At 48.5% G+C, this 57,671-nt stretch carries 57 protein-coding genes and 2 pseudogenes (1 of these 59 running past the window's edge); 25 read left to right on the plus strand and 34 right to left on the minus strand.

What is annotated here, in order from left to right; translation table 11 throughout:
- Together FQ015_RS13995 and FQ015_RS14000 are read right to left on the minus strand one after the other, a co-directional pair.
- The coding region (locus FQ015_RS13995; RefSeq protein ID WP_202385115.1) for an AIDA repeat-containing protein at positions 1-1,119 on the minus strand (1,119 nt) is incomplete at its 3' end.
- Between the two features lie 67 nt (positions 1,120-1,186).
- Positions 1,187-1,303, minus strand: a pseudogene (locus FQ015_RS14000) (ATPase); the annotation flags it as partial.
- 265 nt (positions 1,304-1,568) lie between these two features.
- On the opposite strand from FQ015_RS14000, the gene FQ015_RS14005 reads away from it, so the two are divergent.
- The 3 genes from FQ015_RS14005 to FQ015_RS14015 are packed head-to-tail and all read left to right on the plus strand — an operon-like array spanning position 1,569 to position 2,406.
- Positions 1,569-1,721 (plus strand): hypothetical protein, encoded by a 153-nt coding sequence (locus tag FQ015_RS14005; RefSeq protein ID WP_032183962.1) that lies wholly within the window; start codon positions 1,569-1,571, stop codon positions 1,719-1,721.
- Between the two features lies 1 nt (position 1,722).
- Positions 1,723-2,067, plus strand: coding sequence for a YMGG-like glycine zipper-containing protein (locus FQ015_RS14010; RefSeq protein WP_000726978.1), 345 nt, complete (start codon positions 1,723-1,725; stop codon positions 2,065-2,067).
- Between the two features lie 3 nt (positions 2,068-2,070).
- On the plus strand, positions 2,071-2,406 hold the full coding sequence (locus FQ015_RS14015) for a YmgD family protein (protein ID WP_000979977.1): 336 nt from the start codon (positions 2,071-2,073) through the stop codon (positions 2,404-2,406).
- A 175-nt stretch (positions 2,407-2,581) separates the two neighbouring features.
- On the opposite strand, the gene ymgF is transcribed toward FQ015_RS14015, so the two are convergent.
- From ymgF to ycgZ, 6 genes are all read right to left on the minus strand, one after another.
- Positions 2,582-2,800 carry a cell division-associated protein YmgF gene (gene ymgF / locus FQ015_RS14020; protein ID WP_001065863.1) on the minus strand — a complete coding sequence of 73 codons (219 nt, stop codon included), beginning with the start codon at positions 2,798-2,800 and terminating at the stop codon, positions 2,582-2,584.
- Positions 2,801-2,931: 131 nt separating this feature from the next.
- Positions 2,932-4,455 carry an EAL domain-containing protein gene (locus FQ015_RS14025; protein ID WP_105278033.1) on the minus strand — a complete coding sequence of 508 codons (1,524 nt, stop codon included), beginning with the start codon at positions 4,453-4,455 and terminating at the stop codon, positions 2,932-2,934.
- Between the two features lie 333 nt (positions 4,456-4,788).
- Complete coding sequence (locus FQ015_RS14030) at positions 4,789-5,037, minus strand: hypothetical protein (protein ID WP_160524193.1); 249 nt, start codon at positions 5,035-5,037, stop codon at positions 4,789-4,791.
- Positions 5,038-5,157: 120 nt separating this feature from the next.
- Positions 5,158-5,424, minus strand: coding sequence for a biofilm/acid-resistance regulator AriR (ariR, locus tag FQ015_RS14035; protein ID WP_000888777.1), 267 nt, complete (start codon positions 5,422-5,424; stop codon positions 5,158-5,160).
- Between the two features lie 28 nt (positions 5,425-5,452).
- The gene (locus FQ015_RS14040) at positions 5,453-5,725 is read right to left on the minus strand and encodes a two-component-system connector protein YmgA (RefSeq protein WP_105278034.1); all 273 of its coding nucleotides are present in this window, start codon (positions 5,723-5,725) and stop codon (positions 5,453-5,455) included.
- Between the two features lie 42 nt (positions 5,726-5,767).
- The gene (ycgZ, locus tag FQ015_RS14045; RefSeq protein WP_001186982.1) at positions 5,768-6,004 is read right to left on the minus strand and encodes a regulatory protein YcgZ; all 237 of its coding nucleotides are present in this window, start codon (positions 6,002-6,004) and stop codon (positions 5,768-5,770) included.
- Between the two features lie 313 nt (positions 6,005-6,317).
- Here ycgZ and FQ015_RS14050 point away from each other — a divergent pair, with 313 nt between their 5' ends.
- The 5 genes from FQ015_RS14050 to iraM all read left to right on the plus strand — a co-directional run bounded on the left by FQ015_RS14050 (position 6,318) and on the right by iraM (position 10,751).
- Positions 6,318-7,529: a diguanylate phosphodiesterase gene (locus FQ015_RS14050; RefSeq protein WP_032183958.1), complete on the plus strand. Its 1,212-nt coding sequence runs from the start codon at positions 6,318-6,320 to the stop codon at positions 7,527-7,529.
- Between the two features lie 204 nt (positions 7,530-7,733).
- Positions 7,734-8,465 carry a DNA-binding transcriptional repressor BluR gene (gene bluR, locus FQ015_RS14055; RefSeq protein WP_039021971.1) on the plus strand — a complete coding sequence of 244 codons (732 nt, stop codon included), beginning with the start codon at positions 7,734-7,736 and terminating at the stop codon, positions 8,463-8,465.
- A gap of 219 nt (positions 8,466-8,684) precedes the next feature.
- The gene (locus FQ015_RS14060; protein WP_032183956.1) at positions 8,685-9,089 is read left to right on the plus strand and encodes a DUF1398 domain-containing protein; all 405 of its coding nucleotides are present in this window, start codon (positions 8,685-8,687) and stop codon (positions 9,087-9,089) included.
- Between the two features lie 830 nt (positions 9,090-9,919).
- The gene (locus FQ015_RS14065; RefSeq protein ID WP_001354918.1) at positions 9,920-10,180 is read left to right on the plus strand and encodes a biofilm development regulator YmgB/AriR family protein; all 261 of its coding nucleotides are present in this window, start codon (positions 9,920-9,922) and stop codon (positions 10,178-10,180) included.
- Between the two features lie 247 nt (positions 10,181-10,427).
- Positions 10,428-10,751, plus strand: a complete 324-nt coding sequence (iraM, locus tag FQ015_RS14070) for an anti-adapter protein IraM (protein ID WP_039021972.1) — start codon at positions 10,428-10,430, stop codon at positions 10,749-10,751.
- 733 nt (positions 10,752-11,484) lie between these two features.
- Here iraM and trkG read toward each other — a convergent pair.
- The 4 genes and pseudogenes from trkG to icd form a co-directional block, all read right to left on the minus strand.
- A complete protein-coding gene (gene trkG, locus FQ015_RS14075) occupies positions 11,485-12,942 on the minus strand; it encodes a Trk system potassium transporter TrkG (RefSeq protein ID WP_160524232.1) in 1,458 nt (485 codons plus the stop codon).
- Positions 12,943-13,190: 248 nt separating this feature from the next.
- Positions 13,191-13,580 (minus strand): annotated as a pseudogene (locus FQ015_RS24250) (transposase); the annotation flags it as partial.
- A gap of 312 nt (positions 13,581-13,892) precedes the next feature.
- Positions 13,893-15,260 (minus strand): hypothetical protein, encoded by a 1,368-nt coding sequence (locus FQ015_RS14080; RefSeq protein WP_039021973.1) that lies wholly within the window; start codon positions 15,258-15,260, stop codon positions 13,893-13,895.
- A gap of 385 nt (positions 15,261-15,645) precedes the next feature.
- Positions 15,646-16,896: an NADP-dependent isocitrate dehydrogenase gene (icd, locus tag FQ015_RS14085; protein ID WP_160524194.1), complete on the minus strand. Its 1,251-nt coding sequence runs from the start codon at positions 16,894-16,896 to the stop codon at positions 15,646-15,648.
- Between the two features lie 171 nt (positions 16,897-17,067).
- On the opposite strand from icd, the gene rluE reads away from it, so the two are divergent.
- From rluE to roxA, 8 genes are all read left to right on the plus strand, one after another.
- On the plus strand, positions 17,068-17,721 hold the full coding sequence (gene rluE / locus FQ015_RS14090) for a 23S rRNA pseudouridine(2457) synthase RluE (RefSeq protein WP_001248686.1): 654 nt from the start codon (positions 17,068-17,070) through the stop codon (positions 17,719-17,721).
- 9 nt (positions 17,722-17,730) lie between these two features.
- Complete coding sequence (gene nudJ / locus FQ015_RS14095; protein ID WP_000476093.1) at positions 17,731-18,192, plus strand: phosphatase NudJ; 462 nt, start codon at positions 17,731-17,733, stop codon at positions 18,190-18,192.
- Between the two features lie 53 nt (positions 18,193-18,245).
- Positions 18,246-19,352 (plus strand): tRNA 2-thiouridine(34) synthase MnmA, encoded by a 1,107-nt coding sequence (gene mnmA / locus FQ015_RS14100; RefSeq protein WP_001353282.1) that lies wholly within the window; start codon positions 18,246-18,248, stop codon positions 19,350-19,352.
- Positions 19,353-19,387: 35 nt separating this feature from the next.
- A complete protein-coding gene (gene hflD, locus FQ015_RS14105; protein WP_001297479.1) occupies positions 19,388-20,029 on the plus strand; it encodes a high frequency lysogenization protein HflD in 642 nt (213 codons plus the stop codon).
- Positions 20,030-20,032: 3 nt separating this feature from the next.
- Complete coding sequence (gene purB, locus FQ015_RS14110; RefSeq protein ID WP_000423751.1) at positions 20,033-21,403, plus strand: adenylosuccinate lyase; 1,371 nt, start codon at positions 20,033-20,035, stop codon at positions 21,401-21,403.
- Between the two features lie 168 nt (positions 21,404-21,571).
- Positions 21,572-22,243: a two-component system response regulator PhoP gene (gene phoP / locus FQ015_RS14115; protein WP_001265481.1), complete on the plus strand. Its 672-nt coding sequence runs from the start codon at positions 21,572-21,574 to the stop codon at positions 22,241-22,243.
- Positions 22,243-23,703, plus strand: a complete 1,461-nt coding sequence (gene phoQ, locus FQ015_RS14120) for a two-component system sensor histidine kinase PhoQ (protein WP_160524195.1) — start codon at positions 22,243-22,245, stop codon at positions 23,701-23,703. The genes phoP and phoQ overlap by 1 nt, the downstream gene beginning before the upstream one ends.
- A 75-nt stretch (positions 23,704-23,778) precedes the next feature.
- Positions 23,779-24,900, plus strand: coding sequence for a [50S ribosomal protein L16]-arginine 3-hydroxylase (gene roxA, locus FQ015_RS14125; RefSeq protein WP_001354917.1), 1,122 nt, complete (start codon positions 23,779-23,781; stop codon positions 24,898-24,900).
- 48 nt (positions 24,901-24,948) lie between these two features.
- On the opposite strand, the gene pepT is transcribed toward roxA, so the two are convergent.
- Positions 24,949-26,175 carry a peptidase T gene (pepT, locus tag FQ015_RS14130; RefSeq protein WP_000359451.1) on the minus strand — a complete coding sequence of 409 codons (1,227 nt, stop codon included), beginning with the start codon at positions 26,173-26,175 and terminating at the stop codon, positions 24,949-24,951.
- Between the two features lie 249 nt (positions 26,176-26,424).
- Here pepT and potA point away from each other — a divergent pair, with 249 nt between their 5' ends.
- The 4 genes from potA to potD are packed head-to-tail and all read left to right on the plus strand — an operon-like array spanning position 26,425 to position 30,236.
- The gene (potA, locus tag FQ015_RS14135) at positions 26,425-27,561 is read left to right on the plus strand and encodes a spermidine/putrescine ABC transporter ATP-binding protein PotA (protein WP_000531594.1); all 1,137 of its coding nucleotides are present in this window, start codon (positions 26,425-26,427) and stop codon (positions 27,559-27,561) included.
- Positions 27,545-28,402: a spermidine/putrescine ABC transporter permease PotB gene (potB, locus tag FQ015_RS14140; RefSeq protein WP_000799401.1), complete on the plus strand. Its 858-nt coding sequence runs from the start codon at positions 27,545-27,547 to the stop codon at positions 28,400-28,402. The genes potA and potB overlap by 17 nt, the downstream gene beginning before the upstream one ends.
- Positions 28,399-29,193, plus strand: a complete 795-nt coding sequence (potC, locus tag FQ015_RS14145) for a spermidine/putrescine ABC transporter permease PotC (protein ID WP_000580316.1) — start codon at positions 28,399-28,401, stop codon at positions 29,191-29,193. Before potB ends, potC begins: the two co-directional genes overlap by 4 nt.
- Positions 29,190-30,236, plus strand: a complete 1,047-nt coding sequence (gene potD, locus FQ015_RS14150) for a spermidine/putrescine ABC transporter substrate-binding protein PotD (protein WP_000759307.1) — start codon at positions 29,190-29,192, stop codon at positions 30,234-30,236. The genes potC and potD overlap by 4 nt, the downstream gene beginning before the upstream one ends.
- A gap of 155 nt (positions 30,237-30,391) precedes the next feature.
- Here potD and cobB read toward each other — a convergent pair whose 3' ends face one another.
- From cobB to lolC, 5 genes are read right to left on the minus strand one after another with little or no spacing between them, the layout of a single operon-like run.
- Positions 30,392-31,213: a Sir2 family NAD+-dependent deacetylase gene (cobB, locus tag FQ015_RS14155; RefSeq protein WP_000952736.1), complete on the minus strand. Its 822-nt coding sequence runs from the start codon at positions 31,211-31,213 to the stop codon at positions 30,392-30,394.
- Positions 31,214-31,228: 15 nt separating this feature from the next.
- Positions 31,229-32,140, minus strand: coding sequence for an N-acetylglucosamine kinase (gene nagK, locus FQ015_RS14160; protein ID WP_160524196.1), 912 nt, complete (start codon positions 32,138-32,140; stop codon positions 31,229-31,231).
- Positions 32,141-32,168: 28 nt separating this feature from the next.
- Complete coding sequence (gene lolE, locus FQ015_RS14165; RefSeq protein ID WP_001251354.1) at positions 32,169-33,413, minus strand: lipoprotein-releasing ABC transporter permease subunit LolE; 1,245 nt, start codon at positions 33,411-33,413, stop codon at positions 32,169-32,171.
- Positions 33,413-34,114 carry a lipoprotein-releasing ABC transporter ATP-binding protein LolD gene (gene lolD, locus FQ015_RS14170; RefSeq protein ID WP_001033695.1) on the minus strand — a complete coding sequence of 234 codons (702 nt, stop codon included), beginning with the start codon at positions 34,112-34,114 and terminating at the stop codon, positions 33,413-33,415. The genes lolE and lolD overlap by 1 nt, the downstream gene beginning before the upstream one ends.
- The gene (gene lolC, locus FQ015_RS14175) at positions 34,107-35,306 is read right to left on the minus strand and encodes a lipoprotein-releasing ABC transporter permease subunit LolC (protein ID WP_000284704.1); all 1,200 of its coding nucleotides are present in this window, start codon (positions 35,304-35,306) and stop codon (positions 34,107-34,109) included. Before lolC ends, lolD begins: the two co-directional genes overlap by 8 nt.
- Before the next feature lie 261 nt (positions 35,307-35,567).
- Here lolC and FQ015_RS14180 point away from each other — a divergent pair, with 261 nt between their 5' ends.
- The 3 genes from FQ015_RS14180 to ldtC all read left to right on the plus strand — a co-directional run bounded on the left by FQ015_RS14180 (position 35,568) and on the right by ldtC (position 41,321).
- Positions 35,568-36,641 carry an acyltransferase family protein gene (locus FQ015_RS14180; RefSeq protein WP_039021978.1) on the plus strand — a complete coding sequence of 358 codons (1,074 nt, stop codon included), beginning with the start codon at positions 35,568-35,570 and terminating at the stop codon, positions 36,639-36,641.
- Between the two features lie 127 nt (positions 36,642-36,768).
- Positions 36,769-40,215, plus strand: coding sequence for a transcription-repair coupling factor (mfd, locus tag FQ015_RS14185; RefSeq protein ID WP_160524197.1), 3,447 nt, complete (start codon positions 36,769-36,771; stop codon positions 40,213-40,215).
- Between the two features lie 143 nt (positions 40,216-40,358).
- Positions 40,359-41,321, plus strand: coding sequence for a L,D-transpeptidase LdtC (ldtC, locus tag FQ015_RS14190; protein ID WP_010360119.1), 963 nt, complete (start codon positions 40,359-40,361; stop codon positions 41,319-41,321).
- Positions 41,322-41,403: 82 nt separating this feature from the next.
- On the opposite strand, the gene bhsA is transcribed toward ldtC, so the two are convergent.
- Positions 41,404-41,661 (minus strand): multiple stress resistance protein BhsA, encoded by a 258-nt coding sequence (gene bhsA, locus FQ015_RS14195; RefSeq protein ID WP_000800153.1) that lies wholly within the window; start codon positions 41,659-41,661, stop codon positions 41,404-41,406.
- A gap of 240 nt (positions 41,662-41,901) precedes the next feature.
- On the opposite strand from bhsA, the gene comR reads away from it, so the two are divergent.
- Complete coding sequence (comR, locus tag FQ015_RS14200; RefSeq protein ID WP_001356845.1) at positions 41,902-42,534, plus strand: TetR family copper-responsive transcriptional repressor ComR; 633 nt, start codon at positions 41,902-41,904, stop codon at positions 42,532-42,534.
- A gap of 62 nt (positions 42,535-42,596) precedes the next feature.
- Here comR and FQ015_RS14205 read toward each other — a convergent pair whose 3' ends face one another.
- From FQ015_RS14205 to hinT, 8 genes are all read right to left on the minus strand, one after another.
- On the minus strand, positions 42,597-43,136 hold the full coding sequence (locus tag FQ015_RS14205; RefSeq protein WP_001043462.1) for a glycine zipper 2TM domain-containing protein: 540 nt from the start codon (positions 43,134-43,136) through the stop codon (positions 42,597-42,599).
- Positions 43,137-43,362: 226 nt separating this feature from the next.
- Entirely contained in the window at positions 43,363-44,667 is a 1,305-nt protein-coding gene (gene ndh, locus FQ015_RS14210; protein ID WP_053881452.1) for an NADH-quinone dehydrogenase, read from the minus strand.
- Between the two features lie 405 nt (positions 44,668-45,072).
- On the minus strand, positions 45,073-45,615 hold the full coding sequence (gene ycfP / locus FQ015_RS14215; protein ID WP_000587933.1) for an alpha/beta hydrolase YcfP: 543 nt from the start codon (positions 45,613-45,615) through the stop codon (positions 45,073-45,075).
- Positions 45,616-45,637: 22 nt separating this feature from the next.
- Positions 45,638-46,663 carry a beta-N-acetylhexosaminidase gene (gene nagZ / locus FQ015_RS14220; RefSeq protein ID WP_160524198.1) on the minus strand — a complete coding sequence of 342 codons (1,026 nt, stop codon included), beginning with the start codon at positions 46,661-46,663 and terminating at the stop codon, positions 45,638-45,640.
- Positions 46,664-46,673: 10 nt separating this feature from the next.
- Complete coding sequence (gene thiK / locus FQ015_RS14225) at positions 46,674-47,498, minus strand: thiamine kinase (protein ID WP_160524199.1); 825 nt, start codon at positions 47,496-47,498, stop codon at positions 46,674-46,676.
- A complete protein-coding gene (gene lpoB / locus FQ015_RS14230) occupies positions 47,479-48,120 on the minus strand; it encodes a penicillin-binding protein activator LpoB (protein WP_000594311.1) in 642 nt (213 codons plus the stop codon). Before lpoB ends, thiK begins: the two co-directional genes overlap by 20 nt.
- A 13-nt stretch (positions 48,121-48,133) precedes the next feature.
- Positions 48,134-48,511 carry a YcfL family protein gene (locus tag FQ015_RS14235; protein WP_160524200.1) on the minus strand — a complete coding sequence of 126 codons (378 nt, stop codon included), beginning with the start codon at positions 48,509-48,511 and terminating at the stop codon, positions 48,134-48,136.
- 2 nt (positions 48,512-48,513) lie between these two features.
- Entirely contained in the window at positions 48,514-48,873 is a 360-nt protein-coding gene (gene hinT / locus FQ015_RS14240; RefSeq protein WP_000807125.1) for a purine nucleoside phosphoramidase, read from the minus strand.
- Positions 48,874-49,206: 333 nt separating this feature from the next.
- On the opposite strand from hinT, the gene fhuE reads away from it, so the two are divergent.
- The gene (gene fhuE, locus FQ015_RS14245; RefSeq protein WP_160524201.1) at positions 49,207-51,396 is read left to right on the plus strand and encodes a ferric-rhodotorulic acid/ferric-coprogen receptor FhuE; all 2,190 of its coding nucleotides are present in this window, start codon (positions 49,207-49,209) and stop codon (positions 51,394-51,396) included.
- A 59-nt stretch (positions 51,397-51,455) separates the two neighbouring features.
- On the opposite strand, the gene ptsG is transcribed toward fhuE, so the two are convergent.
- From ptsG to fabF, 7 genes are all read right to left on the minus strand, one after another.
- Positions 51,456-52,889 carry a PTS glucose transporter subunit IIBC gene (ptsG, locus tag FQ015_RS14250; RefSeq protein ID WP_000475716.1) on the minus strand — a complete coding sequence of 478 codons (1,434 nt, stop codon included), beginning with the start codon at positions 52,887-52,889 and terminating at the stop codon, positions 51,456-51,458.
- Positions 52,890-53,182: 293 nt separating this feature from the next.
- Positions 53,183-53,980 (minus strand): metal-dependent hydrolase, encoded by a 798-nt coding sequence (locus FQ015_RS14255; RefSeq protein WP_105287897.1) that lies wholly within the window; start codon positions 53,978-53,980, stop codon positions 53,183-53,185.
- A gap of 10 nt (positions 53,981-53,990) precedes the next feature.
- Entirely contained in the window at positions 53,991-54,995 is a 1,005-nt protein-coding gene (holB, locus tag FQ015_RS14260; RefSeq protein WP_001267966.1) for a DNA polymerase III subunit delta', read from the minus strand.
- Positions 54,992-55,633: a dTMP kinase gene (tmk, locus tag FQ015_RS14265; RefSeq protein WP_039021667.1), complete on the minus strand. Its 642-nt coding sequence runs from the start codon at positions 55,631-55,633 to the stop codon at positions 54,992-54,994. Before tmk ends, holB begins: the two co-directional genes overlap by 4 nt.
- Entirely contained in the window at positions 55,623-56,645 is a 1,023-nt protein-coding gene (gene yceG / locus FQ015_RS14270; protein ID WP_000756841.1) for a cell division protein YceG, read from the minus strand. The genes tmk and yceG overlap by 11 nt, the downstream gene beginning before the upstream one ends.
- A 2-nt stretch (positions 56,646-56,647) precedes the next feature.
- Positions 56,648-57,457 (minus strand): aminodeoxychorismate lyase, encoded by an 810-nt coding sequence (gene pabC, locus FQ015_RS14275; RefSeq protein ID WP_032302863.1) that lies wholly within the window; start codon positions 57,455-57,457, stop codon positions 56,648-56,650.
- Positions 57,458-57,576: 119 nt separating this feature from the next.
- Positions 57,577-57,671: the end of a beta-ketoacyl-ACP synthase II gene (gene fabF / locus FQ015_RS14280; protein WP_000044678.1), read on the minus strand. 1,147 nt of this gene lie beyond the right edge of the window; only the last 95 of its 1,242 coding nucleotides appear in the window; its start codon lies beyond the right edge, outside the window — the gene reads right to left on this strand; its stop codon occupies positions 57,577-57,579.

The following is a 57,671-nucleotide window of genomic DNA, read 5'->3' on the forward strand; positions in this document are numbered from 1 at the left end:
GTTTTCCAGCAACACATTGTCTGCCACGTTATTGTGAATAGAGAATGCCCCTTCACTATTCGTACCGCTCACCGTCGACCAGTCAGTCATTGCTTTTAAAGCCGCGCCATCGTGCTGAGTAACATTTGTTGCCATACCACCTCTAACATCAAGCACGCCACCGGAATAAATTTCAATAACATCCGAGGTGCTGGTGTTATCAACAATTTGCGTACCACCAGAATAGATCTGAGTATTTTTTGCCGTTGACTTACTATTCAGAGACTGAGTTCCGCCTTCAATCGTGGTGAACATAGCCTGGCTGTTATTTAATTGTTGCGTTCCTCCACTCTTAATGGTGGTTATTTCTGCGGTACTTGAATCGACAACCTGTAGACCACCATCTATTGTGGTGTCCAGCGCATGGCTCTTAATTGTTCTTTGGTCACCTCCATTTTTAATGATAGTGTTTTCTACAATACTCGAATCTACATACTGTCGGCCCCCATCTATTGTTGTGTTCGTTGCCAGACTTCCTTGTGTGATGTTCTGAGAACCAGATGTATTTATCGTCGTACCGTCAACATGCCCCTGAGCTGTTACTGTTTGTTTACCACCATCAATGACAGTCCCGTTTGCTCTCCCTCCTTCGACGTATGAATTACCATTCTTAATTATCGTGCCATTGCTGGTACCATCCTTATAAATGTACTGATTGCCACCCTCGATTAACGCGCCATTGCTGGTACCACCGTTATAAACTTGCTGATTGCCACTCGCGATTATCGTACCGCTAGAATTCCCACCATTATAAATTACCTGTGTACCCCCATGAAGGATTGTATTATTAGCTTGCCCCTGATAATTGTTATGGTTTGCTACATCTTGTTGTCCACCCATTTCAATAATACTTCCATTAGACACCCCACCAAATACAGTCTGGTGGCCGTGATTAATGATATGAGTATCATTAGTTGTCCCCCGTTCATCTACTATTTGCTCGCCATCCACAGTTTCACCATTTACGATACCAGTAACGATTGATGTGAAAGCAGCCTCTCCAGGCTGGGCATATATCAAGGCAGATATCAATAAGGAAAGTACTGAACGGCGAAAATAATAGCGACTGGTCCTGTTCATAAATTTCATCCTCTGAAAAGTGAATACTGAGTAGCGGGTAAGCGACCTTAGCTCTGCTGCAACATCGGCCCACAGGCACCAGACCAGGGGATTCATCCTTAAGAGACAGCGCAAGTGTATTGTGTTCACCGCTCATCAAAGACATCATGATGAAATGATGATATTCCGCATAAGAAAGAGGCATTTTTAGACGCATCGCGCTGAAGTGTGGTTGAATAAAAATCAATCTTTTCAGATAAGACTGTCGTACGCTTATTCTGCGAAAATAAGGCCGTCGGCAAAGTAAAATGACTCACATAATTGTTTCTGATGAATATCTTCTACTCACATGAATATTACACAATAATATTGATGCATCAGATTATCTTACCTTTACAACATCACGTTAACAGCCAATGACACTTCTTGAATAAAAATATTGTCAATCAAAGAGTTATTTTTTATTTAAGATTATTCTCATTCAAGTAAAAGACATAATTCCTATCATCACAGCCACGCTCATTTTGAATTATCTGAATAATAGCGAGCGTTCTTTAGTTAAGCAGGTCTTAATTGAAGACGAAATTATTGTGTGTGCAACTTACTTAATACCGGACATCTAAGTTGAAGAAAAAAATACTCGCCTTCGGGCTTATCTCAGCATTGCTCTGCTCCGCGCCAGCGATGGCGGATATGAATCGCACCACAAAAGGTGCACTACTTGGTGCAGGCGTTGGTTTACTTACTGGCAATGGCGTTAATGGCGTACTGAAAGGTGCAGCTGTTGGCGCTGGCGTTGGTGCAGTAACAGAAAAAGGCCGCGACGGCAAAAATGCGCGCAAAGGTGCAAAAGTGGGTGCCGCCGTTGGTGCTGTCACTGGCGTTCTGACCGGCAATGGCCTTGAAGGGGCGATTAAAGGTGCCGTAATTGGCGGTACGGGTGGTGCAATTCTGGGTAAAATGAAATAAGGAATGATGATGAAAAAATTTGCTTTACTGGCGGGTCTGTTTGTTTTCGCACCAATGACCTGGGCGCAGGACTACAATATTAAGAACGGTTTGCCGTCAGAAACCTATATTACTTGCGCAGAAGCCAACGAAATGGCAAAAACTGACAGCGCACAGGTTGCAGAAATTGTTGCGGTAATGGGTAATGCCAGCGTTGCCAGCCGTGATTTAAAAATTGAGCAATCTCCGGAACTGAGCGCCAAAGTGGTAGAAAAACTGAACCAGGTTTGCGCTAAAGACCCGCAAATGCTGTTGATCACGGCAATTGATGACACCATGCGTGCTATCGGCAAAAAATAATATTTCGTCTGTTACCGCGTCGATTGATTCGACGCGGTGGTTGTATATAGTTCTACAATGAAACATCAAACCCGCCAATACGCCCTCACAACAACAAGCAAAGCAATTTAATCGGCATTAAACCACAAATACAACAATACTTATTACTATATAGCGGCTATAGCATAAAGAAAGATTAGTGCTGATCCCTGTGGCTAACGAGTTTTTCCCTTACTCGATTAACCAGATTGATCGCCAGCCAAACAAGAGCATTCAGCAAATTTATCGTCACAAGCACTTCTCCAAGCCCAGTACTGGGTTTTGCGATAAGGATGACCAGCAAGGTGATCAGCATAAATGCAATGGAAAAGATGATATAGAGAGTGAAATAATCCAGATTATTACTATTGTTCATGCTACTAATGGCAATCCTGTCAAAACTTTCAAACAATTATAGCAAACAAAATAATGAACAATAGTAACAAGACGCAACGAGCTAATTAGCTGTCTATAATTACACCGCACCATGGTCTTAATGATCAATTTTTACTCAATCATAACCTTCACCTTCGGTTTAGAAAGGATAATTTTAACCAGGTCGATGTAGGTTACCGGTTTATAGAAATAATAACCCTGCTGAAATGTGATGTTGTTTTGATTCAGATAATCAAGCTGTTCTTTTGTTTCGACACCTTCAGCGACGATACTGATCGAAAGTTTACGCGCCAGATCCAGTACACAATCCAGAATCCTGGTTGATTCCGGGTCTGCATTGACACGACCAACAAAACTGTGATCAATTTTAATATAATCAATATGCAGATCATGCAGATAAGAAAGCCCTGAATAGCCAGTACCAAAATCATCCAGTGCGATGACAAAACCATTTTCATGCAGAATGTTCAACCGCTGAACCAGACTTTCATCAACATTTAATGATTCACGCTCGGTCACTTCCAGAACGAGGTTTAAATCGCGGCGGGTAAAACTGTCACGGAAAATTAAGCACTCGTCGACAAACGTCGGCGAAATAATATGCGAGGCACTAAAATTAATTCCGATATGAAAACCTTCCGGCAATTTACTCGCGATAGCGTTCATCTGTGTGACAACCTGATTCATCAGACTTTGTGTAAGCGGAACAATTAATCCAGATTTTTCAGCAAGTGGAATAAATGCCGCGGGTGAGATATATTTGCCGTGAGGTTGTTTCCAGCGGGCTAATACCTCAACTCCCCGCAATGTCCCTTCCCGACCATTTACCACAGGTTGGTAAAAAGGGACAATCTCACCATTACTTATTGCCCGTCGCAGGACCTCTTCAGGCGTTGCGCTTTTATTAAAATACTTATCAAGCAGGTAGGCTGCGGCGCAGGCAATTAACAGAATGAATATCAAAACCCCTACGCCATTATCGATAAGTCTGTAGAAGCTAAAGAATGGTGGTGGGTTAAAGATAATAGTGAAATGATATCTTGTGGAGTGAACCTTCTCAGTATAAGGATAGTGTCCATTAAGCGTCATCACGTCACCGGTAGGTCCAATAATGTCATCCGCTACGTGTAATGCATACCTTACCCCTTTCAAGGGCACATTAAGCGCTCCACGAATATGCTGATCACTTATCGTGACCAAAATACGCGTGTCTGCAAATTGGCTCTGATAGAGCAGGATAGGCAATCTATTGACGGTGTCGATTGCCGGAGCCAACAATAAATTACTGTCAGGGAAAGCAGGAATACGAGACAGCAGGACTCGATTCCCCGGCAAGGATGTACACCAGACCATTCCGCGTTTGAGAATGATGATTGTGCGCAAGTGAGGTTTCAGAGCTGCTTCAGTGCCAAGCTGATATTGCTCCTCGAGGTCACATTCCTTCCCGGCAATGTTAACCGCCGCTTGAGTCGCCTGTGACGCTTCTTCAAGTATGTGATTGATATTGTTGACAGCATATCTCGCTCCCGCCATATATGCTGCTTTTGCGGAATACCAGAGCTGGATATTCAAAATAGCGACACCGGTTATAAACAAGCATATCGCAACGAGGATGGGTATGAGTGTATTGCGCATTCGCTTGTCCCGGACTAAGGATTTTAATACATGAAAATGATGTTCATTCGCTCGTGCTGGCGTCTAAAGAGAGCATGGTAGAGAGCATAAGAAATATCCACGCCGAAGATAAAATTTTCTCCATCGTCATCTAACCTATTAATTACTATGCTTAATGTGGGTAAAATTAAGCAAATCTGGCAGGATGTCAGACGTCAAGAATGGAGAACAATAGTTCTCCATTCTTGTTTAAACCCTGATATTCCGGATATATTAAGAAACATAACGGCTTAAATTATTACTTTGCACCAGCATATGATACAGCTGATGGTAATTTTAAAACCTTACTCAGTTCTAAGAGAGCACGGATTCCCTGTCATTAATAATGACATCCGTTAGTGTTGCCTTATGCAATTCAATGTACTGCAAAATTTGCAGGTAGAGATCAGAAAGAATCACACTCGTTTCATCTTTTAAACGCAAGCGTAAAGCCTGATCAATAATATGACTATTAACATACCCATGCGCCATGAACATCTCCCTCTCGAGATTTTTAAATAAAGCACATTGAAAAATAAATCTCTCGGGAATTGAATTATTCATGTCAGCCTCGTAAAAATATCAATCCAATAGAATTATGCTGTGTATAGTCTAAGCGACAGACAAAAATAAGATGAATGAGTTTTCTATAAACTTATGCTAGTTATACTAAACAATAAAAAGTCACATATCATCAGCTGTGTATCGCAACACGATTTCCAGTGTTTTTCTAATCACATCAGCTTTGAGAATATCATTCGTTGTTTCCAGAGAGTGTATCAGACTTAAGATAATATTTTTATTATTAACATTATCCCCTGAAAGCATTAAATTGGTCACCGCCTGCCCTAATACAGCAGACTCTTCTTCTAACAAATTCCCCGAACTGCGAAAGTAACTTGATAACGCCTTATCAGTTATTGCGTTATGAATAGTAGTATCTTCAAGCATGGTAACCTCTCATCTTACTTATGAAATTTTAATGTATTCTGTTTATTTTCTTACCATTGAATATACTTTTATTGTCAGCTATTGCTGCTCTTCTGTTAGGCCCTCCTGTATCACTATTGCTAAAATCACGAATTATGCTATCAATTAAATCTCGTCGGAAGGCATTTTGTTCAACAGATTTCATTACGAGTAATTGCTTAATAAGAGTCTGCAACGAAAAATTTATCTTCATGCGTAATATCTGGAGCACCGCCTGGCCAGTAATTTCATGTTTTATACTTTCATTATCAGATGTCTTCATAACGACTTCATAGTTAATCTGTCAAATAATCAGGCTGTCACATTATTCAAAAAGCAACCCAATTAGTGAATTGTAGTGTTTCTGTTCCTCTTCCCCTGTCGCTTGCTCCAGTCGACAAAGAAGTTTGGTACAAAGCGACTTTCGACTCAGATTACGTCCATCTTTCAAAATTTCAGTCACAATTTCCCCGAGGGTTTCCTGCTGAGTAGGCAAGTTAGCTTTTGCAAAGTAACGAGTAATTGCCCCCGCAGAATCTGAAATCACTGAATTTTGCTGCATGCTACGCCTCTATTAAAAATGTTAAACGTTGTTAAGTGCAGTAACAATAGCAAACTTGTACGAAATATGTGTACAGAATGATAAATTATTTTTTTGCAATTAGTGCTAATACCTATAAAACAATGAGATACGTAAAAATTATTTGCATCATTTGACTGACAACCTATACAAGATTCCAAACGAACTCATCTTCAAATTTTTCCATTTTTTATCAGTGTAAATAAATAGTTATGTTTTAGTATTAAAAGCAAGACACCAGAAGATATGTCTGTTACCGTCATACTCTCGCCTCGCCCATTACCCTGGACTATTAATGCTTACTACCCTTATTTATCGTAGCCATATACGTGACGACGAACCTGTCAAAAAAATCGAAGAAATGGTTTCGATAGCAAATCGCAGAAACATGCGGTCTGACGTAACAGGGATTTTACTGTTTAATGGTTCACATTTTTTTCAACTTCTTGAAGGTCCGGAAGAACAGGTTCAAATGATTTATCGGGCCATATGCCAGGATCCACGGCACTATAATATCGTTGAACTGCTGTGCGATTACGCACCTGCTCGCCGTTTTGGCAAAGCAGGAATGGAATTATTTGATTTGCGCCTCCACGAGCGCAATGACGTTTTACAGGCCGTACTCGACAAAGGCACCTCAAAATTTCAGCTAACTTATGATGACAGAGCGCTGCAATTTTTTCGTACTTTTGTTCTTTCAACTGAAAAATCAACCTATTTCGAGATTCCTGCCGAAGACTCCTGGCGTTTTATCGCTGACGGACCTGATAAAGAACTTGATTCCTGTACCCTTTCACCAAATATAAACGACCACTTTGCCTTTCATCCTATTGTCGATCCTTTATCGCGGCGGATAATCGCTTTTGAAGCAATTGTTAAAAATAGGGAAGACAGCCCATCAGCCAGAGTGGTTGGGCAAAGCAAAGACGGGGAAATCTACACAGCGGATCTCAAAAGTAAGGCACTTGCATTCGCGATGGCACACGCACTTGAGCTCGGTGATAAAATGATTTCAATCAATCTATTACCTATGACCCTGGTTAACGAGCCTGACGCAGTCTCTTTTTTACTTGATGAAATAAAGGCCAATGGTTTGGTGCCTGAACAAATTATCGTGGAATTTACTGAAAGTGAGGTCATATCTCGGTTTGATGAATTTGCCGATGCTGTTAAATCACTTAAGGCTACCGGTATGAGTGTAGCAATTGACCATTTTGGCACAGGTTTTGCCGGTTTGTTACTCCTGTCACGCTTCCAGCCTGACAGAATTAAAATCAGTCAGGAATTGATTACCAATGTTCATAAAAGCGGGCCTCGGCAGGCAATTATTCAGGCGATCATAAAATGCTGTACATCACTTGAAATTCAAGTCTCTGCTATGGGTGTGGCAACACCAGAAGAGTGGATGTGGCTTGAATCTGCAGGAATTGAGATGTTTCAGGGAGATCTGTTTGCCAAAGCTAAATTGAATGGTATCCCTTCAGTTGCGTGGCCGGAGAAAAAATAATTTTCAGCACATTATTTCACATGATTTCTGGAAATCATCGTGAAAATGAATACGTTATGTTTTAATTTAATCCACATTAAAAATAATGTTTCATCCCATTTGGCTGAAATCTTATTTATACTTTGTACAATTTTAGCGTATATTGTACAAAGTATTATTGGGTCGTGTACAGGCGACGGAGATTTGTGACCGCAAGGAGGAATTGTGGCTTATTACAGCATTGGTGATGTTGCTGAACGTTGCGGGATTAATCCTGTCACTCTCCGGGCCTGGCAACGCCGCTACGGTTTGTTAAAACCACAGCGCAGTGAAGGCGGACACCGACTCTTTGATGAAGAAGACATACAACGCATCGAAGAGATCAAGCGTTGGATAAGTAATGGCGTCCCTGTAGGCAAAGTTAAAGCATTACTGGAAACCACCAGCCAGGATACGGAAGATGACTGGAGCCGACTGCAAGAAGAGATGATGTCAATTCTTCGTATGGCTAATCCTGCCAAACTACGCGCGAGAATTATTTCACTGGGTCGAGAGTACCCAGTAGATCAATTGATTAATCATGTTTACCTTCCTGTTCGCCAGCGTCTCGTGCTTGATCACAACACCTCCCGCATTATGAGCAGTATGTTTGACGGCGCATTAATTGAGTACGCAGCAGCCTCGCTTTTCGAAATGCGCCGTAAGCCCGGTAAAGAAGCCATTCTGATGGCGTGGAATGTTGAAGAGAGAGCACGATTGTGGCTGGAAGCATGGCGTTTATCATTGTCAGGATGGCATATTTCTGTCCTTGCTGATCCCATTGAATCGCCGCGCCCGGAACTGTTCCCAACGCAAACGTTGATTGTCTGGACAGGCATGGCACCAACTAGAAGGCAAAACGAACTTTTACAACACTGGGTTGAGCAAGGTTATAAAGTCATCTTTCATGCCCCCTAATTTCACCTTTATCCCGCCCCTTAGACAGAATGTTATAATCTGAACCCACAACAGCGTTTGCACCGGAGCTGTTCCATTGCAAAATGCTCACCGCACAATTCAGCCAATCCCCCTTTCACACTTTGTATATATCACAGCCAAAGGACAGACCAGATTGAAGTGGTAAAACCGATCGTGCACACTATGCAGTCTCACAACTAACAAGAGGTTATTATCCTGATGGATCAGGTCGTTGTTTTTCAAAAGATGTTTGAAAAAGTGAGAAAAGAGCAAAACTTTTCCTGGTTTTATTCAGAGTTAAAACATCACCGTATTGTGCATTACATTTATTATCTGGCTACGGATAACATCAGAATTATTACTCACGATGAAACAGTTTTGTTATTAAGAGGAAACCGTAGCCTGTTAAAAGTCAGTACAACCAAAAACCCAGGAAAAATTAAAGAGGCGGCATTGCTTCATATTTCTGGGAACTCTACATTTTGGGAGTATTGTACAACACTGGCAAGTGCTGGCGTTTTCCGCTGGGTAACCGATGTTAATAACAATAAACGCGGCTACTACGCTATTGATAATACGCTGTTGTATGTTGAAGATGTGGAAAATAACAAGCCATTAATCTAGCAAAGTTTTAACACATAAGAGATCTATCATAATTCAGTAAAATAACAAAAAAGAGGACTTTCTATGACTTATCAGAACTCCCTTTTTATTGTTATCCATAATTGTTCAGCCGACCAATACTATAAATCTGACATTTGACATGCCCCCCTTGCCGTTCTGATACGTTACTTGTATTACAGTTATCAAACCCACAAATACAACGGGCGTGTTATATGCCCGTTCAATACTTAATAGGTATAGCGTTAACATATTCTTGATAGCATGTATTGCATACCTCCTGCCTTAGAGTTATCTCCGGCTAACTCCACCAAACATGGCTGCACACAGCCAGATAAAAACGCTTGCGCGCATCTGGATATCATACCGCTGCTGGAACTGTTTCTTAATCATCCTACCTTATTAGACCTATTTGACACTGGCTATTATGAAGGATGCAAAGTAAGCGCTTTTTATGCGTTTTTGCTGAGTTATCATCACGTTACCTTAATATTATCAGGAACGAGTTAACGCTGCTCATAACGGTCAAACCGATACTATAAAGCCCAATAATTGAAACCTTTTCATCATGTCAGGAAGATAGTCATCCTTATGATCTTTATATAAAAAAGCCAACCATGGGGTTGGCAAAGTGGCACAAACCAGCATAAAAGCTATGCTTTGTTTACAAATCTTCTTTGAATTAAATATATATCGTCCTGACTAAACAGAACTAAAACGGAATGAATTATTTAATCATGTTACTAAATTTCATTTTGTTTAGCCTCTGTTGAGATCCCTTGTTTTAAATTTCATTTGGATAAAATTCTTAATAAAATCCTTGGGAGTCAATTATGTCTATGCAAAGTCAAGGAATGAACTTTGAAATGAACCTATACGCATATTTGAATAAATATGATAGTCGGCTTTCAGAAGAAAAACTTGCAATTGATAAGGCAGTTAGAGATTTATATCTTTGCAACGAACACGTGGATAACAAGAGCATTATACTGAAATTGCTCTCATTTTTATCATCTGCTGATGACATTGTTGAAAAAGATATTATCAGGAATGCTTTGGAAGTAGTGCTTCTTTTTACATTAGATGATATTTAAGTCATCTCAGGAGTTTTAATACACGAAGAGTGCCCGGATACTAGCGATTATATTCATATTTAATTATTAGTGCGGGGAAAGAGATTATGCATTGGCATATTTCTCTAACGTCCGTGATAGAAAATAACTTTAAATATAAATAAAGAACAAACCACCTTTGCATTCAACCTCATCTGAGCTGACTATAGTACAAATTATATTGATATTCTTTATCAACATCATTGGAACAGAAGAATAAGGCGAAGAAATGAAGTGTATAGTAATTGATACTGTAATACAACCTTCGTGTGGTATATATTTTTCAGTCATATGGAGCGATATGAAAATGATCATTTGGTATCGTTCAAATATATTTCTCCCACCTGGCAGCATATTTACAGTTATTAAGTCAGGTATTATACTCGAGGATAAAGAATATCCGATCAGTATTTTTAACGTGGCGCTATTCAACAAAAATTTATGGAATTTAATCAAAAATAGTCAAGAGTGTCCTACAGAATCAAACAAAATTACGAATAAATGCCTGCATAAGCATTGCATTATGCAAATATGTCCACATGGTCTCAAGTAATGGGGGTTATTTAACCTTCCCTATATGCTATAGATAAATCTACCAAAAACTGCCCCTTCGTAGAGGGGCTCTATGATTTTGTTTTATTTGAAGGCATGGTGCTGAATGTATTCGTTGAATCCAGATTCAACACCTGAAGCTGCACTTAACCCATAATCCTTGTTTCTGGTTCCTCTACCGAGTGGTCAAACAATGATATGTATGTGACGTCAGAGTTTATTTTTTTAGTGTTTAATGCTATTAATTTAACGTAGTTACCTATCTTTTTTCTACCTTCTGAACTAACCTTAGGTTTCAACGTAACCGGCAGGAGGGGCTATCCCCAATCTTAAATTTTGCTGCCCGATTTGCTCAAGCCAAAGTTTTAATTTTACAACCTATAAACCTGAGTTAAATCAACCTCATGGTGCTGTCTGTTCCCGCTGTGGAACAAGACTCACTGCAACATCTTGCATTCCTAAACTTCGCAGAAGGCGATGGGCAAAAACTGTACTGTAATGTTATTTCGATGTCTCTTATGGTAAATAGGAGGCGTCGAGGCTAAGTGAGTAGCCTGCTTGCTTCTCAATCCTGATACTATCAGCATTCACGTCAGATGAAATGATGATATTTCGCGTAAGAAAGAGGCATTTTTTTATCAACTTCACATCGGAGATGGTAATAATCCTATGGGTCCAGTCCAAATGAGGGGGTCAACATACTATAAAATTCACAATAATAAATTAACTATATATCAAGAACGCCAAAAAAATCCTGAAAATAGTATAATAACAGGGTAAATTTCAAGTCGACCAAGAATCATAGCAATACACATGAGATATTTTGCAATATCATTAAGAACACCGAATGAGGATGCGGTAGCCCCAAAACCCAGCCCCATATTATTAATGCATGCAGCGACTGTCGCAAATGATGTAAGGAAATCATATCCCATACCATTTAGCACCAGTATAAAAAACACTGTAAAGAAAGTATAAAGAAAAAAGAAACTCCATACAGACCTCATTACGCGGTCTGTAACAATCTTCCCTCCTACATTTACACTAAGCAATGCTCTGGGATGAGAAAGCTGATTTATTTCGTGTTTACTTTGTTTAAAAAGTATAAGAAATCTAAGTGATTTAATTCCGCCGCACGTTGAGCCTATACATCCCCCAAAAAAACTTGACAGCAGCAAAAAAACTATCGTATGTGTGGGCCAGTTTGAATAATCCTGCGTAGCTAAACCATTATCAGTGAGCATGGAGCTAGCAAGAAAAAACGAATGAACAACACTTCCAGTTAAGTCATACATACCTATATGCCAGACCTGGAAAGAGGTAACAATAATAACACCTGAAGCTATTAACAAAAAGAAACGAAGTTCAACATCTCTGAGTAAGGGTTTTATTGTTTTCCTGCTTATAACAACATACCAAAGAGTAAAGTTGAAAGCCGATAACAGAGAAAAAGAGCCCGCCACCAGTTCAATCAAATAATTATTGAAATAGCCGATACTCTCACTATGAGTTGAAAAACCGCCAAGAGAAACTGTAGAAAGTCCATGACAAATAGCATCAAACAAAGGCATTCCTGCAAGTCGATAACAAACAATACAAGCAATGCCTAATAAAGAATAAGTTATCCAAAGTGTCCGCGACGTATCAGCCAAGCGTGGAGTTAGTTTGTCATCCTTAAATGGCCCTGGCATTTCTGACTGATAAAGTTTTGCACCACCAATACCCAATAATGGCAACACAGCAACTGCCAGAACAATTACCCCTAAACCGCCTATAAAATTTAATTGTGACCGGTAGAACAAAAATGCCCGAGATAATGAACTGACATCATCAATTACTGTTGCTCCTGTTGTTGTTATTCCGGAAACCCCTTCAAACAGCGCGTCAGCAAACGTTAAATTAAGCTCTGAATCAATCCATAATGGAAATGCGCTAATAATAGAAAATAAAATCCAAAACATTACAATTATAATAAACCCATCACGGGTGCGTAATTGAATGCCAGATTTTTTAGTGGTATACCACGCTCCGCCACCAATACAAAAAAATATAACAAAAGTAATAAAAAAAACGAACAAGCTTTTTTCTTTATAAAACAATGCTACAACCATTGGTGGTAACATTGAAAGACTATAGAGCCAGACCAAGAACCCACACATATGAGTTACAACTCTTACATGAGATGTATTCATATCCAAATGTTCTTTCAATTATAACCACCTTACTGCAATATCATGATTATACTGTATAAATTTTAACTCTTCTTAGATCTTACTTCACTGGTCCTTATGAAACAATCAGCAAAATGAATCTTATTATAACACTGTTCGGTTATGTATTGTTGAGCCTTCCCGCTGGGCCTGCATCATTACAAGTCGCTCCCTATGGGGCTTTGTCGAATAAATAATTTTCGGTAATATCCCCTGAGCAGGTTGTATCTTCAGGCAGTATGAACACTTTCTGGCATACCTACCTTCATCATTATGTTCAGCGTATGCACCATGACCAAAGCCTCTGCAACCGGCCTATCATAATCTAGCAGCATCAGAGAACCTCAGAATAACTGTTTTACCCTGTACATTGCCGTTTCCGCTATTGAGCGACGATTGTAATCTTTTGTCCATTTTCACCGGGAATTACCCTCGGTCAATCGCTGATACGCGACTGCACAGTTACGGTCGGCATACTCACCGGGCCAGTAACCCGCTCCTTTTTGGGGTGGGATGAGCGCGCTGATTTTCACACGGCGCAGCTGCTCGTAACAGAGCCGAGAGGCGTAAACTCCGTCTGCTGCTGTCCTGATTTTTTGATGGGTTTGCCGGATTAATCCGGCTACACCTCTACATCCGTTACGCTGAATGCTGAGGTCGCCCTTGGGAAGAAGGCATTGCTGACTTATACCAATCCGAAATCACCTCCTCGTGCAACCAGACAGGGAGGGGCCTCGGTTGATAAGAGCTCTGTTATTGATGTGCCAGTTGGTGATTCAAACTTTTGCTTTGTAACGGGACGAGCCGTGTTGGCAGATGATGTGTGGTCTGATCCTTAAACTCAGTAAAAGTACGATTTATTCAAAAAAGCCCCTCCACTATGATTTCGATTTAAGGGGCTGATGATTATGTAACGCGAATTTACCGGATCCTTACGAACCTTTCTTTATCCTGCTCTTGCCCCTTTCGGTAAGCCCATTCTCTGTCATGTATTTTCTGGCAGTGAATATATTAATGCTGTGGTCAGTACAAAACCCCTTAACACCCTTGATCTTTTCCCGCTGAACCTGGGGCATCTTCGACCATTCCCGGACGAGATTTTTGGTAACTCTGTTCCATTTCTCTGGTTTGTTCAGCTTCGCTCGGCCCACCCAGGTTAATCCGTCCTTGCTCAAATTCAGGTAATGACGTGCTGTGCACGGCCGGATGTTGTGGCTCTCACACCACTTATTGAAATCGACGTTGCGCCGCTCATCCGAGGTCATCATCGACCATTTCCGGATAACCTCGTAGGGAATGGGGAGCTTTATGGCAACTTTCGACCTTACCCTGACGCGACGTTGCGGGACTGTCTCATGTTTCGCACTCAGGTTTTCTTCCGACAGTGCGGAGAGGGAGGACCTGAAATCAAGTGATTCTGGCTGGTTATGTGACAACAGTGTCGCGGCAATGGCGTGAAATCGGGTACTATCCACACTTCCACAGACCTTCACACTGCCATCACTGACATCAATATTCACTAATTTGCTATTACTAATAGTTTTCGTGAAGGTGATGGTGTGGCCGGAAAAACAGAAACTAAACTTGAACGGCTCAGTGAAAAGCTTAGTGAGTTGCGGGTCAGCCCCCACCTCCGCCCGGTACGTAAACAGTGCATTCGTCATGGCAACTACCAGTTCGTTAGCCTCGTCCGTATTCTCGATGATTAAATTTTTCATCTGATTCAGAATTTTCTCGCTGCTCTGGAGCAGCAGCAGGGGCCGGGGCAATGTCGCGCCCATGGCGAGGTTGGAGTAGCATGGCGTTAGCATGTAATTCACTCCTTCCCGTTGTTTTTCTTCTGTGATAGAAGGGCTGAAATCATCTATTCCGGGCTGGCGAATGCGTGAGACCAGTGTTGTGACAAAGGCGTTAAACAGATAACAATCAGCATAGCCACAGGCACTCCTCCCATCCTTGCTGACCATAATATTCACGCAATTGTCCCCATTAAAATCCATATGCGTGTTGGTGAAGGTAATGGTGTGGTCGGAAAAACTAAAACTGAACGACTCAGGAATTTGCAGACCACGCGCCCTAGGCATGTCTGGATTATCCGGCAGTTTAGCCATCTGATTTGGCTGCAGTGCGGTCGCCATGACATCCGCCAGTTCGTTAATCTGGTCAGAACTCATCGTGCTACAGTCCGTATTTCTGTGAATTAAATTTATCATCTCCCGCAGATGAGTCCTGCAACTTTCCTGGCTCTGCAGGAGCTGGGACAGTGTCACAGCCGCGTTAATGCGGCATGGTGTTACCATATAATACAATCCTTTTTCTCAGGGGGGTTGATATTCCGGATCGTGCCGTGTTTGCCCACGGCTCCCCCTGGAAAGCTGCAGACCTGTTTATTTAACTCGCACAGCGCCGGGGCCTGTCAGCAAACAGGGAGCATAACCGTCGTGCCATTAAACGCCAGACGGGAGATCATTATTATTTTATTAATACAGATCCGTTGCATTCCGGTCTTTACCGCAGTTTAAAAGAAAAGAGAATAGGGACTTAGGCAGTAGAGCAGTCATTGGACAGACCACACTACCCCAAACTAGCAGGGGAGTTTTGATAAAATTTTGATAACCGTTAGCATGCTAACAAAAAACAACGGGCGTGTTATACGCCCGTTTCAATATTTAACACATGTAGTGATTACATATTCTTGATGATCGCGTCACCAAACTCTGAACATTTCAGCAGTTTAGCGCCTTCCATCAGACGCTCGAAGTCATAGGTTACGGTCTTCGCGTTAATCGCGCCTTCCATACCTTTAACAATCAGATCTGCGGCTTCAGTCCAGCCCATATGGCGCAGCATCATCTCAGCGGAGAGGATGATAGAGCCTGGGTTAACTTTGTCCTGACCAGCATACTTCGGCGCAGTACCGTGGGTGGCTTCAAACAGCGCGCATTCGTCACCGATGTTTGCGCCTGGGGCGATACCGATACCGCCAACCTGCGCTGCCAGAGCATCAGAAATGTAGTCACCGTTGAGGTTCATACAGGCGATAACGTCGTATTCAGCCGGACGCAGCAGGATCTGTTGCAGGAATGCGTCAGCAATCACGTCTTTAATGACGATCTCTTTGCCGGTGTTCGGGTTTTTGACTTTCAGCCACGGGCCGCCGTCGATCAGTTCACCGCCAAACTCTTCACGCGCCAGCTGGTAACCCCAGTCTTTAAACGCGCCTTCGGTGAACTTCATGATGTTGCCTTTGTGCACCAGGGTCACAGAGTCACGGTTGTTAGCAATTGCGTATTCGATCGCGGCACGAACCAGACGTTTGGTGCCTTCTTCCGAACACGGCTTGATACCGATACCGCAATGTTCCGGGAAGCGAATTTTCTTCACACCCATCTCTTCACGCAGGAATTTAATCACTTTCTCAGCGTCGGCAGAGTCTGCTTTCCATTCGATACCCGCATAAATGTCTTCCGAGTTTTCACGGAAGATAACCATATCGGTCAGTTCAGGGTGTTTAACCGGGCTTGGGGTGCCCTGATAGTAACGTACCGGACGCAGGCAGATGTAGAGATCCAGTTCCTGGCGCAGGGCAACGTTGAGAGAACGAATACCGCCACCAACCGGAGTGGTCAGCGGGCCTTTAATGGCAACGCGATATTCACGAATCAGATCAAGGGTTTCAGCAGGCAGCCAGACATCCTGACCATAAACCTGTGTGGATTTTTCACCGGTGTAAATTTCCATCCAGGAGATTTTACGCTCGCCTTTATAGGCTTTCTCGACTGCAGCATCGACCACTTTCAGCATGGCTGGGGTTACATCTACACCGATTCCATCACCTTCAATGTAAGGGATAATCGGATTTTCAGGAACGTTGAGTTTGCCGTTTTGCAGGGTGATCTTCTTGCCTTGTGCCGGAACAACTACTTTACTTTCCATTCACCTCTCCTTCGAGCGCTACTGGTTTGCTCGTCTGCCACCACGTTGCATATGCGTTTGCGTCCTGCGATACGGATGCTTTAGAGCAATTTTTTGTTAATGATTTGTAATTGGCTTGTCAATACTACCCTATTGTTTGCCGTCATGAAAGATGCGCGTTATTAGGCTATAATGCGGCAATTCATAATCTCTGAAAATACCATGCAAAAAACTTCTTTTAGAAATCACCAGGTTAAGCGATTCAGCTCGCAACGTTCTACCAGGCGAAAACCTGAAAACCAGCCCACGCGTGTGATCCTGTTCAATAAACCCTACGATGTTCTTCCGCAGTTCACCGATGAAGCCGGACGCAAAACATTAAAAGAATTCATCCCGGTTCAGGGAGTGTATGCGGCAGGTCGTCTCGACCGCGACAGCGAAGGGTTACTGGTGCTGACCAATAACGGCGCTTTGCAGGCGCGTTTAACCCAGCCGGGTAAACGTACCGGGAAAATCTATTATGTACAGGTAGAAGGTATTCCCACGGAAGACGCCCTTGAAGCGTTGCGCAATGGCGTAACCTTAAATGATGGCCCTACCCTGCCCGCAGGTGCGGAGATGGTTGAGGAGCCGGAATGGTTATGGCCCCGTAATCCGCCAATTCGTGAACGAAAAAGTATTCCCACCAGCTGGCTTAAGATCACCTTATATGAAGGACGTAATCGCCAGGTGCGCCGCATGACCGCCCATGTTGGTTTTCCCACGCTGCGACTGATTCGCTATGCGATGGGTGATTACTCTTTGGATAATCTTGCCAATGGCGAATGGCGAGAAGCGACAGATTAAGGACGCAAAATGTTTAAACCGCACGTTACCGTTGCCTGCGTGGTGCACGCAGAAGGCAAATTTTTAGTCGTTGAAGAGACGATTAATGGTAAAGCGTTATGGAACCAGCCCGCCGGGCATCTGGAAGCCGATGAAACCTTAGTGGAAGCCGCCGCCCGTGAGCTGTGGGAAGAGACGGGCATCAGCGCGCAACCGCAACATTTTATCCGCATGCATCAGTGGATTGCGCCGGATAAAACGCCGTTTTTGCGCTTCCTGTTTGCCATTGAGCTTGAGCAAATATGCCCGACCCAGCCCCATGACAGCGATATCGACTGCTGCCGTTGGGTCAGCGCCGAAGAGATTTTACAGGCGTCAAATCTGCGCTCGCCGCTGGTGGCGGAAAGTATTCGTTGTTATCAAAGTGGGCAACGCTATCCGCTGGAGATGATTGGCGATTTTAACTGGCCTTTTACAAAGGGTGTCATCTAAAAGGCTGCGTGATAGAATACGCCGCCTTGAAGTTCAATGTCGTGAGTGATCCAATGTCTGAAACCGCAAAAAAAGTAATCGTCGGCATGTCCGGCGGTGTCGATTCCTCCGTTTCTGCCTGGCTGTTGCAACAACAGGGATATCAGGTCGAAGGCCTGTTTATGAAGAACTGGGAAGAAGACGACGGTGAGGAATATTGCACGGCGGCAGCGGATCTGGCTGATGCCCAGGCTGTCTGCGATAAGCTCGGCATTGAACTGCACACCGTTAACTTTGCTGCCGAGTACTGGGACAACGTCTTCGAACTGTTCCTTGCCGAATATAAAGCCGGTCGCACGCCAAACCCGGATATTCTGTGCAACAAAGAGATCAAATTTAAAGCGTTCCTCGAATTTGCCGCCGAAGATTTAGGTGCCGATTATATCGCTACCGGTCATTACGTTCGTCGTGCCGATGTCGATGGCAAAAGCCGCCTGCTGCGTGGTCTGGATAGCAATAAAGACCAGAGCTACTTCCTTTATACGCTCAGCCATGAGCAGATTGCGCAAAGCCTGTTCCCGGTCGGCGAACTGGAAAAGCCGCAGGTGCGCAAGATTGCTGAAGATCTCGGTCTGGTTACCGCGAAGAAAAAAGACTCTACCGGGATCTGCTTTATTGGCGAGCGTAAATTCCGCGAGTTCCTGGGCCGTTATCTCCCGGCGCAACCGGGCAAAATCATTACCGTTGACGGCGATGAAATTGGCGAGCACCAGGGGCTGATGTATCACACCCTCGGTCAGCGTAAAGGTCTGGGTATCGGTGGCACCAAAGAAGGCACTGAAGAACCGTGGTATGTGGTCGATAAAGACGTCGAAAACAACATTCTGATTGTTGCGCAGGGCCATGAACACCCGCGTCTGATGTCTGTCGGTCTGATTGCCCAGCAGCTGCACTGGGTCGATCGCGAACCCTTCACCGGCACTATGCGTTGCACGGTAAAAACCCGCTATCGCCAGACCGACATCCCTTGCACCGTCAAGGCGCTGGACGACGATCGCATTGAAGTGATTTTTGATGAGCCGGTTGCCGCCGTGACGCCGGGCCAGTCTGCCGTCTTCTATAACGGTGAAGTGTGCCTCGGTGGCGGTATTATTGAGCAGCGTCTGCCGCTGCCGGTCTGATTATTGTCTTTAATTACAACAAGGAAGCAGTGAACGTGGCAAAGAATTACTATGACATCACCCTCGCCCTGGCCGGAATTTGTCAGTCGGCACGCCTGGTGCAACAACTCGCTCACCAGGGGCATTGTGATGCCGATGCGCTACACGTCTCACTCAACAGTATTATCGATATGAACCCCAGCTCCACGCTGGCGGTTTTTGGCGGCAGCGAAGCTAACCTGCGCGTCGGGCTGGAAACATTGCTCGGCGTGCTCAACGCCAGCAGTCGCCAGGGCTTAAATGCTGAGTTAACCCGCTACACCCTTAGCCTGATGGTGCTTGAGCGCAAACTTTCCTCAGCGAAAGGTGCGCTCGACACTCTGGGCAACCGCATCAACGGCCTGCAACGTCAGCTCGAACACTTCGATCTACAGTCCGAAACGCTGATGAGCGCGATGGCCGCTATTTATGTTGATGTGATTAGCCCGCTAGGCCCGCGCATTCAGGTCACCGGATCTCCTGCTGTACTGCAAAGCCCACAGGTGCAGGCGAAAGTCCGCGCCACCCTGCTGGCAGGCATTCGCGCCGCCGTGCTCTGGCACCAGGTCGGCGGCGGACGTCTGCAACTGATGTTTTCTCGTAATCGCCTGACCACTCAGGCAAAACAAATTCTTGCTCATTTAACCCCGGAGTTGTGATCTATGGAATTATCCTCACTGACCGCCGTTTCCCCTGTCGATGGACGCTACGGCGATAAAGTCAGCGCGCTGCGCGGGATTTTCAGCGAATATGGTTTGCTGAAATTCCGTGTACAAGTTGAAGTACGTTGGCTGCAAAAACTGGCCGCGCACGCAGCGATCAAGGAAGTTCCTGCTTTTGCTGCCGACGCAATCGGTTACCTTGATACAATTGTCGCCAGTTTCAGCGAAGAAGATGCAGCACGCATCAAAACCATCGAGCGTACCACTAACCACGACGTTAAAGCGGTTGAGTATTTCCTGAAAGAAAAAGTGGCCGATATCCCGGAACTGCACGCAGTTTCTGAATTCATCCACTTTGCCTGTACTTCGGAAGATATCAATAACCTCTCCCACGCGTTGATGCTGAAAACCGCGCGTGATGAAGTGATCCTGCCATACTGGCGTCAACTGATTGATGGCATTAAAGATCTCGCCGTTCAGTATCGCGATATCCCGCTGCTGTCCCGTACCCACGGTCAGCCAGCCACGCCGTCAACCATCGGTAAAGAGATGGCAAACGTTGCCTACCGCATGGAACGTCAGTACCGCCAGCTTAATCAGGTGGAGATCCTCGGCAAAATCAACGGCGCTGTCGGCAACTATAATGCCCACATCGCCGCTTACCCGGAAGTTGACTGGCATCAGTTCAGCGAAGAGTTCGTCACCTCGCTGGGTATTCAGTGGAACCCGTACACTACCCAGATTGAACCGCACGACTACATTGCCGAATTGTTTGATTGCGTTGCGCGTTTCAACACCATTCTGATCGACTTCGACCGTGACGTCTGGGGTTATATCGCCCTTAACCACTTCAAGCAGAAAACCATTGCTGGTGAGATTGGTTCTTCTACCATGCCGCATAAGGTAAACCCGATCGACTTCGAAAACTCCGAAGGTAACCTGGGGCTTTCCAACGCGGTGTTACAGCACCTAGCAAGCAAACTGCCGGTTTCCCGCTGGCAGCGTGACCTGACCGACTCCACCGTGCTGCGTAACCTCGGCGTGGGTATCGGTTATGCCTTAATTGCGTATCAATCCACCCTGAAAGGCGTGAGCAAACTGGAAGTGAACCGTGACCATCTTCTGGAGGAACTGGATCACAACTGGGAAGTGCTGGCTGAGCCAATCCAGACAGTTATGCGTCGCTATGGCATCGAAAAACCGTACGAGAAGTTGAAAGAGCTGACTCGCGGTAAGCGCGTTGACGCCGAAGGCATGAAGCAATTTATCGATGGTCTGGCGCTGCCAGAAGAAGAGAAAGCCCGCCTGAAAGCGATGACGCCGGCAAACTACATTGGTCGCGCCATCACCATGGTTGATGAGCTGAAATAAGCCTCAAATCAGTGCCGGATGGCGATGCTGTCCGGCCTGCTTATTAAGATTATCCGCTTTTTATTTTTTCTCTTTACCTCCCCTCCCCGCTGGTTTATTTAATGTTTACCCCCATAACGACATAATCGCGTTACACTATTTTAATAATTAAAACAGGGAGAATGAAAAATGCGCGTACTGGTTGTTGAAGACAATGCGTTGTTACGTCACCATCTTAAAGTTCAGATTCAGGATGCTGGTCATCAGGTCGATGACGCAGAAGATGCCAAAGAAGCCGATTATTATCTCAATGAGCATTTACCGGATATTGCGATTGTCGATCTCGGTTTGCCTGACGAGGACGGTCTGTCATTGATTCGCCGCTGGCGCAGTAATGATGTTTCACTGCCGATTCTGGTATTAACCGCCCGTGAAAGCTGGCAGGACAAAGTCGAAGTATTAAGTGCCGGTGCTGATGATTACGTGACTAAACCGTTTCATATTGAAGAGGTGATGGCGCGAATGCAGGCATTAATGCGGCGTAATAGCGGTCTGGCTTCCCAGGTAATTTCGCTGCCACCGTTTCAGGTTGATCTCTCCCGCCGTGAGTTATCCATTAATGACGAAGTGATCAAACTGACCGCGTTCGAATACACCATTATGGAAACGTTGATACGCAATAATGGCAAAGTGGTCAGCAAAGATTCGTTAATGCTACAACTCTACCCGGATGCGGAGCTGCGGGAAAGCCATACCATTGATGTACTGATGGGACGTCTGCGCAAAAAAATTCAGGCACAATATCCGCAAGAAGTGATTACCACCGTTCGCGGCCAGGGCTATCTGTTCGAATTGCGCTGATGAAAAAATTACTGCGTCTTTTTTTCCCGCTCTCGCTGCGGGTACGTTTTCTGTTAGCAACGGCAGCAGTAGTATTGGTGCTTTCGCTTGCCTACGGAATGGTTGCGCTGATCGGTTATAGCGTCAGTTTCGATAAAACCACGTTTCGGCTGTTACGTGGCGAGAGCAATCTGTTCTATACCCTTGCGAAGTGGGAAAATAATAAATTGCATGTCGAGTTACCTGAAAATATCGACAAGCAAAGCCCCACCATGACGCTAATTTATGATGAGAACGGGCAGCTTTTATGGGCGCAACGTGACGTGCCCTGGCTGATGAAAATGATCCAGCCTGACTGGCTGAAATCGAATGGTTTTCATGAAATTGAAGCGGATGTTAACGACACTAGCCTGTTACTGAGTGGAGATCACTCTATGCAGCAACAGTTGCAGGAAGTGCGGGAAGATGATGACGACGCGGAGATGACCCACTCGGTGGCGGTAAACGTCTATCCGGCAACATCGCGGATGCCAAAGTTAACCATTGTAGTGGTGGATACCATTCCGGTGGAGCTAAAAAGTTCCTATATGGTCTGGAGCTGGTTTATCTATGTGCTCTCAGCCAATCTGCTGTTAGTGATCCCGCTGCTGTGGGTCGCCGCCTGGTGGAGTTTACGTCCCATCGAGGCCCTGGCAAAAGAAGTCCGCGAACTGGAAGAGCATAACCGTGAATTGCTCAATCCTGCCACAACACGAGAACTGACCAGTCTGGTACGAAACCTGAACCGACTGTTAAAAAGTGAACGCGAACGTTACGACAAATATCGTACGACGCTCACCGACCTGACCCATAGTCTGAAAACGCCACTGGCGGTGCTGCAAAGTACGCTGCGTTCTCTGCGTAGTGAGAAGATGAGCGTCAGTGATGCTGAGCCGGTGATGCTGGAGCAAATCAGCCGCATTTCACAGCAAATTGGCTACTACCTGCATCGTGCCAGTATGCGCGGTGGGACATTGCTTAGCCGCGAGCTGCATCCGGTCGCCCCTCTGTTGGACAATCTCAACTCGGCGCTGAACAAAGTGTATCAACGCAAAGGGGTCAATATCTCTCTCGATATTTCACCAGAGATCAGCTTTGTTGGTGAGCAGAACGATTTTGTCGAGGTGATGGGCAACGTGCTGGATAACGCCTGTAAATATTGCCTCGAGTTTGTCGAAATTTCTGCAAGGCAAACCGACGATCATCTCTATATTGTGGTCGAGGATGATGGCCCCGGTATTCCATTAAGCAAGCGAGAGGTCATTTTCGACCGTGGTCAACGGGTTGATACTTTACGCCCAGGGCAAGGTGTAGGGCTGGCGGTAGCCCGCGAAATCACCGAGCAATATGAGGGTAAAATCGTCGCCGGAGAGAGCATGCTGGGCGGTGCGCGGATGGAGGTGATTTTTGGTCGCCAGCATTCTGCGCCGAAAGATGAATAAATATGTCCATACTTCACGCATTACGTTAAGCATCCGTTATAATCGGTTGCAGATACCAGCCTGTGGATGCTTAACATGGAATACCAACTCACTCTTAACTGGCCCGATTTTCTTGAACGTCACTGGCAGAAACGCCCGGTGGTGTTAAAACGCGGCTTTAATAATTTTATTGACCCGATCTCTCCAGACGAGTTGGCGGGTCTGGCGATGGAAAGCGAAGTCGACAGTCGACTGGTCAGTCACCAGGATGGCAAATGGCAGGTCAGCCACGGCCCGTTCGAAAGCTACGATCATCTCGGTGAAACCAACTGGTCGTTACTGGTACAGGCAGTGAACCACTGGCATGAGCCGACCGCCTCGCTGATGCGGCCGTTCCGTGAACTACCGGACTGGCGTATTGATGACCTGATGATCTCTTTTTCCGTACCTGGCGGCGGCGTCGGCCCACATCTCGATCAGTACGACGTGTTTATCATTCAGGGTACCGGACGTCGTCGCTGGCGAGTGGGCGAAAAGCTGCAAATGAAACAGCACTGCCCGCACCCGGATCTGTTACAGGTCGATCCGTTCGAAGCCATCATCGATGAAGAGCTGGAGCCTGGCGATATCCTTTATATTCCGCCAGGATTCCCGCATGAAGGCTACGCGCTGGAAAATGCGATGAACTATTCCGTGGGTTTTCGCGCGCCAAATACGCGGGAACTGATTAGCGGATTTGCCGATTATGTGCTGCAACGTGAACTGGGCGGCAACTACTACAGCGATCCTGATGTTCCACCTCGCGCTCATCCTGCGGACGTTCTACCGCAAGAGATGGATAAACTGCGTGAGATGATGCTTGAATTGATCAACCAGCCGGAACACTTTAAACAGTGGTTTGGGGAGTTTATATCCCAGTCACGCCATGAACTGGATATCGCGCCGCCAGAGCCGCCTTATCAGCCGGATGAAATCTACGATGCGCTGAAACAAGGTGATGTGCTGGTGCGTCTGGGTGGTCTGCGCGTATTGCGCATTGGCGACGACGTGTATGCCAATGGTGAGAAGATCGATTCCCCGCACCGTCCGGCACTGGATGCGCTCGCCAGCAACATTGCGCTGACCGCGGAGAATTTTGGCGATGCGCTGGAAGATCCGTCATTCCTCGCGATGCTCGCGGCGCTGGTCAATAGCGGATACTGGTTCTTCGAAGGGTAAGTTTGGATTTAAGCCGGATGCGGCATCACATGCCGCATCCCTTTTCGCTTACTTCCGTTGCGCCGTCAACTCGGCAATACGGACGATTACCTGCACCGCTTTTTCCATACCTTCCAGAGTCACAAACTCATGCTTACCATGATAGTTGTAACCGCCAGTGAACAGGTTCGGGCACGGTAATCCCATAAACGACAACTGCGCGCCGTCGGTACCGCCGCGGATCGGTTTCAGTTCCGGTTCAATATCGCAGTCACGCATCGCCTGCTGGGCGATATCGAGAATATGCGGATGCTCAACCACTTTCTCGCGCATATTGTAGTAACTGTCTTCAATCACCAGTTCAATGTAGCAATCAGGATGTAACCCTTTGCCCACTTTTTTGGCGATCTCCATCATTTTACGTTTACGCGCTTCAAACTGTTTACGGTCGAAATCACGAATGATGTAGTGCATATCGGCCCGTTCAACGGTGCCTTTCATGCTCGCCAGGTGATAGAAACCTTCATAGCCTTCTGTCATTTCCGGGCTTTCATTTGCCGGAACTTCCGCATGAATACGTGCCGCCAGCGAAAGCGCATTTACCATCACTCCTTTCGCCGTGCCCGGGTGAACATTGTTACCGACAATTTTGATATTGACCGACGCGGCGTTGAAGTTTTCAAACTCCAGTTCGCCTACGCCACCACCATCAACGGTGTAAGCCCAGCGGGCATCGAAGGCGTCAACATCAAAATGCTTCGCCCCTTTGCCCACTTCTTCATCCGGGGTAAAGGCGACGCGAATATCACCATGCGGAATGTTTTTCTGTTGCAATACCGCCAGCGCGGTCATGATTTCTGCAATACCTGCTTTGTCATCGGCACCTAACAAGGTTTTACCATCGGTGGTAATCAGCGTCTGACCCAGTAGCTGATGCAGCACCGGGAACATAACCGGTGATAAAACTTCATCGCCGATACCCAGCGCAATATCGCCACCGCGATAGTTTTCAACGATTTGCGGATTCACATTTTTGCCGCTGCAATCCGGTGAGGTATCCACATGAGAAATAAAGCCAATCGCCGGGATATCGCCAGGGACGTTAGCCGGTAACGTCGCCATCAAAGTGCCCTTCTCACTTAAGGTCACATTGATAAGCCCCATCTCTTCGAGCTGCTCTTTCAGCAGATGCAATAACTTCCATTGGCCTTCCGTGCTGGGAACCTGTCTCACCCCCGCTTTTGATTGGGTATCCAGAGACACGTAGTTCAAAAATCGCTCAAGTAGTTTATCCATGTAGTCACCCTCACTTTTTGTGACAACATTATTAAGAAGCAAGAAAAGACAAATATTGCGTCAGGTCACTTTTACCCCTGCAAGCGGGAATATTTATCAGCATTACCTTAATGAATATAAAGCTAAGCCAGTAATTCACAACAAAGATTGGCGATTCAAGCGGTTTGCCGTAGAATTACCGCCCTCATTAAGAGTCACCAAGGTGGTTAACCACAAACCCCGCATCGGTAAGCCATCCGTTGCGTTTACATGGGACAGAGTAAAAAATTGAATAAACAACCGAGTTCGCTTTCACCGCTGGTGCAATTGGCGGGAATTCGCAAATGCTTTGATGGTAAAGAGGTCATTCCCCAGCTGGATCTGACTATCAACAATGGCGAGTTCCTCACGCTGCTTGGCCCTTCTGGCTGCGGTAAAACAACCGTTCTTCGCCTGATTGCAGGTCTGGAAACTGTTGATTCCGGACGCATCATGCTGGATAACGAGGACATCACCCACGTTCCGGCGGAAAACCGCTATGTGAACACTGTTTTCCAAAGCTACGCACTTTTCCCCCACATGACCGTGTTCGAAAATGTGGCCTTTGGGTTGCGCATGCAAAAAACCCCCGCGGCTGAAATTACGCCCCGCGTGATGGAAGCCCTGCGGATGGTGCAGCTGGAAACCTTCGCTCAACGCAAACCGCATCAGCTTTCTGGTGGTCAACAGCAACGCGTCGCCATTGCCCGCGCGGTGGTTAACAAGCCTCGTCTGTTGTTGCTGGATGAGTCGCTCTCAGCGCTGGATTACAAACTGCGTAAGCAAATGCAGAACGAGCTGAAAGCGTTACAGCGTAAGCTTGGCATTACATTCGTCTTCGTGACTCACGACCAGGAAGAAGCACTTACCATGTCGGACAGGATTGTGGTGATGCGCGATGGTCGCATTGAGCAAGACGGCACGCCGCGTGAAATCTACGAAGAGCCGAAAAACCTGTTTGTTGCCGGGTTTATTGGCGAAATCAATATGTTTAATGCCACGGTCATCGAACGTCTCGACGAGCAGCGCGTACGCGCCAACGTTGAAGGCCGCGAATGTAATATCTACGTTAACTTCGCCGTTGAGCCAGGGCAAAAACTGCATGTTCTGCTACGTCCTGAAGACTTACGCGTTGAAGAGATTAACGACGACAACCACGCTGAAGGCCTGATTGGTTATGTTCGCGAGCGTAACTACAAAGGCATGACGCTGGAGTCGGTTGTTGAACTGGAAAATGGCAAGATGGTGATGGTCAGCGAATTCTTCAATGAAGACGATCCTGACTTTGACCACTCTCTCGACCAAAAAATGGCCATTAATTGGGTAGAAAGCTGGGAGGTCGTACTGGCTGATGAAGAACACAAGTAAGTTCCAGAATGTAGTGATTGTCACTATTGTCGGTTGGCTTGTGTTGTTTGTCTTTCTGCCCAACCTGATGATCATTGGCACCAGCTTTTTGACCCGCGACGACGCCAGTTTCGTCAAAATGGTCTTTACGCTGGATAACTACACGCGACTGCTCGATCCGCTCTATTTTGAAGTGCTATTGCACTCGTTGAATATGGCGCTGATCGCCACCCTCGCCTGCCTGGTGCTGGGCTACCCGTTTGCCTGGTTTCTGGCAAAGCTGCCACACAAGGTGCGTCCGCTGCTGCTGTTTCTGCTGATTGTTCCCTTCTGGACCAACTCATTGATTCGTATCTACGGGCTGAAAATTTTCCTCAGCACCAAAGGCTATCTCAACGAGTTTTTGCTCTGGCTGGGCGTTATCGATACACCAATTCGCATCATGTTCACGCCCAGTGCGGTGATAATCGGTCTGGTTTACATTCTGCTACCGTTTATGGTGATGCCGCTGTACTCCAGTATCGAAAAACTGGATAAGCCGTTGCTTGAGGCGGCGCGCGATCTCGGTGCCAGCAAGTTACAGACTTTTATCCGCATCATTATTCCACTGACGATGCCGGGGATTATTGCCGGATGTCTGCTGGTGATGCTGCCAGCGATGGGCCTGTTCTATGTGTCCGACCTGATGGGCGGTGCGAAAAACCTGCTGATCGGTAACGTCATCAAGGTACAGTTCCTCAATATTCGTGACTGGCCGTTTGGTGCAGCCACCAGCATTACGCTGACTATCGTAATGGGCCTGATGTTGCTGGTTTACTGGCGCGCTTCTCGTCTGCTGAACAAAAAGGTGGAACTCGAATGATCGGTCGACTGCTTCGCGGCGGTTTTATGACCGCTATCTACGCGTACCTGTATATCCCAATCATTATTTTGATTGTGAACTCCTTTAACAGCTCGCGCTTTGGCATCAACTGGCAGGGTTTTACCACCAAATGGTATAGCCTGCTGATGAACAACGACAGCCTGTTACAGGCAGCGCAGCATTCACTAACAATGGCGGTGTTTTCGGCGACGTTTGCTACGCTTATCGGTTCACTGACGGCAGTTGCGCTGTACCGTTATCGCTTTCGTGGTAAGCCGTTCGTTAGCGGAATGCTGTTTGTGGTGATGATGTCACCAGATATCGTAATGGCGATTTCGCTGCTGGTGCTGTTTATGCTGCTGGGTATTCAGCTTGGCTTCTGGTCGCTGCTGTTCTCGCATATCACCTTCTGCCTGCCGTTTGTGGTGGTGACGGTGTATTCGCGCCTGAAAGGTTTTGATGTGCGAATGCTGGAAGCGGCGAAAGATCTCGGTGCCAGCGAATTTACCATTCTGCGAAAAATCATTCTGCCACTGGCAATGCCAGCGGTAGCGGCGGGCTGGGTGTTAAGCTTTACCCTGTCGATGGACGACGTGGTGGTTTCTTCGTTTGTCACCGGGCCGAGTTATGAAATTCTGCCGTTAAAAATTTATTCGATGGTCAAAGTCGGCGTATCGCCGGAAGTTAACGCGCTGGCAACCATATTACTGGTGCTGTCGCTGGTGATGGTAATTGCCAGCCAGCTTATTGCTCGTGATAAAACGAAAGGTAACACAGGGGACGTTAAATGAAAAAATGGTCACGCCACCTGCTCGCGGCGGGTGCTCTGGCACTGGGCATGAGCGCCGCTCACGCCGATGACAACAACACGCTGTATTTCTACAACTGGACCGAGTACGTGCCGCCAGGACTGCTTGAACAGTTCACCAAAGAAACCGGTATTAAGGTTATCTATTCGACTTACGAGTCGAACGAAACCATGTACGCGAAGCTGAAAACGTACAAAGACGGTGCCTATGACCTGGTGGTTCCTTCAACCTATTACGTCGATAAAATGCGTAAAGAAGGGATGATCCAGAAGATCGACAAGTCGAAGTTAAGCAATTTCAGCAACCTCGATCCAGACATGCTCAACAAGCCGTTTGACCCGAATAACGACTATTCCATTCCGTATATCTGGGGTGCGACGGCGATTGGCGTTAACGGTGATGCGGTAGATCCGAAATCTGTCACCAGCTGGGCCGATCTGTGGAAACCTGAGTACAAAGGCAGCCTGCTGCTGACCGACGATGCCCGTGAAGTGTTCCAGATGGCGCTGCGTAAGCTGGGCTACTCCGGTAACACCACCGATCCGAAAGAGATTGAAGCTGCATACAACGAGCTGAAAAAACTGATGCCAAACGTCGCGGCGTTTAACTCCGATAACCCGGCGAACCCGTATATGGAAGGCGAAGTTAACCTCGGCATGATCTGGAACGGTTCTGCTTTCGTTGCACGCCAGGCGGGTACGCCAATTGACGTGGTGTGGCCGAAAGAAGGCGGCATTTTCTGGATGGACAGCCTGGCGATCCCGGCAAATGCCAAAAACAAAGAAGGCGCGCTGAAATTGATCAACTTCCTGCTGCGCCCGGATGTGGCAAAACAGGTTGCTGAAACTATCGGTTATCCAACGCCAAACCTCGCCGCGCGTAAGCTGTTAAGCCCGGAAATAGCGAACGACAAGACGCTCTACCCGGATGCTGAAACCATTAAAAATGGCGAATGGCAGAATGACGTTGGCGCAGCCAGCAGCATTTATGAAGAGTATTATCAGAAGCTGAAAGCAGGACGTTAATTCAGCAAACGGGCGGTGGTATTACCGCCCGTTTTTTATTTAGCAAGGATGTGGCTAAGGAGTCAGGACAGTAAAGTTTTATCCCGCTCTTTCGTCGGTATTGTGGTCCGCTCGTAGGCCTGATAAGCGTAGCGCATCAGGCAATTACTCCTGATTTATAATCCCTTCAGCAACTTTTCAACAAATTCTGGCACCACCTGGCTTGCCGGGCCGTAATATTTCTCGGCAAATTCATTACCAACCTGACTCGGTTCAAGATTCAGTTCCACGGTGTGCGCGCCATGCAGTTTCGCTTCGTGAACAAACCCAGCCGCCGGATAAACATGCCCTGATGTACCAATGGCAATGAAAATATCGGCCATTGACAACGCCATATAAATTTCATCCATGCCGAGTGGCATTTCGCCAAACCACACTACGTGCGGGCGCAAGGGTGCCGGGAACTGGCAACAATGGCATTTATCTTCTGGCGTAACGTCTCCGGTCCAGTCGAGAACCTGACCACTTTGCGAACAGCGAACTTTCAGCAGTTCCCCATGCATATGAATAACATTGGTATTACCTGCGCGTTCATGCAGGTTGTCGATATTCTGCGTCACCAGCAAAAAGCGATCGCCGAGAGCGTCTTGCAGTTTAGCTAGCGCAAGATGCGCGGCGTTAGGCTGAATTTCTGGCTGCTGTAGCTGTCGACGACGGGCGTTATAAAACGCTTGCACCAGTTCAGGATCGCGATCGAAACCTTCCGGCGTTGCCACATCTTCAACCCGATGTTCTTCCCACAGGCCATCTGCGGCGCGAAAGGTACGAATACCTGATTCCGCAGAAATCCCTGCCCCTGTCAGTACGAGTACTCTTGGTTTTTCCATTGCTTCCGGCACCACTTTATCTCTGAAAAAAATACGCTGACGCAAACGCTCGCGCAGGCGGCGTTTATTTTTACGAAAACGACTTAACCGATGACCCCGACGCGACAGCATAGCAACCTCTGTTGTTTAATCGGTTAGATGTAGGAAAGCCGCACCACGCATTCCTCCCGCATCACCGTGGCGCGCGCGTTCAATGCGCGGAACACGAGCGACAGGTAAGAGATGACGAGGCAGCCTGTCCGCCAGTTGCGTTGTGATTGCCGGGAAATTCGATAAGCCACCACCAATGACGACCAGGTCAGGGTCAACAATGGTCAGGATATTTCCCAGACAAACCGCTAATAAATCCAGATAACGCTCAACGTGCGCCCTTGCCTGCTCATCGCCTTGATCATAAAGCGCAATAATTTCGGGAGCCTGCAACGGTTGATGATAATAGTGTTGATACAGCCACGCAAAACCGCGACCAGACAGATAATTTTCAATGCAGCCATGCTGACCACAGCCGCAGCGGCGTAACGGGAAATCCAGCCCCATCATGGTTAACGCATCAACCGGCAGACGCATATGGCCAAACTCGCCGGTAATATAGCTTTTACCGGTAATTGGTTTACCGTTGAAAATCAACCCGCCGCCAACGCCGGTGCCGAGAATCAACCCCATCACCAGTGGATATTGAGTAAATTCATCATCCCAGGCTTCTGAAAGGGCAAAACAGTTGGCATCGTTATCAAGGCGGACATCGCGATCAAGACGTGCGCTCAGATCTGCACGCAGCGATTTACCGCTGGCAGCGGGGACATTGGCGGCATACAGCGTACCATCTTCTGTTTCCGGCATTCCCGGAATACCGATGCCGACAGAACCTTTACAGCCAAAACGCTTATCGGCTTCAGCCACCAGCTCGCACACTGCATCTAAAAATGCGTCATAGCTGTCACGCGGTGTCGGCAACCGCTTTTCCCACTGCAACTGCCGACCGCTATCAAACACGCCAAGCGCAATTTTTGTTCCACCAATATCAAACCCGTAATACATTGCCGCTCCTTGTTTTAATGTACTGCCTTTACTGGCCGCTAAGGACTCGCGCAGGGTCAATATTACTGGCGCGCCGCGCCGGATACCAACTTGCCAAAAGACTCAGCAACAATGCTGTGACCAGTACGTAGAAGACGTCCAGCCAGTGCAATTCCGATGGCAGGAAGTCAATAAAATAGATATCGCTGGAGAGGAACTGATGACCGATCAGCTTTTCAATCCACTCAATAATCGGGGTAAGTTGCAGTGAAACCACCACGCCGATAATCACCCCACACAGGCTGCCGAACAGCCCTGCCAGCAATCCATACCAGACAAAGATGGCGCGAATTAAACCATCTTTCGCCCCCAGCGTTCTTAATACTGCGATATCGCCACTCTTGTCTTTCACCGCCATCACTAAGGTGGAGACGATGTTGAAACAGGCCACGCCAATCACCAGTACCATCGCCAGATACATAATGGCGCGGATCATCTGGATATCGCGATACATATAGCCGTAAGTACCAATCCAGCTTTTAATATAAACATAGCTGTTGGTCACTTCACCCGCATCGCGTACCAGCTTATTGGCGTTGAAAACATCCGTCATTTTAAGGGCAATACCTGACACGCTGGAACCCATATCAAGATATTGTTGGGCATCTGCCAGCGGGATCATGGCAAAACTGTGATCGAGTTGGCCACTCAACTGCAAAATACCGGCAACGTGCAAACGCACACGTTTTGGCTGCATCAGTTTATGCTCGGGATTCGAATTTGGGATCATAATCGACACCCAATCGCCCTGCTTCACTTTCAGCGCATCCGCCACGCCTTTGCCGATGATAATTTGCTGTTCACCTGCTTTAAAATTGCTCCACGCATCGTCCTGGACAAACGAGGGTAATGCGCTCAAACGCTGTTCCTGTTGCGGGTTAACGCCCTTGACCTGAATTGCGCGCAGATTGGCACCACTTTCCACCAGCCCGGTGAAATTGATATACGGCGCGGCAGCGGCAATACCCGGCACTTTTTGCACGTTATCCAGGGCTTCTTGCCAGTTAGTCCACGGCTGATCCACCGCCTCAATTTCGCCATGCGGCACCACCGCCAGAATGCGGTTGTTCAGTTCGCGTTCAAAGCCGTTCATCGCGCTTAAGCCGACGATCAATACCGCCACGCCGAGGGCAATGCCAATGGTAGAAATGACGGAGATCAGCGATACCATGCCGCCGCGCCGCCGTCCGCGACTAAAACGCAGGCCAATCAATAACGATAAAGGCATCGCCATTACTCCGCCCCCATCAGGCTCAGTTCCGCCGTCAGACGTCCATCACGCATTTCCAGTTGGCGGCTCATACGTTTCGCCAGTTGCAGGTCGTGAGTAACCACCAGGAAGGCGGTACCCTGCAAACGATTCAACTCCCCAAGCAACTGGAAGATGCTGTCGGCGTTACGTGCATCGAGGTTACCTGTAGGTTCATCCGCCAGTACCAGCCGCGGGTTATTGACCAGCGCACGGGCAATCGCCACACGCTGGCGCTCACCGCCAGAAAGTTCAGATGGACGGTGATTCGCACGATGCTCCAGCCCCACCGCTTTTAACATCTCCAGCGCACGGCTGTTGATTTCAGCGGGCTTTTTCTTGCCAATCAGCAGTGGCATAGCCACGTTTTCCAGGGCGGTAAAATCCGGCAGCAGGTGGTGAAACTGATAAATAAAGCCCAGCTTCTGGTTGCGCAGCTCTGCTTTCGCCGCCGAAGACAGTTTGCTCATCGGTTGACCGTTAAAGATCACATCGCCGGAGGTTGGCGTATCCAGCCCGCCCAGCAGGTGCAGCAGGGTACTTTTACCAGAACCAGAGCTACCGACGATCGCCATCATTTCACCTTCGCCGACGCTGAAACTGACATTGTGCAGTACATCGGTTTGCACACTGCCTTCCTGATAGCGTTTGCACAGGTTGTCGCATTGCAACAGGATCTTATTCATAACGTAAAGCCTCAGCGGGTTGAGTGGCGGCAGCGCGCCATGAAGGGTAAAGCGTAGACAGCAGCGCGATAGCCATCGCCACCAGCGCAATAACAATGACCTGTAAAGGTTCGATAGCGACTGGCAGTGCCGCACCATCAAGCAGGACGCCGATTATCGGCATCAGATTATTCAACTGGCTGGCAAGCAGTGCGCCAAGCGCCGCTCCGAGGATCGCACCGATAATCCCGGCGCTTGCCCCTTGCACCATAAAGACCATCATGATTTGTCGCGGAGTTAAGCCTTGCGTTTGCAGGATCGCTACTTCGCCCTGCTTCTCCATCACCATCAGCCCTAGCGAGGTAATAATGTTAAACGCCGCTACGGCAACAATCAGGCTCAGCAGCAAGCCCATCATATTTTTTTCCATGCGTACGGCCTGGAACAGCTCGCCTTTACGGTCACGCCAGTCCTGCCATTTGCTGCCTTCAGGCAGTTTTTGCTGGCTTAAAGAATCAACTTTCAGCGGCTCATCCAGCCACAAACGCCAGCCAGTGATATTGCCTGCCGGATAACGCATCAGACGCGAGGCATCCTCAATATTCACCAGCATTTCATAGCCATCGACTTCACTGTTGGCGGCGAAAGTGCCAATCACATTGAACAGGCGCTGGCTTGGAATACGCCCCATCGGCGTGAACTGGCTGGCAGACGGCACCATCACGCGGATTTGATCACCGCGATTGACACCTAACTGTGAGGCAAGCTGTTCGCCGAGAATGACATTATATTTCCCCGGTTCGAGATCAGCTTGTTTCACATTGACAAGATACGGCGTTAGTGGATCTTTTTGTGCCGGGTCGATACCCAGCATCACCCCGACCGCCACGCTGCGTGCACTTTGCAGTACCACATCACCGGTAGTGACAGGTGCGATGCGATTAACGCCGTCCAGTTTGACTGCCGTTTCCGGGAGTTGCTGCGGGTTAAGAGAGCCATGCTCAGAAGAGAGAATTGCCTGTGGCATCAGGCCAAGGATGTTGTTTTGCAGCTCGCGCTCAAAGCCGTTCATCACTGACAATACTGTGACCAGCGCCATCACCCCGAGGGTAATGCCGATGGTAGAAAGCCAGGAGACGAAGCGACCGAAGCGATCCGCTGCACGCCCACGCATGTAACGCAGGCCAATAAATAGAGCGACAGGTTGGTACATGAAATCCGTCTGGTTGCTGTAGCAAAGACACGAGTATATAAGCGAAAGCAAGATGGGTAAACGTCTGAACTGTAAGTGATCGTCAGGGCTAATCTGAAAAGTCCCCGTAAATCAATCGGCTAAATTGCCATGTTTTATCATCAATCTTGCCGCCTGATCTTAATCTGAAAAATCATCCAATACAGACAGATACCCATTACACCTCGGGTCATAACCCGCAGGATCAACCGCATGTAAATTAAAAAAGAGCGTGTTGTCCTGATGAAACAAAAAGAGCTATGGATTAACCAGATCAAAGGGTTATGTATTTGTCTTGTAGTGATTTATCACTCGGTCATTACCTTTTATCCGCATCTGACCACTTTTCAGCATCCGTTATCGGAAGTCCTGAGCAAATGCTGGATCTATTTCAATCTTTACCTTGCCCCCTTTCGTATGCCGGTTTTTTTCTTTATTTCTGGCTATTTAATTCGCCGCTATATCGATAGCGTGCCATGGGGAAATTGTCTCGATAAACGCATCTGGAGCATCTTCTGGGTGCTGGCACTGTGGGGCGTAGTGCAGTGGCTGGCGATAAGTGCACTCAATCAGTGGCTGGCACCTGAGCGCAATTTAAGTAATGCCTCCAATGCCGCTTATGCCGATTCTACCGGTGAGTTCCTGCACGGAATGATCACCGCCAGCACCAGCTTGTGGTATCTGTATGCTTTAATTGTCTATTTCGTGATATGTAAACTTTTTAGCCGTCTGGCGCTGCCACTATTCGCCTTATTTGTGCTGCTGAGTGTCGCTGTTAATTTCGTTCCCACGCCGTGGTGGGGAATGAACAGCGTGATCCGCAATTTGCCTTATTACAGTCTTGGCGCATGGTTTGGCGCAACATTAATGACCTGTGTTAAAGCGGTGCCGTTGCGCCGCCATCTGCTGATGGCTTCTTTGTTGGCCGTTCTGGCGGTCGGTGCCTGGTTGTTTAATATCTCGCTGCTGTTGTCGCTGGTATCGATTGTGGTGATCATGAAGCTGTTTTATCAGTACGAGCAACGCTTCGGTATGCGCTCCTCCAGCCTGCTGAATGTGATTGGCTCCAACACCATTGCTATCTATACCACCCATCGCATACTGGTAGAAATATTCAGCTTAAGCCTGATTCCGCAAATGAACGCGGCACGCTGGTCGCCGCAAGTCGAACTGACGCTCCTGCTGGTTTACCCCTTTGTCAGTTTGTTGATTTGTACTGTTGCGGGCTTGCTGGTAAGAAAACTTTCACAGCGCGCATTCAGCGATCTGTTGTTCTCCCCGCCTTCTCTGCCCACAGCCGTCAGTTACTCCCGCTAAGCCATCGCCCCAGCCGGGGCGATTCAATTTGCTAAACCATGTCGATTACGGATAATGAACAGCATTGCTTATCAGAGATATGCCCCCATATGTTGAGGCATATCCTAACGAGAATCTGACAACCGTTATGCCTGAACAATATCGTTATACGCTGCCCGTCAAAGCGGGTGAGCAGCGTCTGCTGGGCGAGTTAACTGGCGCTGCCTGCGCGACGCTGGTAGCGGAAATTGCCGAACGTCACGCCGGTCCGGTGGTACTTATTGCACCAGATATGCAAAATGCCCTGCGTTTGCATGATGAAATCAGCCAGTTTACCGATCAGATGGTGATGAATCTGGCGGACTGGGAAACCCTCCCTTACGACAGTTTTTCGCCTCATCAGGACATTATCTCTTCGCGCCTTTCCACCCTTTACCAGCTACCGACGATGCAGCGTGGCGTACTGATTGTTCCGGTAAATACCCTTATGCAGCGTGTTTGCCCGCACAGTTTTCTCCACGGTCATGCGCTGGTGATGAAAAAAGGTCAGCGGTTATCTCGCGATGCCTTGCGTACGCAACTGGACAGCGCCGGTTATCGCCATGTTGATCAGGTGATGGAACACGGCGAATACGCCACGCGCGGCGCGTTGCTGGATCTTTTCCCGATGGGCAGCGACTTGCCTTATCGTCTTGATTTTTTTGATGATGAAATCGATAGCCTGCGCGTATTTGACGTTGACAGCCAGCGTACGCTGGAAGAAGTAGAAGCGATCAATCTGCTGCCCGCGCACGAATTTCCGACAGATAAAGCGGCAATTGAACTGTTCCGCAGTCAGTGGCGTGATACTTTCGAAGTGAAGCGCGATCCGGAACATATTTATCAGCAAGTGAGTAAAGGCACATTGCCTGCCGGGATCGAGTACTGGCAGCCGCTATTCTTCAGCGAACCGCTGCCGCCACTGTTCAGTTATTTCCCTGCCAATACGCTGTTGGTGAATACTGGCGATCTGGAAAACAGTGCCGAACGTTTCCAGGCTGACACGCTGGCGCGTTTTGAAAATCGCGGCGTCGATCCGATGCGTCCACTGTTGCTACCACAATCGCTCTGGCTGCGGGTAGACGAGTTCTTTTCAGAGCTGAAAAACTGGCCGCGCGTACAGCTAAAAACCGAACATTTACCGACAAAAGCAGCGAATACCAATTTAAGTTTTCAGAAGCTGCCAGATCTGGCCGTTCAGGCACAACAAAAAGCACCGCTGGATGCACTGCGTAAGTTCCTCGAGTCTTTCGACGGTCCGGTAGTGTTCTCGGTGGAAAGTGAAGGCCGCCGTGAAGCGCTGGGTGAATTGCTCGCGCGAATTAAAATTGCTCCGCAACGCATTATGCGTCTTGATGAAGCTAGCGACCGCGGGCGTTATCTGATGATTGGCGCTGCCGAACATGGCTTTATCGATACGGTACGTAATCTGGCGCTGATTTGCGAAAGCGATCTGCTCGGTGAACGCGTTGCCCGTCGTCGTCAGGATTCTCGCCGCGCCATCAACCCCGATACACTGATCCGTAACCTTGCGGAGCTGCATATTGGTCAGCCGGTGGTCCATCTGGAGCACGGCGTCGGGCGCTATGCCGGAATGACCACGCTGGAAGCCGGCGGCATTACCGGCGAGTATTTGATGCTCACCTATGCCAACGACGCCAAATTGTATGTTCCGGTGTCGTCGCTGCATCTGATTAGCCGTTACGCTGGTGGCGCGGAAGAAAACGCCCCGCTGCATAAACTTGGCGGCGATGCGTGGTCACGCGCGCGGCAGAAAGCGGCGGAAAAAGTGCGTGATGTGGCGGCGGAATTGCTGGATATCTACGCACAACGCGCCGCCAAAGAGGGCTTCGCGTTTAAACACGATCGTGAGCAGTATCAGTTGTTCTGCGACAGCTTCCCGTTTGAAACCACACCGGATCAGGCGCAGGCCATTAATGCGGTGCTTAGCGACATGTGTCAGCCGTTGGCAATGGATCGTCTGGTGTGCGGCGATGTTGGCTTTGGTAAAACTGAAGTCGCGATGCGCGCCGCTTTCCTGGCGGTAGATAACCACAAGCAGGTGGCGGTGCTGGTGCCTACCACCCTTCTCGCGCAGCAGCATTACGACAACTTCCGCGACCGTTTCGCCAACTGGCCGGTACGCATCGAAATGATCTCCCGTTTCCGCAGCGCCAAAGAGCAGACGCAAATCCTTGCGGAAGTGGCGGAAGGGAAAATCGATATTCTGATCGGTACGCACAAACTGCTGCAAAATGACGTCAAGTTTAAAGATTTAGGTCTGCTGATTGTCGATGAAGAACACCGCTTCGGGGTGCGTCATAAAGAGCGCATTAAAGCGATGCGGGCGAACGTGGATATTCTGACACTTACCGCAACGCCGATCCCACGTACGCTGAATATGGCAATGAGCGGAATGCGCGATCTGTCGATTATCGCTACGCCGCCTGCCCGTCGTCTGGCAGTTAAAACCTTTGTCCGTGAGTATGACAGTCTGGTGGTCCGGGAGGCGATCCTGCGTGAAATTTTGCGCGGGGGACAGGTTTATTATCTCTACAATGATGTGGAAAACATCCAGAAAGCCGCCGAACGACTGGCAGAACTGGTGCCAGAGGCGCGGATCGCCATCGGCCACGGGCAGATGCGTGAGCGCGAACTGGAACGGGTGATGAATGATTTCCATCATCAACGTTTCAACGTGCTGGTTTGTACCACCATTATCGAAACCGGGATCGATATCCCGACTGCCAACACCATTATCATCGAGCGGGCGGATCACTTCGGTCTGGCGCAGCTGCATCAGTTGCGCGGTCGAGTCGGACGTTCGCATCATCAGGCATATGCATGGCTGCTGACGCCGCATCCAAAAGCGATGACTACCGATGCGCAAAAACGTCTTGAAGCGATTGCCTCGCTGGAAGATCTCGGTGCAGGTTTTGCGCTGGCAACGCACGATCTGGAGATTCGCGGCGCGGGTGAACTGCTTGGCGAAGAACAAAGCGGCTCAATGGAAACTATCGGTTTCTCGCTGTATATGGAGTTGCTGGAAAACGCCGTCGATGCGCTGAAAGCCGGACGCGAGCCGTCGCTGGAAGATCTCACTAGCCAGCAAACAGAAGTCGAGCTGCGGATGCCGTCGCTATTACCAGATGATTTCATTCCTGACGTGAATACGCGTTTGTCGTTCTATAAACGTATTGCCAGCGCCAAAACGGAAAACGAACTGGAAGAGATCAAAGTCGAGCTTATCGATCGCTTCGGCCTGCTGCCGGATCCGGCGCGTACCCTGCTGGATATTGCCCGTCTGCGCCAGCAAGCGCAGAAACTGGGGATCAGGAAGCTGGAAGGTAATGAGAAAGGTGGGGTGATCGAATTTGCCGAGAAGAATCACGTTAATCCGGCCTGGTTGATTGGTTTGCTGCAAAAACAGCCACAGCATTACCGCCTTGATGGCCCGACGCGCCTGAAGTTTATTCAGGATTTGAGCGAGCGGAAAACGCGTATCGAATGGATTCGCCAGTTTATGCGTGAACTGGAAGAGAACGCGATCGCTTAATGGTAAATCGGGGGCGTTTCTGCGCCCCCATATCCAACATTTACAAATTATTTGCACTTCCCTGCACTATCCGACACTGTCACCATCCATAATTCAGGCTTATCTGTTTATTACAATAACCTTATATTTATTATGGATTTTTGGTGATGATCAAAACGCGTTTTTCTCGCTGGCTAACGTTTTTTACGTTCGCCGCTGCCGTGGCGCTGGCGCTACCGGTAAAAGCCAACACCTGGCCGCTGCCGCCAGCAGGCAGTCGTCTGGTTGGCGAAAACAAATTTCATGTGGTGGAAAATGACGGTGGTTCTCTGGAAGCCATCGCCAAAAAATATAATGTCGGCTTTCTCGCTCTGTTACAGGCTAACCCCGGTGTTGATCCTTACGTGCCGCGCGCGGGTAGCGTGTTAACGATCCCGTTGCAAACCCTACTTCCAGATGCGCCGCGCGAAGGCATTGTGATCAATATTGCGGAACTGCGTCTCTATTACTACCCGCCGGGTAAAAATTCGGTAACCGTGTATCCCATCGGCATTGGTCAGTTGGGTGGTGACACGCTGACACCGACAATGGTGACCACCGTTTCTGACAAGCGTGCAAACCCAACCTGGACGCCAACGGCAAACATTCGCGCGCGGTATAAGGCACAGGGAATTGAGTTGCCTGCGGTAGTTCCGGCTGGACCGGATAACCCAATGGGCCATCATGCGATTCGTCTGGCGGCCTATGGCGGTGTTTATTTGCTTCACGGTACGAACGCCGATTTCGGCATTGGCATGCGGGTAAGTTCTGGCTGTATTCGTCTGCGGGATGACGATATCAAAACACTCTTTAGCCAGGTCACCCCAGGTACCAAAGTGAATATCATCAACACCCCGATTAAAGTCTCTGCCGAACCAAACGGTGCGCGTCTGGTTGAAGTACATCAACCGCTGTCAGAGAAGATTGATGACGATCCGCAGCTGCTGCCAATTACACTGAATAGCGCAATGCAATCATTTAAAGATGCAGCGCAAACTGACGCTGAAGTGATGCAGCATGTGATGGATGTCCGTTCTGGGATGCCGGTGGATGTCCGCCGTCATCAAGTGAGCCCACAAACTTTGTAAATCCTGGATAAAAAAATCCCCGCGACACGGCATGTCGCGGGGAAAAAAATCAGCAGTAGCAGGCATTAATGAGGGTTAATGCTTATTTATAAATTACTGCTGTTCCATGGAGGGTATTCGGACCGGTTACAGAAGTAATACGGAAAGATTTTGCGCCCATCTCATCCGCTTTTTGCGCCAGCTGCTCTTCCAGCGATCCCAGATTTGTCCCCGCGTTAGCACTGATAGTACCGACTTTTTGTTGGCCTTCTGGCGTTGACTGAACTTCGACAGCCGCAAAGCTGGCAAATGACATTGAGCTTAAAATCGCCGCAGCGATGAGGGTTTTTACGTTTTTCATAATAGTGGCCTTATGCAGATGAATGACGTCGCAAGCAATTACTTAACGATCGATAACTAAATGATAGATGTGATCTGGATCACATACAAGATATTTTTTATAACAATCATTAATTAATTTAAAAACCTTTAAATTTCAGTTAAATAGAAAGCAATTATTTTTATGGTTTGTGGACTGGTGAACGGAGGTGATTATTTTTATAATAACCTTTCATTCACAGTCACCAGGTACAACGGCATCATGGCAACTGACTCAACACAATGTGTAAAAAAAAGCCGTGGCCGCCCAAAAGTGTTCGACAGGGATGCCGCGCTTGATAAGGCCATGAAATTGTTCTGGCAGCACGGTTATGAAGCGACTTCTCTTGCGGACCTCGTCGAAGCGACCGGAGCCAAAGCGCCCACGCTATACGCGGAATTTACCAACAAAGAGGGGTTATTCCGCGCCGTACTCGACCGCTATATCGATCGTTTTGCCGCTAAGCATGAAGCACAGCTGTTTTGTGAAGAGAAAAGCGTGGAGTCTGCGCTGGCTGACTATTTTGCTGCCATCGCCAACTGCTTTACCAGCAAAGACACCCCGGCTGGCTGCTTTATGATCAACAACTGCACCACCCTCTCCCCGGATTCCGGAGATATCGCCAATACGCTGAAATCACGCCATGCGATGCAAGAGCGCACTTTGCAGCAGTTTTTATGTCAACGACAAGCGCGCGGGGAAATCCCGACCCACTGTGATGTGACGCATCTGGCTGAATTCCTTAATTGTATTATTCAGGGGATGTCGATCAGCGCACGCGAAGGTGCATCGCTGGAAAAACTGATGCAGATTGCCCGAACGACTTTGCGTTTATGGCCCGAACTGGTGAAATAAGGCGCAAAAAAAAGCCCCTCAGCCTGAGCGAATGGGGGGCTAAATTGCAGAATACAGCCTTGTTATACTTTGTTATTCAAAATCAGTTGCCCGTTGCCATCTAACGGGATCTGCGTACCCGGATCGCGGTCCATGCGGATTTTGCCCTGCTGATCGCCAATCTTATAGGTCACATCATAACCGAGCATTTTTTCTGACTTGTCATACACCGTTTTACAACGCTGTTGCGTAGTCGTGTAAGTATCGCTTTCCTGGAGAGAGCCCTGGATCTGGTTACCGGCATAGCCACCTCCCAGCGCCCCCACAACAGTGGCGACATCTTTACCGCGACCACCGCCAAACTGATGCCCTATCACGCCGCCAGCAACAGCGCCGAGCACCGACCCGGTAATGCGATTTTCATCCTGCACCGGTCGACGATGGGTCACTGTGACGTTGCGACACTCCTGACGCGGTGTTTTAACCGTTTCCTTGATTGGGGTTGCAGAAACAACCTGAGCGTATTGCGGGCCACGTTCAAACACGTTCAGACTGGCCACTGCCGCTACGCCCAACGCAGCTGCGACACCAATCCCCATACCCGCCAACATTGATTTATTCACGGGAACACCTCCTTCTTTGCTGTTATGCCAATCATGCAAGTGAAGGAGAAAAGCAGCTATCAGACAGAAGATGAAAAGCGCGGGAATGGCTGGAAATACTTAAGGATTCGGAGGAGTCTGAAGGAATGCCTGATGCGACGCTTAACGCGTCTTATCAGGCCTACCGCTCGTACCATTTGTCCAGGGCGGATAAGGCGTTTACGCCGCATCCGCCAGTACAAGCCGATTAATGCAACTTCAAACGTGGACGGATAACGCGGTTAATACTCCCCACCAGCATCATTAATCCGGTTTTAAAGTAACCATGCAGCGCAATCTGATGCATTCTGTATAGCGAGATGTATACAAAGCGCGCAATTCGTCCTTCAATCATCATTGAGCCGCGCGTCAGGTTACCCATCAGGCTACCGACGGTGGAGAAGTTCGACAGCGATACCAGAGAACCGTGATCTTTATACTGATAATTTTTCAGCGGCTTACCGTTCATCTGCGCCAGAATGTTGTTCATTGCGCAGGTTGCCATCTGGTGTGCGGCCTGCGCACGCGGCGGAACAAAGCCCCCTTCCGGACGCGGGCATGACGCGCAGTCGCCAATAGCGTATATGTCTGGATCGCGAGTGGTTTGCAGCGTCGGTTCCACCACCAGCTGGTTGATACGGTTGGTTTCAAGACCACCGATATCTTTCAGGAAGTCTGGCGCTTTGATCCCGGCTGCCCACACTATCAGATCAGCCTCAATATATTCACCATCTTTAGTGTGCAGGCCGCCTTCATCAGCACTGGTGACCATGGTTTGCGTCAGCACGCGAACGCCAAGTTTCGTTAACTCATTATGGGCCGCAGCAGAGATACGTGGCGGTAATGCAGGCAAAATACGTTCGCCCGCTTCTACCAGCGTTACGTTCAGGGCTTCGTTGGTCAGGCCTTTGTAACCATAGCTGTGCAGTTGCTTGACCGCGTTGTGCAATTCTGCGGAGAGTTCTACACCCGTCGCGCCGCCGCCGACAATCGCAATGTTCACTTTACCATTCGCGCCCAGGTTGGCGGAGTATTTCAGGAACAGATTCAGCATCTCCTGGTGGAAACGACGCGCCTGATGCGGGTTATCGAGGAAAATGCAGTTCTCTTTGACTCCTGGCGTATTGAAATCGTTAGAGGTGCTGCCCAACGCCATTACCAGGGTGTCATAGGCGATTTTACGTTCCGGAACCAGCAGTTCACCTTTCTCGTCGCGCAGTTCTGCAATAGTGATTGTTTTCGCTTCACGATCAATATCAATGACGGAACCCAGCTGGAACTGGAAACCATGATTGCGCGCATGGGCCAGATAGCTCAACGCATCGACGCCTTCATCAAGCGAGCCAGTCGCCACTTCGTGCAGCAGCGGTTTCCACAAGTGGCTGTGGTTACGATCGACCAGCGTAATTTTGGCTTTTTTCTTGCGTCCCAGCTTATGTCCCAGCTGTGTCGCCATTTCCAGCCCACCAGCACCGCCGCCGACAATCACAATTTTTTTCAATGGCGTAGTCAACGTGACCCCCTTAAATTTATTAACCAATTGTTAACTAATAGTTATTAACATAGCTCTTAATTAACAACAGGTTACAGCAATGAAAATGTTCTTCGTTATTGAGAATAACATGAATGGTGCATTGGTCATACCAAAATTGATGTTAATCAAGTTTTGTTGCTGAAAAGATAGGCTGATTTGCCGGATGAGATCAAAAAATACAGCTTATTGTTTATTATTTAAACGAGCCCAGGAGGGTGAGACGTATATGGAGGGCGTTTGGTTGGCCTGATAAGACGCGAGCGGCGTCGCATCAGGCACATTGCCAGTGTCGGATGCGGCGTGAACGCCTTATCCGACCTACAGAATTTACAGAATCTGGAACGCATCAGGTATCAGCAAGGTTACCTGATGCGACGAGGGCATTTAACCGAGGGTTTTGAACGCTTTAATGCGCTGCAAATGCGGGGAGATATTCTTGAATTTGTGCGTCTGCTCTTCGTCCCAGACAATCTCGTAATAATGATGCAACTCTTCAGATGTCCGCTGGCTGTTAAGCGCTTCATCGTTACGCGACAAAATCACCAGACAGCGATCGCGATTCTTCTCGCGGAAGTTGGTCACACACTTAGTGGCAATATCGGCATACTCTTCCGGGCGATCAATCTTGCCTTCCATGTTCTCATAAGGGAACAAATTAGGATTGAAGATCACCTGGCGGATATCGCAAAGAAAACCAATTCGCTCCGCCCAGTATCCGCCCAGACCAACGCCGCATATCAGCGGACGCTCATCGACGTTTAGTTGCAGCATTTTGTCCACTTCTTTGAGCAGATGCTGCATATCATGTTTCGGATGCCGCGTACTGTAGCTTATCAAGCGTACATCCGGGTCAATAAACTGCAATTGTAAGACTTTCTCGTGGTTACCCGGACTGTTAGAGTCAAAACCGTGTAAATAGATAATCATCGCTTCCTCACATAAGCCAGGGTTAGTGACCTGCTTTCTCTTCCTGCCAGCGTTCATGTAACTGATTCAGACGGGCGCTGATCTCTTTCCAGCGAGCCGAGTCCATCAGTTCCTGTCGCGAAAATGAACCTTTATGATACAAACGTGTAACACGTTCTGCCTTGATCGGTGACAGATTATCTAACACGCTGACGGCCCCTTTACGATTATTGCAGACCAGGATCATATCGCAACCCGCATCCAGTGATGCCTGCCCGCGTTCGGCATAACTGCCCATAATCGCGGCACCTTCCATCGATAAATCGTCGGAGAAAATCACGCCGTCAAAACCCAGTTCCTGGCGTAAAACGGTTTTCAGCCAGTGGGGAGAACCGCTCGCAGGACGCGGATCGACATCACTGTAGATCACATGCGCAGGCATAATGGCGTCGAGTTTATTTTCGCGGATTAAGGAACTGAAGACCGACATATCTTTAGCGCGAATCTCCGCTTGCGGACGTGGGTCACACGGTGTTTCTTTGTGTGAGTCTGCCGTTACTGCACCGTGTCCTGGGAAGTGTTTCCCGGTAGTTTTCATTCCGGCTTCATGCATACCATCAATAAACCGGCTGGCAATTGCCAGGGCTTTTTCGGGATCGGCATGATAAGAACGCTCACCAATCGCTGCGCTGATATGCCCGACGTCCAGCACTGGCGCAAAGCTGATATCAATATCCATAGCAATCATTTCGCTGGCCATCAACCAACCTGCCTCTTGCGCCAGTTTTCCGCCTTCTTCCATTCCCAACAGCGCAGCAAATGATTGTGCCGCTGGCAAGCGGGTAAAACCTTCACGAAAACGCTGCACGCGTCCACCTTCCTGATCAACCGCCACCACCAGATGATTGCGCGAAGCTGCGCGGATCTGGCGCACCAGTTCACGTAACTGGGCAGGATCATGATAGTTACGCGTAAAGAGAATCAGCCCTCCCACCAGCGGATGCGCCAGTATTTCACGCTCTTCCGCGTCCAGTTCGTAACCTTCGACATCCAACATTACTGGACCCACACTGCTCTCCTTATTGTTTTATTAATAGCTGCCGCCAGGTGTCATCGGCCAGCCTGATAAATTGTTGATCGCCGGTTTGTCGCCAGCGGTACTCAAACCACCCTGCTTTGAGCATCAGCAGCCAGGGAAACCATCGCCTGACCTGACGCCATAATTGCGCCGGATAAATCTTCGCGCGAGTGGCATAGTCATTGACCAATTGCCGGTGCTGGTCAGTATTTTCCACCCACACCGCCGCCAGTTCCAGCGCGATATCACCATCTCCGGCATACTCCCAGTCGATGAGTTTTAACCCTGACGCGCTATGCACTAAATTTCCGGCGTGGACATCCATATGCAATGGACTTAAGCGTAAAGGCTGTGGTTCCCGCGCTTTGCGCAGACGTTTTAACCTTCGCAGCCAACCCACTGTCCGCCGCGCCGGATCGCTTTGCTGCCAGTACAGTTCCAGTAACGGCAACAGCGTTATTCGCCAGCCAAAACGCGGTTGTTGATGTAGATAATACAGCAAGCCTGCCAGTTCGTTGGTATCCGGCAAATACGTTTTTACCTCGCCGGGCAGATAGTCGACCACCATCCAGTCACGGAGATATAAATGCGGCTTCGGTGCAATGCATGCGGGTAGTTGTGATAAAGCCCGATACTGGCGCAAGAACGCGAACCGCGGCGCATCAGGATCGTGCGGCTGACGCACAACAAAACGCTGGCCCTGATGTTCAATGAGAAAACTCCCGCCGCTAAGTCCACTATTAAACATCGTGACGGAATGAAACTGCGGGAAAAAGCGCGACAACAATTCGTCGCGCGTGATGGGATTATTGCTGCGAAACGGCACCTTTACCTGACCAGATAATTTCGCCCGTCTGCACCAGCATTAGCTGCATTTGCAGGGTCGGAGCGTTGACATTGCCAGAGGCGCTGGAGTACAGCACGTAATGAGCGCCCACGTTGCGGGCAATGCCTATGGCTTTACTACGGGTGCCTAAACTGTCCTGCGGCGACAAACCTAACTGTTGCTTAGCCATCGACAGTTGCTGGGCGGAAACCAGGGTAAATTTACCGTTATTAGCCAGTGCATTGCGCAGCGTTTCGGTCGCTTCTGCGGCATTCAGCGAACCGTTAGTACGGTTGTTAACACTATCAACCAGCAGGACGCTACCCGCAGTCACACCGTCAGCCCCAAGCATTTTACTGACCATCGGCTGCATTGCGCCATTCCAGTCATAATGGCGAATATGCGGCGCAGGCGGTGCGGTTTGATCTTCATGCTCAATTGGCCCTGGCTGCTGCGGGATCGTCGGCACCGATGGCACCGTGGGCACAGGCTGTTGTGGCTCGGCAGGTTGTTCCGGCGCTGGTTTCACTTCTTCTACCGGTGCAGGTTCACGTTGCCCCACACACCCGGCGAGAAACATCGCCAGCGCGGCAATCAAAGCGTAGCGACTCATTTTTATCATCAAGATTCACCCCTTACAAATATAGATAAAGTCTGACTTTGTGCGCCCCCAGAAAATTGGCGCTGCCGTATAGCGTTACCGCCGAATGTGCGGGAATGGTAACGCTGCGTGGCCTTTCCAGAGGATGCATCTCAAGTCCTCTGGCGTCATACCAGAAAAAACGATAATGAACGGTAACGGGTTCTTGCCTTTCGTTATAAAGCGTTGAGGATGCTGAAGGTTGAATATCAGACGTCGAAAGGACGGGCTTTTCTGCACTGATGCCCGCAGCCAATAAAGATGACTCCATCACCAGCGATTGCTCATCATTCACCGGAATTTCCGGATGTGAACGACAGCCCACCAGCACTAACAACGCCAGAGACACCAGCCCAAAGCATCCTTTTCTCATCGTTACAGACCTTTATGCGCCAGCATTGGTCCCAGCGGACGGCCACCCAACAAGTGCATATGGATGTGATACACCTCTTGTCCGCCATGGCGATTGGTGTTCATGATCAGACGATAGCCATCTTCGGCAATACCTTCTTGCTCAGCAATTTTTGCCGCTACGGTGATCATGCGTCCCAGCGCCTGCTCATGCTCAGCAGACACGTCGTTCACAGTCGGAATGAGGATATTTGGAATGATCAGAATATGCGTTGGCGCTTGCGGCGAAATATCGCGAAACGCCGTTACCAGATCATCCTGGTAGACGATATCGGAGGGGATCTCACGACGAATAATTTTGCTAAATATAGTTTCTTCTGCCACGACATTTTCCTTTTTCAAATAGCCATGCGTTGCGCCATGCTACGCCGCGCCATACTGCGAGTATAGAGTATGGTCGAGTTAAACCTGCTCTTTCAACCTTAACTCACGATTTCTTAAGCAAAAAATCGTTTTGCTGCCGTATATATCGCCATTATTCCCATTTCTGCCTGCGAATTCGCTGAAAAGACATTCTTTGTTTGGTTTACACGTCAAATATGAATGCGTATATTTCTCATTTGCATTTGCATGCAAAATTATTCGCACACTAAATATAACCGCTCATCATCCTCCTCCTGCATGAGCCTGACGACAACATAAACCAAGAGATTTCAAATGCTTTCAACACAATTTAACAGGGATAATCAACATCAAACCACCTCCAAACCGTCACTACTTGCCGGTTGCATAGCACTGGCACTCTTACCTTCCGCCGCTTTTGCTGCACCAGCCACTGAAGAAACGGTGATTGTTGAGGGTTCCGCCACTACTCCAGTTGATGACGAAAATGATTACAGCGTAACGTCTACCTCTGCGGGTACCAAAATGCAGATGACTCAACGTGATATTCCTCAGTCGGTCACTATTGTTAGTCAGCAGCGGATGGAAGATCAGCAGTTACAAACGCTGGGCGAAGTGATGGAAAACACGCTGGGGATCAGCAAAAGTCAGGCGGATTCCGATCGTGCTCTTTATTATTCCCGCGGATTCCAGATCGATAACTATATGGTTGATGGTATCCCCACCTATTTTGAATCGCGCTGGAATCTGGGCGACGCACTTTCTGATATGGCACTGTTTGAACGCGTAGAAGTAGTGCGTGGCGCGACAGGACTCATGACCGGTACGGGTAATCCATCTGCGGCAATTAATATGGTTCGAAAACACGCGACCAGTCGTGAATTTAAAGGCGATGTCTCGGCAGAATACGGTAGCTGGAACAAAGAACGGTATGTAGCGGATTTACAAAGTCCACTCACCGAAGATGGTAAAATCCGCGCGCGAATTGTCGGCGGCTACCAGAATAACGACTCATGGCTGGACCGCTACAACAGTGAAAAGACCTTCTTCTCCGGCATTGTTGATGCTGATTTAGGCGATCTTACGACGCTTTCAGCCGGTTACGAATATCAGCGCATTGATGTTAATAGCCCAACGTGGGGCGGTTTACCGCGCTGGAATACTGATGGCAGCAGCAACAGTTACGATCGCGCACGCAGTACCGCACCTGACTGGGCGTACAACGATAAAGAGATCAACAAGGTCTTTATGACCCTGAAGCAGCGGTTTGCTGATACCTGGCAAGCGACACTGAATGCCACCCACTCCGAAGTCGAATTTGACAGCAAAATGATGTATGTCGATGCCTATGTAAACAAAGCGGATGGTATGCTGGTTGGGCCATACAGTAATTATGGACCTGGCTTTGATTATGTCGGCGGCACCGGTTGGAACAGCGGCAAACGTAAAGTTGATGCGCTGGATTTGTTCGCTGACGGTAGTTATGAATTGTTTGGTCGTCAGCACAATCTAATGTTTGGTGGCAGTTACAGCAAACAAAACAATCGTTACTTCAGTTCATGGGCCAACATCTTCCCGGATGAAATTGGCAGTTTCTACAACTTTAATGGCAATTTCCCACAAACCGACTGGTCACCACAGAATCTGGCGCAGGACGATACCACACATATGAAATCGTTATATGCTGCCACTCGTGTCACCCTTGCCGATCCGCTGCATCTGATCCTCGGCGCACGTTATACCAACTGGCGGGTTGATACGCTGACTTACAGCATGGAGAAAAACCACACCACGCCTTATGCTGGACTGGTGTTTGACATCAATGATAGCTGGTCGACCTACGCCAGCTATACCTCTATTTTCCAGCCGCAAAATGACCGTGACAGTTCAGGCAAATATCTGGCTCCAATCACCGGTAACAACTACGAGCTGGGTCTGAAATCGGACTGGATGAATAGCCGTCTGACCACCACGTTAGCCATCTTCCGTATTGAGCAGGATAATGTCGCTCAGTCCACCGGTACACCTATCCCCGGCAGCAACGGTGAAACCGCCTATAAAGCGGTGGATGGGACAGTCAGTAAAGGTGTGGAATTTGAACTCAACGGCGCAATTACCGACAACTGGCAGCTGACGTTTGGCGCAACGCGCTATATTGCAGAAGATAACGAAGGAAACGCCGTTAATCCTAATCTGCCACGCACCACGGTTAAAATGTTCACCAGCTATCGGTTGCCTGTCATGCCAGAGTTGACGGTCGGCGGTGGTGTTAACTGGCAAAATCGCGTGTATACCGACACCGTGACACCGTATGGCACCTTCCGCGCCGAGCAAGGTAGCTACGCGCTGGTGGATCTCTTCACCCGCTACCAGGTGACGAAAAACTTCTCGTTACAGGGGAACGTCAATAACCTGTTCGACAAAACCTACGATACGAACGTGGAAGGTTCTATCGTCTACGGCGCACCGCGTAATTTCAGCATTACCGGCACGTATCAATTCTGAATAACACCTGTAAAAAAGGCAGCCATCTGGCTGCCTTAGTCTCCCCAACGTCTTACGGATTAGTGGTTACGGATGTACTCATCCATCTCGGTTTTCAGGTTATCGGATTTAGTACCGAAAATCGCCTGAACACCAGAACCAGCAACCACTACGCCCGCTGCGCCCAGTTTCTTCAGGCCAGCCTGATCCACTTTAGACACATCAGCAACGCTGACGCGCAGACGGGTAATACATGCGTCGAGGTTAGTGATGTTTTCTTTACCACCAAACGCAGCAACCAGAGCCGGTGCCATTTCGCTGGTACCTGTCGCTTTTGCATCATCAGTCGCGTCTTCACGACCCGGCGTTTTCAGATCCAGTGCTTTAATCAGCACGCGGAAGATGGTGTAGTAAACAATTGCATAACCGATACCGACGATCGGGAACAGCCACAGTTTGCTGCTGTTACCAGACAGAACGATGAAGTCGATCAGACCGTGCGAGAACGACGTACCGTCACGCATCCCCAGAAGAATACAGATTGGGAATGCCAGGCCTGCCAGAATCGCGTGGATAATGTACAGGATCGGCGCAACGAACATGAAGGAGAACTCGATCGGCTCGGTGATACCGGTCAGGAACGAGGTCAGCGCCGCGGAGATCATGATACCGCCAACTTTCGCGCGGTTTTCCGGTTTAGCAGAGTGCCAGATAGCAATTGCGGCAGCTGGCAGACCGTACATTTTGAACAGGAAGCCGCCAGATAGTTTACCCGCAGTCGGGTCACCCGCCATATAACGCGGAATGTCGCCGTGGAAAACCTGACCTGCAGCGTTGGTGTATTCACCAATCTGCATCTGGAAAGGTACGTTCCAGATGTGGTGCAGACCAAACGGTACCAGGCAACGTTCGATGAAACCGTAAATGCCAAACGCAACTACCGGGTTCTGGTAAGCAGCCCACTGAGAGAAGGTCTGGATTGCAGAACCAATAGGCGGCCAAATGAAGGACAGCACAACGCCAGTAAAGATGGCAGCCAGGCCTGAAATGATCGGCACAAAGCGTTTACCGGCAAAGAAGCCAAGATACTCAGGCAGCTTAATACGGTAGAAACGGTTAAACATGTACGCTGCGATCGCACCGGAGATGATCCCCCCGAGTACGCCAGTATCCGCCAGGTGTTTAGAGGCGATTTCTTCAGCAGGTAAATGCAGTACCAGTGGCGCAACCACGGCCATGGTTTTAACCATGATGCCATAGGCAACAACTGCGGCCAGCGCGGATACGCCATCGTTATTGGTAAAGCCGAGGGCGACACCGATCGCAAAAATCAGTGGCATGTTTGCAAAGACGGAACCGCCTGCTTCTGCCATAACATGCGATACAACGGCGGGCAGCCAGCTGAAATTCGCGGAACCGACGCCCAGCAGAATACCTGCGATAGGCAGTACGGATACCGGCAGCATCAGCGATTTACCGACCTTTTGCAGGTTAGCAAATGCATTCTTAAACATAATTGAGAGTGCTCCTGAGTATGGGTGCTTTTTTACGTTCTCACGCGTGGCAAGGGGGGAGAGCCTCGCCGTGTACAGGGCATCTAAGCGCCCTTTATTTATTACACAGAGTAAAATAATTCAGTGCCGATTTGTTTGACGGCTATCACGTTTCAACTTCAGATCATTGGAGAAGTTGCACATTTTGACAAAACATATGTCACAATATTTCAAACGTGGTTATTCACCGCCCAATTTTCGGCGGTGAACTTTACTCGTTTTAGCCATTAATTACGAGCTTTAAAAAAACTCATTCAAAGGATGGATTGAAGGCGGGAAGCGTCGATGTGAAACAGACGGGCGAAGTTATCGGTGGTTACCTGCGCCAGTTCTTCAACGGCAACACCTTTCAACACAGCCATGTATTCTGCAACGTCACGAACCATCGCAGGTTGATTCTCTTTTCCTCGATGCGGAACCGGTGCAAGGTAAGGTGAGTCAGTTTCTACCAGTAACCGATCGAGGGGGACATAACGCGCGGCATCGCGCAGTTGCTCCGCATTACGGAAGGTCACAATGCCGGAAAAGGAGATGTAAAATCCGAGATCCAGTAATTTACCCGCCGTTTCTCTGTCCTCTGTAAAACAGTGTAGTACGCCACCGCAATCCGTCACTTTTTCTTCGCGCAGAATTGCCAGCGTATCGGCGCGGGCGTCACGGGTGTGGACGATAACCGGCTTGTTCAGTTCACGACCAATCTGGATATGATGGATGAAGGACTCTTGCTGCCGTACTTTAGTTTCCGGCGTGTAATAATAATCCAACCCGGTTTCACCCAGCGCAACAACGCCCTCTTCTGCCGCCAGACGGCGTAAATCTTCTACATCGTAGGGATCATTCTGGTTGAGTGGATGCACGCCACAAGAAAATACGACGTTGTCACGTTCGCCTACCAGATCCCGCATGTGTAAATAACCCGGTAATGTTGTGGCGACTGCCAGACAAAATTTCACATCGCGTGCGGCGGCTTTCGCCAGAACGTCATCCACGTCCTTATGCAAAGATTCATAATCCAGACCATCGAGATGGCAGTGTGAGTCGACTAAAAACATGATGTCTCTCTTAAAGATGAGGAACCGGTAGCACAACGCCCGGTTGCAGGTAATGCTCAATACGCAGTAAAAGATCGGTGATGAGAAGCTCGCGGTTAATACCTGTGACAGACATTAACTGTTCACGAATGTGGCAAACATCCCCCAGTATAGCCTGCAGACGCGAGGGAGAAAGATGGTTTGCCAGTTCGACGACCAGGCCCGGCACATCAACATTGGTCACCTGCGCAGCGCCATGATGGCGTTTTAGCGCATCCATCAGCAACGTTGCCAGCCAGTGTAAACGCGCCGGAGCTTGTTCATGATTAAGGGCCGCTAGCAGCGAATACCAGTCGCCCGATTGCACGCTATATGCCAGCGCCTGACACAATGTTTCACGAGCCTGCCAGATATCTCCCTGAAACAACGCCAGTGCCGCACCAGGCGAACCGGCGCTTAAGCGCAATGCGGCAAGTAATGCATCCTGTGACATTGTCACTTCGCGTGAAAGCCAGGTCACGGCGTACTGTTCCGGCGGCGGCGCAAGGTAATGTAACCGACAACGACTACGTAATGTTGCCAGTAAACGTTCAGGCTCGCGGGTAGCAAGGAAAAACCAGGTTTCTGCTGGCGGCTCTTCAAGCGTTTTCAGCAATGCGTTAGCCGCGGCGTCAGTCAGTAAGGCAGCATCGGTTACCCAGACAACTTTCGCACCACCTAAGCGTGCGTGCTCATTTAACTTTTCGGTGACTTCACGTACCGCATCAATGCCCAGCGCATTTTTCCCTTTTTCGGGAGCCAGGGTGTAATAATCGGGATGCGTGCCAGCCTGCATCAACTGACATCCACGACAGTGACCGCAACTTTTGTGGCCCTGCGGTTGTTGGCAGAGTAAATAACGGCTCAGGGCGTAGATTAAAGCATCCTCGCCCATACCCGGTAACGCCTGAATGAGTAGCGCATGGTGACCTCTTCCGGCCTGATAGCTGGCTACCAGTTTTTCGAAATCAGGTCGTAACCATGGATACCATCTCATGCGTCCAACTCCTTCACCCAATTGGTCACGGTAGTGCGGATTGCATCCATCACGGACTCCAGCGGCTGGGTGGCATCAATGGTATGAATGCTTTTATCTTGTGCTGCCAGTTCCAGATAGCGGGCGCGGGTGCGATTAAAGAAATCGAAAGACTCTTGCTCAATACGATCCAGCTCGCCGCGCGCACGCGCGCGTTTTAAGCCAACTTCCGGGGTAACATCGAGATAGAGCGTTAAGTCGGGGCGAAAATTCCCGAGAACAGCATCACGCAATGTTGCCAGCATATGTTGGTCAATACCACGTCCGCCGCCCTGATACGCCTGAGTGGAGAGATCGTGGCGATCGCCAATCACCCAGGTGCCGTTAGTCAGCGCAGGTTTGATGACCGTTTCTACCAGTTGAACGCGCGCGGCATAAAACATCAGAACTTCGGCTTTATCGGTAATGACTTCATCGCCTACCGATTTGATATCCAGCACCAGGCTTCTTAACTTTTCGGCAAGTTGCGTACCGCCAGGTTCCCGAGTGAAAACCATGTCGCGGATACCCAGTTGCTCGAGCGTCTCAACCACCACGTTACGCGCGGTAGTTTTGCCTGCGCCTTCCAGCCCCTCAATGACGATATACTTACTGCGCATTTTTTTCCTTAAGCACTTTCAGATAATCCTGCACAGACTTGTTATGACTGGCAAGATTGGTATTAAACGTGTGACCACCTTTACCATCGGCCACAAAATAGAGATACGGCGTTTTTGCCGGATGCGCAGCAGCCTTCAGCGAATCCGCCCCCGGCGTCGCTATCGCACCTGGCGGCAAACCGGTAATGGTATAGGTGTTATACGCTGTCGGCGTTTCCAGGTCTGCACGAGAAAGTTTGCCATTATAACGCTCTCCCATCCCGTAAATCACGGTCGGGTCGGTCTGCAGGCGCATACCAATGCGTAAACGGTTGATAAATACCGAGGCAACCTGATCGCGTTCGCTGGAAACGGCGGTTTCTTTTTCGATAATTGATGCCATCGTCACCAACTGGTTTTTATCTTTATAAGGCAGACCGTCCGCACGCCCTTCCCAGGCGCTATCGACCGCTTTCACCATTTTCTTGTGCGCTCGCTTGAGTAACGCGACATCGGTGGTATTGGCGGTATACATCCAGGTGTCTGGCCAGAACCAACCTTCAATCCACTCCGGGTTTTCCAGTTCAAGTGCCTGCGCTACGGTGGCGTACTTATCGTCGCTCAGCGTGTGTTTGATATACGGGGCCTCACGCAATTGCTTGAGGTAATCGCTCAAACGCATCCCTTCTACCAGTCGCAGAGGGAACTGTGCTTCTTTACCGCTTTCCAGCAATTTCAGCATCTCACGTACGGTCATCTGCGGTGTAAAGCGGTAAGTCCCGGCTTTAAAGTGAGAAAGATCCGGTTCGATACGCAGCAGCCATTGAAAAACCCGTGGGCGATTGATGATCTTATCGGCGTAAAGCTGTTCACCGAGCGCCAGACGTCCGGTCCCTGGCTTCAGGGTAAATATCGTCTCTTCTTTGATAAGCAATTTGCTGTCGGCAAGATGGCGAACCTTCCAGACGCCCACACCAGCGGCGATACCCAGTACCACCAGCAATAACAAGATAATCAATAACACTTTTTTCATGACTAATTCGGGCGCTCACAAAGTGGGGCTAAATATTCATATAACGTTGCTGACGAAAAGGAGACATCGCCACAGGCACGTACGGGCATCACTGGCATTAACGCATTACAAATAACCATCTCATCTGCCTGCAACGCCTCTTCCAGAGTGGCTTGCACTTCGACAAGCTGATAAGAGGATTGTGCCAGTAAACGGATACAGAATTGTCGCATAATGCCGTTAACACCTGCCTGCTCCAGTCGCGGCGTATAAACTACATTGCCCTTCCGCCAGAACAAATTAGCCGCACAGCATTCCGTAACCCACCCTTCGCTGTCAAGGACCAACGCCTCATCGGCATTTGTCTGCTCAAGATGAGAGCGAATCAATACTTGTTCAAGCCGATTAAGATGTTTAATACCTGCAAGATGAGGATTGCGCCCCAGCCGCACCGGGCTTAGCGCCAACATCATCCCCTCGTTACGCAAACGATCGTAATGTGCAGGATAAGCCGTAACGGAGAGAATCCGCGTTGCCGGTCCGCTGTTCAATGTGCTGTACCCTCGCCCGCCACTACCGCGACTGATCACGACCTTCAGCACACCATTCTGCTGTTCTGCTGCCAGCGTTTTCATCTCTTGTTCAAGCTGAGGCCAGAAGTCACAGGAAATCATCAACCGCTGGCAAGCATCCTGTAGTCGCTGGATATGTGCCGATAACAAACTGACTTTACCGTCGATAACTCTGGCGGTGGTAAAACAACCATCACCAAACTGCGTTGCTCGATCGCTTACTGCCAGCGATTCCTGTTTATGACCGTTAATTAAGAACATACCGGCTCCTTATCAGAGAATTGTTAGTGTGGCAGCATGTTCACTACAGAACAAGTCGGAATAAAAGCTAAGAAAAAAGGCCCGCAAGCGGACCTTTTATAAGGGTGGGAAATGACAACTTAGATCTTTTTAAAGATCAAAGAACCATTAGTACCACCGAAGCCGAAGGAGTTACACAGCGTGTATTCCATTCCGCTAACCTGACGCGCTTCGT

It is taken from the genome of Escherichia sp. HH26CH (assembly GCF_009820205.1).
GTDB classification, from domain to species: domain Bacteria; phylum Pseudomonadota; class Gammaproteobacteria; order Enterobacterales; family Enterobacteriaceae; genus Escherichia; species Escherichia coli_F.

What these genes read in the sequence shown, in the direction of transcription:
- holB (WP_001267966.1), bottom strand. Translation starts at nt 54,995, where the DNA reads ATGAGATGGTATCCATGGTTACGACCTGATTTCGAAAAACTGGTAGCC.
- FQ015_RS14025 (WP_105278033.1), bottom strand. Translation starts at nt 4,455, where the DNA reads ATGCGCAATACACTCATACCCATCCTCGTTGCGATATGCTTGTTTATA.
- FQ015_RS14030 (WP_160524193.1), bottom strand. Translation starts at nt 5,037, where the DNA reads ATGAATAATTCAATTCCCGAGAGATTTATTTTTCAATGTGCTTTATTT.
- FQ015_RS14015 (WP_000979977.1), top strand. Translation starts at nt 2,071, where the DNA reads ATGATGATGAAAAAATTTGCTTTACTGGCGGGTCTGTTTGTTTTCGCA.
- FQ015_RS14050 (WP_032183958.1), top strand. Translation starts at nt 6,318, where the DNA reads ATGCTTACTACCCTTATTTATCGTAGCCATATACGTGACGACGAACCT.
- pepT (WP_000359451.1), bottom strand. Translation starts at nt 26,175, where the DNA reads ATGGATAAACTACTTGAGCGATTTTTGAACTACGTGTCTCTGGATACC.
- icd (WP_160524194.1), bottom strand. Translation starts at nt 16,896, where the DNA reads ATGGAAAGTAAAGTAGTTGTTCCGGCACAAGGCAAGAAGATCACCCTG.
- potB (WP_000799401.1), top strand. Translation starts at nt 27,545, where the DNA reads ATGAAGAACACAAGTAAGTTCCAGAATGTAGTGATTGTCACTATTGTC.
- phoQ (WP_160524195.1), top strand. Translation starts at nt 22,243, where the DNA reads ATGAAAAAATTACTGCGTCTTTTTTTCCCGCTCTCGCTGCGGGTACGT.
- mnmA (WP_001353282.1), top strand. Translation starts at nt 18,246, where the DNA reads ATGTCTGAAACCGCAAAAAAAGTAATCGTCGGCATGTCCGGCGGTGTC.
- ycfP (WP_000587933.1), bottom strand. Translation starts at nt 45,615, where the DNA reads ATGATTATCTATTTACACGGTTTTGACTCTAACAGTCCGGGTAACCAC.
- FQ015_RS14040 (WP_105278034.1), bottom strand. Translation starts at nt 5,725, where the DNA reads ATGAAGACATCTGATAATGAAAGTATAAAACATGAAATTACTGGCCAG.
- pabC (WP_032302863.1), bottom strand. Translation starts at nt 57,457, where the DNA reads ATGTTCTTAATTAACGGTCATAAACAGGAATCGCTGGCAGTAAGCGAT.
- yceG (WP_000756841.1), bottom strand. Translation starts at nt 56,645, where the DNA reads ATGAAAAAAGTGTTATTGATTATCTTGTTATTGCTGGTGGTACTGGGT.
- trkG (WP_160524232.1), bottom strand. Translation starts at nt 12,942, where the DNA reads ATGAATACATCTCATGTAAGAGTTGTAACTCATATGTGTGGGTTCTTG.
- FQ015_RS14065 (WP_001354918.1), top strand. Translation starts at nt 9,920, where the DNA reads ATGTCTATGCAAAGTCAAGGAATGAACTTTGAAATGAACCTATACGCA.
- lolC (WP_000284704.1), bottom strand. Translation starts at nt 35,306, where the DNA reads ATGTACCAACCTGTCGCTCTATTTATTGGCCTGCGTTACATGCGTGGG.
- comR (WP_001356845.1), top strand. Translation starts at nt 41,902, where the DNA reads ATGGCAACTGACTCAACACAATGTGTAAAAAAAAGCCGTGGCCGCCCA.
- ymgF (WP_001065863.1), bottom strand. Translation starts at nt 2,800, where the DNA reads ATGAACAATAGTAATAATCTGGATTATTTCACTCTCTATATCATCTTT.
- roxA (WP_001354917.1), top strand. Translation starts at nt 23,779, where the DNA reads ATGGAATACCAACTCACTCTTAACTGGCCCGATTTTCTTGAACGTCAC.
- phoP (WP_001265481.1), top strand. Translation starts at nt 21,572, where the DNA reads ATGCGCGTACTGGTTGTTGAAGACAATGCGTTGTTACGTCACCATCTT.
- FQ015_RS14255 (WP_105287897.1), bottom strand. Translation starts at nt 53,980, where the DNA reads ATGTTTTTAGTCGACTCACACTGCCATCTCGATGGTCTGGATTATGAA.
- rluE (WP_001248686.1), top strand. Translation starts at nt 17,068, where the DNA reads ATGCGGCAATTCATAATCTCTGAAAATACCATGCAAAAAACTTCTTTT.
- ycgZ (WP_001186982.1), bottom strand. Translation starts at nt 6,004, where the DNA reads ATGCAGCAAAATTCAGTGATTTCAGATTCTGCGGGGGCAATTACTCGT.
- ariR (WP_000888777.1), bottom strand. Translation starts at nt 5,424, where the DNA reads ATGCTTGAAGATACTACTATTCATAACGCAATAACTGATAAGGCGTTA.
- FQ015_RS14080 (WP_039021973.1), bottom strand. Translation starts at nt 15,260, where the DNA reads ATGGTAACACCATGCCGCATTAACGCGGCTGTGACACTGTCCCAGCTC.
- fhuE (WP_160524201.1), top strand. Translation starts at nt 49,207, where the DNA reads ATGCTTTCAACACAATTTAACAGGGATAATCAACATCAAACCACCTCC.
- potC (WP_000580316.1), top strand. Translation starts at nt 28,399, where the DNA reads ATGATCGGTCGACTGCTTCGCGGCGGTTTTATGACCGCTATCTACGCG.
- potD (WP_000759307.1), top strand. Translation starts at nt 29,190, where the DNA reads ATGAAAAAATGGTCACGCCACCTGCTCGCGGCGGGTGCTCTGGCACTG.
- bhsA (WP_000800153.1), bottom strand. Translation starts at nt 41,661, where the DNA reads ATGAAAAACGTAAAAACCCTCATCGCTGCGGCGATTTTAAGCTCAATG.
- lolD (WP_001033695.1), bottom strand. Translation starts at nt 34,114, where the DNA reads ATGAATAAGATCCTGTTGCAATGCGACAACCTGTGCAAACGCTATCAG.
- nudJ (WP_000476093.1), top strand. Translation starts at nt 17,731, where the DNA reads ATGTTTAAACCGCACGTTACCGTTGCCTGCGTGGTGCACGCAGAAGGC.
- FQ015_RS14235 (WP_160524200.1), bottom strand. Translation starts at nt 48,511, where the DNA reads ATGAGAAAAGGATGCTTTGGGCTGGTGTCTCTGGCGTTGTTAGTGCTG.
- tmk (WP_039021667.1), bottom strand. Translation starts at nt 55,633, where the DNA reads ATGCGCAGTAAGTATATCGTCATTGAGGGGCTGGAAGGCGCAGGCAAA.
- lpoB (WP_000594311.1), bottom strand. Translation starts at nt 48,120, where the DNA reads ATGATAAAAATGAGTCGCTACGCTTTGATTGCCGCGCTGGCGATGTTT.
- ptsG (WP_000475716.1), bottom strand. Translation starts at nt 52,889, where the DNA reads ATGTTTAAGAATGCATTTGCTAACCTGCAAAAGGTCGGTAAATCGCTG.
- iraM (WP_039021972.1), top strand. Translation starts at nt 10,428, where the DNA reads ATGAAGTGTATAGTAATTGATACTGTAATACAACCTTCGTGTGGTATA.
- purB (WP_000423751.1), top strand. Translation starts at nt 20,033, where the DNA reads ATGGAATTATCCTCACTGACCGCCGTTTCCCCTGTCGATGGACGCTAC.
- mfd (WP_160524197.1), top strand. Translation starts at nt 36,769, where the DNA reads ATGCCTGAACAATATCGTTATACGCTGCCCGTCAAAGCGGGTGAGCAG.
- FQ015_RS14060 (WP_032183956.1), top strand. Translation starts at nt 8,685, where the DNA reads ATGGATCAGGTCGTTGTTTTTCAAAAGATGTTTGAAAAAGTGAGAAAA.
- lolE (WP_001251354.1), bottom strand. Translation starts at nt 33,413, where the DNA reads ATGGCGATGCCTTTATCGTTATTGATTGGCCTGCGTTTTAGTCGCGGA.
- cobB (WP_000952736.1), bottom strand. Translation starts at nt 31,213, where the DNA reads ATGCTGTCGCGTCGGGGTCATCGGTTAAGTCGTTTTCGTAAAAATAAA.
- nagK (WP_160524196.1), bottom strand. Translation starts at nt 32,140, where the DNA reads ATGTATTACGGGTTTGATATTGGTGGAACAAAAATTGCGCTTGGCGTG.
- FQ015_RS14180 (WP_039021978.1), top strand. Translation starts at nt 35,568, where the DNA reads ATGAAACAAAAAGAGCTATGGATTAACCAGATCAAAGGGTTATGTATT.
- potA (WP_000531594.1), top strand. Translation starts at nt 26,425, where the DNA reads ATGGGACAGAGTAAAAAATTGAATAAACAACCGAGTTCGCTTTCACCG.